The organism is Deltaproteobacteria bacterium (genome assembly GCA_021737785.1).
Lineage (GTDB): Bacteria > Desulfobacterota > DSM-4660 > Desulfatiglandales > Desulfatiglandaceae > AUK324.
This window is the reverse complement of record JAIPDI010000003.1, coordinates 56,898-114,568: the sequence shown is the minus strand read 5'-3', so window position 1 is coordinate 114,568 and position 57,671 is coordinate 56,898. Positions and strand designations below refer to the sequence as shown.

Annotated in this window: 57 protein-coding genes, 2 tRNA genes and 1 other RNA gene (2 of these 60 cut by a window edge); 42 read left to right on the top strand and 18 right to left on the bottom strand. The window is 49.6% G+C overall.

Annotated features, from left to right (window positions below; translation table 11 throughout):
• The 22 genes from K9N21_02995 to K9N21_02890 all read left to right on the top strand — a co-directional run.
• Positions 1-805 carry the 3' portion of a thiolase family protein gene (locus tag K9N21_02995; GenBank protein MCF8142865.1) on the top strand. The gene continues 380 nt to the left of window position 1, outside the view, so the window shows 805 of its 1,185 coding nt (coding positions 381-1,185); its start codon lies off the left edge, out of view; the stop codon is at positions 803-805.
• Positions 802-1,215, top strand: coding sequence for a Zn-ribbon domain-containing OB-fold protein (locus K9N21_02990; GenBank protein MCF8142864.1), 414 nt, complete (start codon positions 802-804; stop codon positions 1,213-1,215). The genes K9N21_02995 and K9N21_02990 overlap by 4 nt, the downstream gene beginning before the upstream one ends.
• Positions 1,216-1,285: 70 nt before the next feature.
• Positions 1,286-1,735, top strand: a complete 450-nt coding sequence (locus K9N21_02985; protein ID MCF8142863.1) for a nuclear transport factor 2 family protein — start codon at positions 1,286-1,288, stop codon at positions 1,733-1,735.
• Positions 1,736-1,766: 31 nt separating this feature from the next.
• Entirely contained in the window at positions 1,767-2,531 is a 765-nt protein-coding gene (locus K9N21_02980; GenBank protein MCF8142862.1) for a glucose 1-dehydrogenase, read from the top strand.
• Positions 2,532-2,738: 207 nt separating this feature from the next.
• Complete coding sequence (locus tag K9N21_02975) at positions 2,739-3,533, top strand: enoyl-CoA hydratase/isomerase family protein (GenBank protein ID MCF8142861.1); 795 nt, start codon at positions 2,739-2,741, stop codon at positions 3,531-3,533.
• Positions 3,534-3,725: 192 nt separating this feature from the next.
• Positions 3,726-5,006 carry an ABC transporter substrate-binding protein gene (locus K9N21_02970; GenBank protein MCF8142860.1) on the top strand — a complete coding sequence of 427 codons (1,281 nt, stop codon included), beginning with the start codon at positions 3,726-3,728 and terminating at the stop codon, positions 5,004-5,006.
• Positions 5,007-5,085: 79 nt separating this feature from the next.
• Positions 5,086-5,937 (top strand): branched-chain amino acid ABC transporter permease, encoded by an 852-nt coding sequence (locus tag K9N21_02965; GenBank protein MCF8142859.1) that lies wholly within the window; start codon positions 5,086-5,088, stop codon positions 5,935-5,937.
• Positions 5,938-5,941: 4 nt separating this feature from the next.
• A complete protein-coding gene (locus K9N21_02960) occupies positions 5,942-6,883 on the top strand; it encodes a branched-chain amino acid ABC transporter permease (protein ID MCF8142858.1) in 942 nt (313 codons plus the stop codon).
• A complete protein-coding gene (locus K9N21_02955; GenBank protein MCF8142857.1) occupies positions 6,880-7,611 on the top strand; it encodes an ABC transporter ATP-binding protein in 732 nt (243 codons plus the stop codon). The genes K9N21_02960 and K9N21_02955 overlap by 4 nt, the downstream gene beginning before the upstream one ends.
• Positions 7,601-8,302 carry an ABC transporter ATP-binding protein gene (locus tag K9N21_02950; GenBank protein ID MCF8142856.1) on the top strand — a complete coding sequence of 234 codons (702 nt, stop codon included), beginning with the start codon at positions 7,601-7,603 and terminating at the stop codon, positions 8,300-8,302. Before K9N21_02955 ends, K9N21_02950 begins: the two co-directional genes overlap by 11 nt.
• Positions 8,303-8,370: 68 nt before the next feature.
• The gene (locus tag K9N21_02945) at positions 8,371-8,820 is read left to right on the top strand and encodes a MaoC family dehydratase N-terminal domain-containing protein (protein ID MCF8142855.1); all 450 of its coding nucleotides are present in this window, start codon (positions 8,371-8,373) and stop codon (positions 8,818-8,820) included.
• Between the two features lie 6 nt (positions 8,821-8,826).
• Positions 8,827-9,978: an acyl-CoA dehydrogenase family protein gene (locus tag K9N21_02940; protein MCF8142854.1), complete on the top strand. Its 1,152-nt coding sequence runs from the start codon at positions 8,827-8,829 to the stop codon at positions 9,976-9,978.
• A 17-nt stretch (positions 9,979-9,995) separates the two neighbouring features.
• Positions 9,996-10,775 carry a DUF169 domain-containing protein gene (locus K9N21_02935; GenBank protein ID MCF8142853.1) on the top strand — a complete coding sequence of 260 codons (780 nt, stop codon included), beginning with the start codon at positions 9,996-9,998 and terminating at the stop codon, positions 10,773-10,775.
• 300 nt (positions 10,776-11,075) lie between these two features.
• Positions 11,076-12,629: a long-chain fatty acid--CoA ligase gene (locus tag K9N21_02930; GenBank protein ID MCF8142852.1), complete on the top strand. Its 1,554-nt coding sequence runs from the start codon at positions 11,076-11,078 to the stop codon at positions 12,627-12,629.
• A gap of 151 nt (positions 12,630-12,780) precedes the next feature.
• Positions 12,781-14,343, top strand: coding sequence for a long-chain fatty acid--CoA ligase (locus K9N21_02925; GenBank protein ID MCF8142851.1), 1,563 nt, complete (start codon positions 12,781-12,783; stop codon positions 14,341-14,343).
• A gap of 3 nt (positions 14,344-14,346) precedes the next feature.
• Positions 14,347-15,234, top strand: a complete 888-nt coding sequence (locus K9N21_02920) for a 3-hydroxyacyl-CoA dehydrogenase family protein (protein ID MCF8142850.1) — start codon at positions 14,347-14,349, stop codon at positions 15,232-15,234.
• Positions 15,231-16,388, top strand: a complete 1,158-nt coding sequence (locus K9N21_02915; GenBank protein ID MCF8142849.1) for a DUF362 domain-containing protein — start codon at positions 15,231-15,233, stop codon at positions 16,386-16,388. The genes K9N21_02920 and K9N21_02915 overlap by 4 nt, the downstream gene beginning before the upstream one ends.
• A 43-nt stretch (positions 16,389-16,431) precedes the next feature.
• A complete protein-coding gene (locus K9N21_02910) occupies positions 16,432-17,418 on the top strand; it encodes a (Fe-S)-binding protein (protein MCF8142848.1) in 987 nt (328 codons plus the stop codon).
• Positions 17,419-17,449: 31 nt separating this feature from the next.
• On the top strand, positions 17,450-18,133 hold the full coding sequence (locus K9N21_02905; GenBank protein ID MCF8142847.1) for a DUF2284 domain-containing protein: 684 nt from the start codon (positions 17,450-17,452) through the stop codon (positions 18,131-18,133).
• Positions 18,134-18,671: 538 nt separating this feature from the next.
• Positions 18,672-19,556, top strand: a complete 885-nt coding sequence (locus K9N21_02900; GenBank protein ID MCF8142846.1) for a CoA ester lyase — start codon at positions 18,672-18,674, stop codon at positions 19,554-19,556.
• 340 nt (positions 19,557-19,896) lie between these two features.
• Entirely contained in the window at positions 19,897-20,817 is a 921-nt protein-coding gene (locus K9N21_02895; GenBank protein ID MCF8142845.1) for a DMT family transporter, read from the top strand.
• A 141-nt stretch (positions 20,818-20,958) separates the two neighbouring features.
• Positions 20,959-21,744 (top strand): SDR family NAD(P)-dependent oxidoreductase, encoded by a 786-nt coding sequence (locus K9N21_02890; protein ID MCF8142844.1) that lies wholly within the window; start codon positions 20,959-20,961, stop codon positions 21,742-21,744.
• 264 nt (positions 21,745-22,008) lie between these two features.
• Here the strand turns inward: K9N21_02890 and typA are convergent, their stop codons facing one another.
• Positions 22,009-23,775 carry a translational GTPase TypA gene (gene typA / locus K9N21_02885; GenBank protein MCF8142843.1) on the bottom strand — a complete coding sequence of 589 codons (1,767 nt, stop codon included), beginning with the start codon at positions 23,773-23,775 and terminating at the stop codon, positions 22,009-22,011.
• Positions 23,776-24,066: 291 nt separating this feature from the next.
• On the opposite strand from typA, the gene K9N21_02880 reads away from it, so the two are divergent.
• The gene (locus K9N21_02880) at positions 24,067-25,215 is read left to right on the top strand and encodes an HRDC domain-containing protein (GenBank protein MCF8142842.1); all 1,149 of its coding nucleotides are present in this window, start codon (positions 24,067-24,069) and stop codon (positions 25,213-25,215) included.
• Between the two features lie 169 nt (positions 25,216-25,384).
• On the opposite strand, the gene K9N21_02875 is transcribed toward K9N21_02880, so the two are convergent.
• On the bottom strand, positions 25,385-28,258 hold the full coding sequence (locus K9N21_02875) for a UPF0182 family protein (GenBank protein ID MCF8142841.1): 2,874 nt from the start codon (positions 28,256-28,258) through the stop codon (positions 25,385-25,387).
• A gap of 142 nt (positions 28,259-28,400) precedes the next feature.
• Positions 28,401-29,876 (bottom strand): hypothetical protein, encoded by a 1,476-nt coding sequence (locus tag K9N21_02870; protein ID MCF8142840.1) that lies wholly within the window; start codon positions 29,874-29,876, stop codon positions 28,401-28,403.
• Positions 29,877-30,298: 422 nt separating this feature from the next.
• Between K9N21_02870 and K9N21_02865 the strand changes: the two genes are divergently transcribed.
• From K9N21_02865 to K9N21_02850, 4 genes are read left to right on the top strand one after another with little or no spacing between them, the layout of a single operon-like run.
• Positions 30,299-31,501 carry an oligosaccharide flippase family protein gene (locus tag K9N21_02865; GenBank protein MCF8142839.1) on the top strand — a complete coding sequence of 401 codons (1,203 nt, stop codon included), beginning with the start codon at positions 30,299-30,301 and terminating at the stop codon, positions 31,499-31,501.
• Positions 31,498-32,631 carry a glycosyltransferase family 4 protein gene (locus K9N21_02860; protein MCF8142838.1) on the top strand — a complete coding sequence of 378 codons (1,134 nt, stop codon included), beginning with the start codon at positions 31,498-31,500 and terminating at the stop codon, positions 32,629-32,631. Before K9N21_02865 ends, K9N21_02860 begins: the two co-directional genes overlap by 4 nt.
• Positions 32,628-33,869, top strand: a complete 1,242-nt coding sequence (locus K9N21_02855) for a glycosyltransferase (protein ID MCF8142837.1) — start codon at positions 32,628-32,630, stop codon at positions 33,867-33,869. Before K9N21_02860 ends, K9N21_02855 begins: the two co-directional genes overlap by 4 nt.
• Before the next feature lie 7 nt (positions 33,870-33,876).
• Complete coding sequence (locus tag K9N21_02850) at positions 33,877-34,788, top strand: inositol monophosphatase (GenBank protein ID MCF8142836.1); 912 nt, start codon at positions 33,877-33,879, stop codon at positions 34,786-34,788.
• Here K9N21_02850 and K9N21_02845 read toward each other — a convergent pair.
• The 15 genes from K9N21_02845 to K9N21_02775 form a co-directional block, all read right to left on the bottom strand.
• On the bottom strand, positions 34,772-35,056 hold the full coding sequence (locus tag K9N21_02845; GenBank protein MCF8142835.1) for a DUF167 domain-containing protein: 285 nt from the start codon (positions 35,054-35,056) through the stop codon (positions 34,772-34,774). The genes K9N21_02850 and K9N21_02845 overlap by 17 nt on opposite strands.
• 16 nt (positions 35,057-35,072) lie before the next feature.
• Positions 35,073-35,372 (bottom strand): YggT family protein, encoded by a 300-nt coding sequence (locus K9N21_02840; GenBank protein ID MCF8142834.1) that lies wholly within the window; start codon positions 35,370-35,372, stop codon positions 35,073-35,075.
• Between the two features lie 119 nt (positions 35,373-35,491).
• Positions 35,492-36,196: an NAD-binding protein gene (locus K9N21_02835; GenBank protein ID MCF8142833.1), complete on the bottom strand. Its 705-nt coding sequence runs from the start codon at positions 36,194-36,196 to the stop codon at positions 35,492-35,494.
• A gap of 73 nt (positions 36,197-36,269) precedes the next feature.
• An RNA gene (gene rnpB / locus K9N21_02830) (RNase P RNA component class A) lies at positions 36,270-36,660 on the bottom strand.
• A gap of 213 nt (positions 36,661-36,873) precedes the next feature.
• A complete protein-coding gene (locus K9N21_02825) occupies positions 36,874-37,614 on the bottom strand; it encodes a hypothetical protein (GenBank protein ID MCF8142832.1) in 741 nt (246 codons plus the stop codon).
• A 128-nt stretch (positions 37,615-37,742) separates the two neighbouring features.
• Positions 37,743-38,555, bottom strand: a complete 813-nt coding sequence (locus tag K9N21_02820) for a Nif3-like dinuclear metal center hexameric protein (GenBank protein ID MCF8142831.1) — start codon at positions 38,553-38,555, stop codon at positions 37,743-37,745.
• A 285-nt stretch (positions 38,556-38,840) separates the two neighbouring features.
• Positions 38,841-38,916, bottom strand: a tRNA-Ile gene (locus K9N21_02815).
• An 87-nt stretch (positions 38,917-39,003) separates the two neighbouring features.
• Complete coding sequence (gene rpoD, locus K9N21_02810; protein ID MCF8142830.1) at positions 39,004-40,776, bottom strand: RNA polymerase sigma factor RpoD; 1,773 nt, start codon at positions 40,774-40,776, stop codon at positions 39,004-39,006.
• 288 nt (positions 40,777-41,064) lie between these two features.
• Positions 41,065-42,810, bottom strand: coding sequence for a DNA primase (gene dnaG, locus K9N21_02805; protein MCF8142829.1), 1,746 nt, complete (start codon positions 42,808-42,810; stop codon positions 41,065-41,067).
• 79 nt (positions 42,811-42,889) lie between these two features.
• Entirely contained in the window at positions 42,890-45,295 is a 2,406-nt protein-coding gene (locus tag K9N21_02800; GenBank protein MCF8142828.1) for a Smr/MutS family protein, read from the bottom strand.
• A gap of 101 nt (positions 45,296-45,396) precedes the next feature.
• Complete coding sequence (locus tag K9N21_02795) at positions 45,397-45,858, bottom strand: GatB/YqeY domain-containing protein (GenBank protein MCF8142827.1); 462 nt, start codon at positions 45,856-45,858, stop codon at positions 45,397-45,399.
• Between the two features lie 99 nt (positions 45,859-45,957).
• Positions 45,958-46,689: a 1-(5-phosphoribosyl)-5-[(5-phosphoribosylamino)methylideneamino]imidazole-4-carboxamide isomerase gene (gene hisA / locus K9N21_02790; protein MCF8142826.1), complete on the bottom strand. Its 732-nt coding sequence runs from the start codon at positions 46,687-46,689 to the stop codon at positions 45,958-45,960.
• Between the two features lie 4 nt (positions 46,690-46,693).
• Positions 46,694-47,422 (bottom strand): hypothetical protein, encoded by a 729-nt coding sequence (locus K9N21_02785; protein MCF8142825.1) that lies wholly within the window; start codon positions 47,420-47,422, stop codon positions 46,694-46,696.
• Positions 47,423-47,436: 14 nt separating this feature from the next.
• Complete coding sequence (hisB, locus tag K9N21_02780) at positions 47,437-48,027, bottom strand: imidazoleglycerol-phosphate dehydratase HisB (GenBank protein MCF8142824.1); 591 nt, start codon at positions 48,025-48,027, stop codon at positions 47,437-47,439.
• Between the two features lie 68 nt (positions 48,028-48,095).
• Positions 48,096-48,171, bottom strand: a tRNA-Ala gene (locus K9N21_02775).
• A gap of 974 nt (positions 48,172-49,145) precedes the next feature.
• On the opposite strand from K9N21_02775, the gene K9N21_02770 reads away from it, so the two are divergent.
• The 15 genes from K9N21_02770 to K9N21_02700 form a co-directional block, all read left to right on the top strand.
• A complete protein-coding gene (locus tag K9N21_02770; protein MCF8142823.1) occupies positions 49,146-49,343 on the top strand; it encodes a helix-turn-helix domain-containing protein in 198 nt (65 codons plus the stop codon).
• 43 nt (positions 49,344-49,386) lie between these two features.
• Entirely contained in the window at positions 49,387-49,584 is a 198-nt protein-coding gene (locus K9N21_02765) for a hypothetical protein (GenBank protein MCF8142822.1), read from the top strand.
• A gap of 21 nt (positions 49,585-49,605) precedes the next feature.
• Positions 49,606-50,109, top strand: a complete 504-nt coding sequence (locus K9N21_02760; GenBank protein MCF8142821.1) for a hypothetical protein — start codon at positions 49,606-49,608, stop codon at positions 50,107-50,109.
• Between the two features lie 778 nt (positions 50,110-50,887).
• A complete protein-coding gene (locus tag K9N21_02755) occupies positions 50,888-51,043 on the top strand; it encodes a hypothetical protein (GenBank protein MCF8142820.1) in 156 nt (51 codons plus the stop codon).
• Positions 51,040-51,354 (top strand): hypothetical protein, encoded by a 315-nt coding sequence (locus K9N21_02750; GenBank protein ID MCF8142819.1) that lies wholly within the window; start codon positions 51,040-51,042, stop codon positions 51,352-51,354. Before K9N21_02755 ends, K9N21_02750 begins: the two co-directional genes overlap by 4 nt.
• A gap of 6 nt (positions 51,355-51,360) precedes the next feature.
• Positions 51,361-51,627 (top strand): helix-turn-helix domain-containing protein, encoded by a 267-nt coding sequence (locus K9N21_02745; protein ID MCF8142818.1) that lies wholly within the window; start codon positions 51,361-51,363, stop codon positions 51,625-51,627.
• Between the two features lie 1,109 nt (positions 51,628-52,736).
• Entirely contained in the window at positions 52,737-53,036 is a 300-nt protein-coding gene (locus tag K9N21_02740) for a hypothetical protein (protein ID MCF8142817.1), read from the top strand.
• Positions 53,036-53,884: a hypothetical protein gene (locus tag K9N21_02735; GenBank protein MCF8142816.1), complete on the top strand. Its 849-nt coding sequence runs from the start codon at positions 53,036-53,038 to the stop codon at positions 53,882-53,884. The genes K9N21_02740 and K9N21_02735 overlap by 1 nt, the downstream gene beginning before the upstream one ends.
• Positions 53,885-54,181: 297 nt before the next feature.
• Positions 54,182-54,400 carry a hypothetical protein gene (locus K9N21_02730; GenBank protein ID MCF8142815.1) on the top strand — a complete coding sequence of 73 codons (219 nt, stop codon included), beginning with the start codon at positions 54,182-54,184 and terminating at the stop codon, positions 54,398-54,400.
• A gap of 628 nt (positions 54,401-55,028) precedes the next feature.
• Positions 55,029-55,289, top strand: coding sequence for a hypothetical protein (locus K9N21_02725; protein MCF8142814.1), 261 nt, complete (start codon positions 55,029-55,031; stop codon positions 55,287-55,289).
• A 209-nt stretch (positions 55,290-55,498) separates the two neighbouring features.
• Positions 55,499-56,350, top strand: a complete 852-nt coding sequence (locus K9N21_02720; protein ID MCF8142813.1) for a hypothetical protein — start codon at positions 55,499-55,501, stop codon at positions 56,348-56,350.
• 106 nt (positions 56,351-56,456) lie between these two features.
• Positions 56,457-56,726: a DUF2845 domain-containing protein gene (locus K9N21_02715; protein ID MCF8142812.1), complete on the top strand. Its 270-nt coding sequence runs from the start codon at positions 56,457-56,459 to the stop codon at positions 56,724-56,726.
• Positions 56,727-56,824: 98 nt separating this feature from the next.
• A complete protein-coding gene (locus K9N21_02710; protein ID MCF8142811.1) occupies positions 56,825-56,965 on the top strand; it encodes a 3-hydroxyacyl-CoA dehydrogenase in 141 nt (46 codons plus the stop codon).
• Between the two features lie 4 nt (positions 56,966-56,969).
• Complete coding sequence (locus K9N21_02705; GenBank protein MCF8142810.1) at positions 56,970-57,398, top strand: zinc-ribbon domain-containing protein; 429 nt, start codon at positions 56,970-56,972, stop codon at positions 57,396-57,398.
• A gap of 35 nt (positions 57,399-57,433) precedes the next feature.
• Positions 57,434-57,671 carry the beginning of a site-specific integrase gene (locus K9N21_02700; protein MCF8142809.1) on the top strand. 938 nt of this gene lie beyond the right edge of the window, so 238 of the gene's 1,176 nt are visible here — the first part of the coding sequence; its start codon is at positions 57,434-57,436; the stop codon falls past the right edge of the window.

Below are 57,671 nucleotides of genomic sequence, written 5' to 3'. Positions count from 1 at the left end.
GGAGATGATCAACTTATTTGCAACGTTTGGAATCCCGGACGAATGGGAAACTCCATATGGATTCTTTATGGCAGGTACGGGAAGCCTCTTCGCTACCAGATATATGCATGAGACTGGCGCAACGGCTGAAGAGTTAGCCTCAGTTGTAGTTTCCATGAGAAAATGGGCGGCGCTGAATCCTAACGCAATGCTTCGAAGAGAACTGACTGTTGACGAAGTGCTCGATGCAAAAATGGTTGCCACACCCTTCACCACGAAGGAAGGTAATGTACTTGCCGATGGAGGCGCTGCATTTATCGTGACTTCTGCTGATAGGGCCAAAGACCTCAAGAACCCACCTGTATATCCTTTAGGTTTCGGTTCAAGAGTATGCCACTATTCCATTTCTCAGGATGTGGATCTTACAAGGCTCGGTTTTTATGAAGCTTCACATGACGCTTATCAAATGGCTGGGGTTGGTCCGGAAGATATTGACATAGCTGAGCTGTATGATGGATATCCAATTTTTCCGCTTATCACTTTGGAGGGATTAGGACTTTGTAGAAGGGGGGAAGCCGGTGCCTTTGTTTATGATGGGAATACGTGGCCCGGGGGAAAATTGCCGATGACGACGAACGGAGGCATGCTGGGTCAAGGACATACTGCTGCAGGGGGTGGGGTCGCCGTACTGGTGGAAGCCTTCAGGCAGCTTATGGGTAAGGCAGGTGAACGACAAGTAGAAGATGCAAAAATTGCCGTAGAATCGTCGCTCGGTGGGACGTTTATGGATTCACACATTGTCATTCTAGGGAGGGAAGTGCCATGAGAGATTATAAAAAGCCTCTACCTAAGCCAACGCCTTGGAGCATGCCATTTTGGCAAGGTTGCAAGGAAAAGAAACTTTTGGTCCAGAGATGTAGGGAGTGTGAGAAATATATTTTTTATCCCAAATTGTTTTGTCCTTTCTGCTTATCTCAAGAACTGAGTTGGGTAGAGGCCAGGGGCAAAGGAAAGATTTATTCATTTACTGTTGTGTACTCTTATCAACCAACAGAATTTTCTGATGACGTACCTTACATCATCGGTGTTATCGAGCTTGATGAAGGAGTTCGGATGATGAGTAATGTAGTGGAGTGCGATCCTGAAAAAGTTCGATGTGATATGGATGTAGAAGTTGTTTTTGATCAGGTAACTGACGATTTTACGTTCCCCAGATTTAGACCTGTAGGGTTCTAGATTTAATATTAGGTAGACTCCGGCTTTGCCGGAGGCATGTTCACTCTAGTTTATTCAGTAATTTGAAACAGTGATACCGATTGAAGATATTCTAGCGATAGAGCAGCTATTAAATAGATACTGCCATGTTCTGGATAGGGGAACGGTTGATGAATTGGTGGAGCTGTTTCATCCTACGGCCGTCCTTTTCCCGATTTATGAAGGCGAAAATCGATATGAGGGTTGGAAGGCTATTCTCGCCTGGTATACCAATTATAAAAATAGGGTACAAGCACGTTTAAAGTTTTTACGACATAAAGTTCAATCTCCTTTCATATCTATCGAGGATGATAGTGCGATTTCGGTCAGTTATCTTGATGCTGATTCCATCAAAATCAACACAAACGAGCCGATCATTACATTCGGTCGTTACGATGACATGTTGGTCAAAGATTATGGTATCTGGTATTTCAAGGAACGAAGGATTTACATTTATTATAGCTATATATTAAAAGGGGTATCTCCCGAGAGGGGAAGATAGAGAATATCAAATTTCAAAAGACGGATTGAGAATGATGGATCATTTTAGGATCGCAGTTGTAACTGGGGCCGGTCAAGGGATCGGAAAAGAAATCGCTTTATCCTTATCGAGTGAGAATTACGCTGTAGGAGTTAATGATATTCGTTTTGAGAATGCTGAGGCACTTGTAGCTGAAATTATTACCACAGGGAATCATGCAATGGCATTGCCAGGAGATGTCTCAGTAGAGACCGATGTTAGGAAAATGATATCCAGTATTCAGAAAAGCTGGGGGCGGATCGATGTGTTGATTAACAACGCTGGTCTTGTAGATCAACAAGGTCCGATAATTGAACAAGATTTGCAAATATGGGAAAGGCTCGTCGATGTTCATTTAAAAGGGACATATTTAATGAGCAAGACTTGCGCTCCCCTTATGTTTTCTAGCAAGCAAGGCAGGATTGTAAATATCTCCTCGATTGCAGGCATACTCACCTTTCCTTCAAGAACCGCATATGGTCCAGCGAAAAGTGGTGTTATCAAGCTTACTCAAATTCTGGCGCTTGAATGGGCGAATAGGGGTATCACGGTGAATGCCGTGGCGCCTGGATACGTGAAAACAGAATTTATAGCTGAAATGGTTGAAAATGGGATTTTGGATGAAAAGACCCTTGCGAAGCGCACCCCGTTGGGTCGAATCGCGACGCCGAAAGATATAGCCAATGCTGTTATGTTTTTGGTTTCAGATAACGCTAATTTCATAACGGGGCACACTCTCGTTGTAGACGGTGGTTGGTCTGCGTATGGTTTTGTATAAGAAAACTGAATTTGATACGGATGGGCGTGTTAATCAACATTTTTGAAAGTAATGCTCCATAGTACCTTAAACTGACGGAGGTGGATTGGGCTATAAGTCACTTGATGCCGTTACACGTTGTGTAGGTGGATTAGATCACGCTGATTTGGCCCATCTCTCAAGGCTGCTCTTGCGATTACTGGACATATGATTAAGGAGTTGGACGATATGAATACAGAATATGAATATTTGCTACTTTCCAATAAGGATGGGGTGACAACTATAACACTCAACAATCCAGATAAACTGAATGCCTTGAATTTGGACATGGAGAAAGAATTGCTTAGGGCACTCAGGTATGTTCGGGATGATAATAAGTCTAAGGTGATAATAATTACCGGCAAGGGAGAAAAAGCATTCTGCGCCGGAGCTGATATCAGGATTTTCGATGAAATATCTTCTATCAAAGGATATCACCTCATGCGTGATCCGGGATATGAGGTACATCGGTTGATGGAAATTATGGAGAAGCCCCTTATTGCTGCTGTAAATGGCTATTGCCTGGCAGGTGGACTGGAAATAGCACTGGCATGTGACTTGATTATAGCTGGAGATGGCGCTGTTTTTGGACTCCCGGAAATTAACATTGGAATAATTCCAGGTTGGGGGGGATGTGTTCGTCTTGCACGCGCTCTTGGTGCCAGAGGTGCTAAAAAGTGGATCATGACCGGTAAGCAGGTGGGCGCAAAGGAAGCAAAGGAATCGGGCTTGATATACAAACTTGTGGAAAAGAATGCCTTAATGGACGAGGCGATGAAGCTTGCTTCAGAATTGACTTCGAAGGCACCGAATGCACTCAAAATGGCCAAAATGGTGATAAATTATTCTCTTGAATGTTCAGATATGGATGCTGCGTTATCCATCGAAAGAGGTGCGATATCAGCGCTCATGGGTTCAGAGGATTGTGCTGAGGGCGTAGCAGCCTTCTTGGAAAAGCGAAAGCCGGAATTTAGAGGAATCTGAAATAGTTGTAGCAGCCAGGATAAGGCGAGCATATTTGATTTGACCTCATGATATTCAGTTTTAATCGAGGCTGCTGAAGTTGATCCTTAGATTGGATGGGGAAGGAGGTGAAACGGAAAAGACAAAAAGATGAGTGAGACGGTGTATGTGAACAGGACAACAATCTCACGAAGTTAAGCAAGGAGGTCAAAAATGAAAGGATTTTTAAGGGTGTTGTTCGTAAGTGCTCTGGGCTTTTGCTTTGCTTTAGGCTTCTCAACTGGGGCAACTTGTGGGGAAGAGCCGCTCAAGATTGGGTATGTGGGCGCAGTGACTTGGGACTATGGAAAGACACAAATCGCTGCTGCAAAATTGGCAATAGAGGAGGTTAATAAAGGAGGAGGTATCTTAGGCAGGCCTCTGAAGCTTTACATCGCTGATAGCGGGCTGAAAGCGTCGGGAGCTGCTAATGCTGTTCATAAGCTAGTTGAAGTGGATGATGTAAAGTTTCTAATAGGGTGCTTTGGGAGTGAGGAGACTATGGCAGCGCGCGAAACCGCGTGTGATCTCAAGGTAGTTTCAATATTTTCAGGGGGTGCAACGCACGACTGGGTCACCAGTACCGATAAGAATTATGAGAAGTATAAATATGCCTTTCGTAATTCACCACATGATGAATTAGATGGTGAAGCGAGATATGTCATAGAAGAACAGGTCCCGTTCATAGCAGAACAAATTAAGAGTGAACTCGGAATCGACAAGATCAAATTGGCTGTATTGTCAGATGCGGCCCAATGGACCGAATTGGTTCACGAAGCCTGTCTAAATGAATTCAAAGAAAAAGGCTATGAAATAGTTTATGAGAGTAAGCTATCGACTAGTGCAACTGATGCATCTGTTGAGTTGACGGCAATAAAGAAGAGCGGAGCACACATTATAGTCGGTACAATGGCTTATAAGAGCTCACTCCCGTTAATCAGACAGTGGCATGAAATGAAAGTCCCAGCGATTTGGGCTGGTGTGAATGTTCTTGCCATGAGTCCCAAATTTTGGGAACAGACTGGTGGTAAATGCGCATATGTTTGTACTTATAATTTTGGTGCAGCGCACGTTCCTGTAACTGCGGACACCAAAAAATTATGGGACTATCTGCAAAAAGAGGTTGGCACATGCTATTTTAATTCGGCGGGTACATATGTCGCAATTTGGTCTCTGAAACACGCAGCAGATAAAGCGAAGTCTCTGGAAGATGATGCAATGATAAGTGCTCTCGAAGACATTAAATTTGAAAGTGTCGGCGGAACTATAGATTATCAGCAAAACCATACCTTCCGTTACGGGCCGGTCGGTGTAGGTTCGCCGATGTGGACCCTACAACATCAGCCAGGAGGCAAGTTCGTTATGGTTCATATTGGGCCGATAGAGCCAAAGGAGAAACAGGATAAGTACGTGGATGGTAAGTTGTTGCTTCCTCCATGGATGTTTAAGAAATAACGAAGCACTCTTCTTAACGGGAGCTTTCCTATAATTGGGAAGCTCCTGAACCTCTTGTTATAGGTAAAGGTTATTTCTTATGGAAATTCTGATGTTTGGGCTGACGCTTAGCCTGATGTATGCGCTCATTGCCTCCGGATTTGCACTCATATTAGGCACTTCTCGAATCTTTGATCTATGTTTTGGGTCGTATTACCTTGTAAGTGCTTATTTATTTGCAGTTTTAGCACCCATACTTGGAAGTTTTACTGCTCTCGTTGTGACCATTCCTTTAGCGGGTGGGATGGCTTGGCCGATTCACAGGTATCTCCTTTATCCTTTCAGAGAAACGCCGATCGTGGTAATGGTTTTGTCTTGTGCAGTCGCAATTGCGGTGGGTGAAATCATCACTCTTATTTTCGGTACGGAATTCAAATACGTAGCACCCTTGTGGGAGGGCTCTATTGAAATTGTAGGTGCAACGCTCTCCTGCCAGAGACTCCTGGCGGGCGGTGTCGCGTTGATTGTATTCACCCTCCTTTGGCTCTATTTAAAAAAAACAAAACAAGGCTTGGCCATACAGGCGTTGATTCAGGGAACAGAAATTGCTGGACTGGTGGGTATCAATCCAAAGAAAATACAATTGATCGTTGCCTGCATTGGCGGAGGGTTGGCAGCCTTAAGCAGTATACTGGTCGTTCCTGTCTTTTGCCTGACGCCATTCATATGGTTCGATGCGATTCTTCTTTCCTTTGCCGGGGTGGTGGTAGGCGGTTTGGGGAGTATATGGGGAGCTCTTATGGCCATGGGCATTATCGCTTTCTCGGAAACACTCGTCAGTTTTTTTATCCCGAACGGTGGGTTTTTTAGACAAGCAGTGTACGTGATGATTATGATCATTGTGCTTTTAGTCAGACCTTATGGACTTTTTGGGAAAAGAGGGGAGGCGTAATCGTATGTCTTCTGGCTTCAGATCGATTTTTTTAGATGCGCGATACCAACTTCTGAGTGCCTTGATACTGCTCCTGGTTGTTCCGTATATCGTCCCAAACCTGTGGATGCTACGCATATTCATCATTGCGAATATCTTTGCAATGTTTGCGATAAGCTGGAACATACTGGTCGGATATACCGGTCAAATTAGCTTTGGACATGCGTTCTTTTTTGGAGGTGGTGCTTATGCTTCAATTTTACTAAATAAATATCTTTCTGTTCCAACGCCTATCGCGATCATCGTCAGTGGTTTTATGTGCGGTACGGCAGGTTTTATTTTGGGTTATCCCTGTCTGCGGGTTCGAGGCATATATCTGGCTTTGATGACATGGGCCTTTCCTCTCATTCTGGGTGGGGTCGCCATGTACTTCAACGAAATATTTGGAGGCGAGATGGGCATTTCAGGATATCAAGGTCTTTCATCCTCGTACAATGTCAATTATTATCTTTCTTTAATACTTCTCGTTGCCTCCGTGGTACTCTGTTTTACAATTGTGAACTCTCGCTATGGCCTGATTATTCAGAGTATTCGCGATAATGATATCCTTGCCGAATCTGTTGGAATCAATATCGGCAAATTTAAGGTGCTTTTTTTTGCTTTAAGTGGTGTGATGGCAGGGATCTCGGGTGCCTTCTACGCCCATTTTTTTAAGTCGATGACCCCGGAATTGTTGGCTGTTGATATGTCCATTTTGGTCATCATAATGGTCATCATTGGGGGCTTAGGGAGTATTATGGGGCCTATCATCGGGGCTTATATCGTCACATTTTTGAACAATTACCTCCTTTATGTTCCTGAATTGCGTATGATTATTTATGCCGTTGTCTTAATTCTCATTCTTTTCTTTAGACCTAAAGGCCTATTACCGTGGTCCCCCAAATTCACCTCTAGGAGTAAGATATGAGTACGGCATTACTTAAAGTTGAAAGGCTAACGAAGCGCTTTGGTGGATTGGTCGCTGTTAATGATATAAGTTTTGATATTTCACGTGATGAGATCGTCGGCTTAATCGGTCCAAATGGTGCTGGCAAGACAACTCTGTTCAATTTGATTTGTGGATCTATATCGAAGTCAAGCGGTAGCGTTGTGCTTGAAAACCAAGACATCAGTAAGATGAAGCCATATCAAATTGCGCCATTGGGCCTCTGCAAAACATTTCAAATGACGAGTTCTTTTCCTGAGATGACGGTTTGGGAGAATGTCAAGGTTGCCACATTGCGTAAACTCACAGGTCGAGACTGTGATGATAAGGCAAGAGATTGTATTGAATTGGTAGGACTGTCCGGATCTGAAGAGATGCTTCCTGGAGAGCTCTCGCATGGGTACCTAAAACGTCTTGATGTTGCCCGTGCTTTGGCGACTTCGCCTAAATTGGTTTTGCTTGATGAACCATTTTCGGGTTTGACCATTTCTGAAATTCGAACGCTTTCCGAGATGCTCGTGAAACTTAAGGACTATGGTGTCACATTGGTGATTATCGAACACATATTACGTGAGCTAATGCCACTGGCAGACAGAATTATTGTTCTCAACTTTGGCAGCAAATTGGCGGAAGGAACGCCTCGGGAAATTGTTGGCGACGAAAACGTGGTGAATGCTTATTTGGGAAAAGAGTGGGATCATGCTATTTGAAGTACAGGAGCTTACTGTATATTATGGGAAGGCGAGGGTGTTAGACAGTGTCAGTTTAAGCGTTGACAGTCAAGAAATCGTCGCCCTGATTGGACCCAACGGGGCTGGAAAGACAACCTTGCTTCGTACAATTTCTGGTTTGGTTCCGGCTTTGTCGGGGCGGATACTGCTAAATGAAAAGGATGTATTGGGCTCAGCCTCATTCGAGATGGCGAAAATGGGAATCGCGCATTGTTCAGAGGGGGGAAAGGTTTTTCCGGGTTTGACGGTCTTGGAGAATCTCAAGGTTGGTGCTTATCTACGCACTGATGATATTGGTAAGGATTTTGAATACATATTTTCATTGTTTCCAATATTAAAAATGCGTCAAACACAGCGCGCCAGAGATTTAAGTGGGGGCGAGCGCATTATGCTAAGTGTCAGCACGGCGCTTATGGTTAATCCCACGCTACTATTAGTTGACGAGCCTACATTGGGTCTAGCCCCGAAGGTCTGCATGGAATTGGCCAGGAATCTTAAGGAAATAGCTGATCGAAAGACGTGCATCTTATTAGTGGAGCAAAATGCCCAATTGGCGTTTAATATAAGTAATCGATGTTATGTTATGGAGCACGGTAGGATAGTTATTGATGGAGACACAAAGGAAGTTGAAACAGATTCGCACGTCAGGCAATCCTACCTGGGCCTATGAGCCAAAACGTATTTGTTGATAACAAAAGGTAATAATAGATCCATTATGTGTAAGGTAAGGGGATTCTTGTGAGCGATAAGACGTGGGAAGATTTTCAAGTGGGAGAGAGGGTCTTTAGTATTCGTCTGACAATTACTGAAGCCCACCTTGTGCAGTGGGCACACTTGACCCTTGATTTTTATCCGCTTCACATGGATGAGACGTTCGCCCGCAAAGCAGAGTTTGGAAGACGGATTGCACACGGGCCACTGATATTCTCACTTGGAGTTGGAATGATGACCAGCACGGGATTTTACGGAGACTCTGTTATGGCATGGTTGGGGGTTGAAAACATGCGAATCCCTGGCCCTGTTTTCATTGGGGATACTATCCAGACACGGGGGACGGTTTTAAAGAAGGGAGAGAGTCGTAAGCCTGACAGAGGGCTTATTACCATGGGTTATGAGATTTTTAATCAAAATGAAGCGACTGTTATGGCTTACGAACCGATTTTTTTGGTTCGACGAAAAGAGAGGTAGATAAAGATGGATTTCAATTTGACTGAAGAACAAAAAATGTTGCGGCAAACCATGAGCCGTTTCATTGAGAACGAATGTCCTAAAGAGAAAATTCGTGAATTGGATGAATCGGATAGATTTCCGTCCGAGATTTTTTCAAAATTGGCGGATCTGGGTGTCTTAGGGCTTACCACACCGGTAGAATATGCAGGCACAGGCAGAGATCTTTTCTCGGCTATCACCGTATTAGAAATGCTTTCCAGTCGTTTTCCGGCCTTGGGCTGGGCTTTTGTACAAGCGGCATTTTACGGGGGGGAGACTATCTCGAAGCTGGGGAGTAAAGCGCAAAAGGAGCGCTATTTGCCCGAAATAGCCTCGGGTAAAAGGCTTTTCTCTTACGCGCTGACTGAACCCAACGCAGGCTCAGATGCAGCTGCAGCCGCAACTTTTGCCGCACCCGCTGGAGACGACTTCGTTATCAATGGGACGAAGACGTTTATCACCGGTGCAGACGTTGCTGGTACCTTAAATATATTAGTGCGAACCGACAAGAATGTGGATAAGCGTAAGGGACTCAGTATGTTCCTTATCGACTGTCCCGTGGAAGGGCTGACGATCCGCCACATCAAGAAGTTGGGATACAAATGTTCATCCTTTTGTGAAGTGGTAATAGAGGATGTTACGGTTGCCAAAGAAAACATCCTTGGCGGACCTGAGATGCTGAATCAAGGGTGGCCCCAACTCCTCTCAACTCTAGATGTAGAGCATTTAGAAGTGGCAGCCTGCGCGCTGGGAGTTGCCGAGGGTGCTTATCAGGAGGCCCTGCAATATGCTCAGGAGCGTACCCAGTTTGGCAGATCGATAGGCAAATTCCAGGGAGTCAGCCATCAGTTGGCCGATCTGGCCACTGACATTGCAGCATCGCGAATGCTGCTCTATCATGCCTGCTGGGTTTTAGAGGAGGGTCGACCGGCCCCCCTTGAGAGCACGCAAGCGAAGCTTTTTTCAGCGGAGACTGCTAGGAAAGCCGGGATAGCTGCTATGCAGATACTGGGAGGATATGGCTATTGTATGGAGTTTGATGCCCAACGTTTCCTTCGCGATTCGCTGGCATTAGTCATAGGGGGTGGCACGCCTGAAATATTGAAAAATGTTATTGCCCGCAAAATAGGACTCTAAAGGAAAGGAGAAACTAAATGTCTACCTGGGAAGAAAGGGCTGGAGATCTGGAACGTTTTGTGAAATTGCAGACAACGCCCGTCGGGATTCGGATCATTGAGAGTGAGGATGAGATTCCAGCCAAGGCCAAGAGGCCTGGGGATTTCAAGGTGAATATGGCATTGTGCCAATTGATGAATATGTCACGTCGTCTGGGCTGGACCACGGTGGCCCTGCCGGACGAAATTGAGGCCTGTTTTTTCCCGTTGTTGGCCCTTGGTTGGAGGCAAGTTAAATCTAAAGAGGATATGGTGAAATGGTTTTCAGATGCTAAATATTGTGCTGATAACCACGTAGCTGAGGTTAGAACCGAGGACTTTCTGAAGAATCGGCCAAAGTTGGGTGTCGGCATCGTCTATTCTCCTCTAACCCGACTAACCATTGAGCCTGAAGCCGTAATGATCTACGGAAGTCCGGCCCAGGTAATGCGCCTTATTAGGGGGTACGTGAATTTTACAGGAATTCCTATCCCATCTAGTTTTTTGGGGGGTCTTTCTTGTGCGGAGGCTCTTATCGCCTGTCGGCAAAACCATTCTGCGCAGGTGGTTGTTCCGGGGATTGGAGAGCGGGTTTTTGCCATGACCAACGAGCATGAAATGGCCTTTTATGTGCCTGCTGACCAGGTGGATGATTTGATAAAGGGGATAAAGAACGAGCATGAAATTGGAACTGCTCGGTATCCAATCCCATTCTATCAGTTCTTTAGCCCGCAGTTTCCAAAAAGATATGAAGAGTTCTCGGAGAATTCATTGGTGTGAATTATGGCCAGGAATTTGATGGCCAACATGATCCTTTCAGGAAAGCCATGTATCCATTTAAAAGCCTTTCTAACACTTTGAGACTGGATTAATCTGACCTCAAGTAATAAATGATTTATTGACTGTCTCGAAATGGTGCCGACGTCTTCATTATGCCGAACCTGATCCGGCATTCAGCAATCCTGCTGTGGCCGGACCAGTTCCCAGCCGTCGTCGGAATGACGGTTTAAAGGCAATTATGAGACTGTCAAAATAGCCAAGATCGAGGGCATATCTTGGGACCTGGAGGAGGAATATTTCATGTTGCAGATGTCGAGAATTTCATTTGATTGGTTGGAGCGTCGCAATCAGCTCTCACCTCGCAAAGAGGCTTTGCGGGATCTGCATACCGGCCGAAGGTACACATATTGTGAATTAAATGAACGGGCGAATCGGCTGGCAAACGGTTTTCGTCAGCAATGGGGGGTTAGAAAAGGAGACCGCGTTTCCATATTGGCTCATAACTGCACCGAATACCTTGAAGCCCTGTTCGCGGTGGCCAAATTAGGGGCCATTCTTGTTCCCGTGAACATACGGCTGGTGGGGCCTGAGCTGTCTTACATATTTAATGACTGTGAGCCAAAGGGGATGATTTTGGGGGAAGATTTTCTGAATGTTATTTCAGAAATCCGAAATGATATTAAGATATCGAACTACCTCCTTCTTGACGATGCCTATGCGGACGATATGTTTCCCTATGAAAGATTCCTGGATGAGGCGGACATCCAGAAACCTCAACTCGAAGAAGAGATTAGCCTAGATGACCCTCACGTTATTCTTTATACTTCAGGAACGACGGGTTATCCCAAGGGGGCCATACAAACTCACAGCAAGATTCTCTTCAATTCAGTAAATGCCAATATTGGGTTGGACATTGTATCGACAGATGTCAACCTCTGTGCGTTGCCCTTATTTCACACGGGCGGGCTCCATGTCATGACCACGCCTACCCTGCATGCTGGTGGTACCGTCGTGATCATGCGCGCTTTTGATCCCGGAGAGGCGTTAAAGGTCATCCATAACAAGGATATCAACACCGTTTTTTTTGTGGCTACCCAATGGTTGTTCATGTACCAGCACGAGGATTTCGAAAGTACGGATTTTTCCGGGTTGCGTCTAGCCTGGACAGGTGGTGCGCCTTGTCCTCTAAATGTTTTGCAGGCCTATCAGGAAAAAGGCGTGCCTTTCCGACAGGGATACGGATTGACCGAAGTCGGTCCCGACGCTATGATCCTGCCCGCGGAAGACGCCCTGCGTAAGGTCGGCTCAATCGGGTTGCCGCCTTTCCATGCAGCCATGCGTGTAGTTGATATAAACGACCAAGACGTTCTCCCCGGAGAAGTTGGAGAATTGATCTTCCGCGGCCCAACGGTGACGCCAGGCTATTGGAATAAACCTGAGGCTACCTCAGAGGCTCTCAAAAACGGATGGTTCCACACGGGAGACCTGGCCTATATGGATGAAGAGGGATACGTGTTCCTGGTAGATCGAAAGAAGGACATGTACGTCAGCGGAGGTGAAAACGTATATCCCGCCGAGGTGGAGAAAACCCTTTATCAATACCCCAAGATTGCAGAAATTGCCATTTTCGGCATACCACACGAAAAATGGGGCGAGGTCGGACACGCTGTGGTGGTGGCCAAGCCGGGTGAGACCATCACTGAGGAAGAAGTCATCACATTTCTGAAAGGGAAGCTGGCCAAGTATAAGATCCCGAAGTCGGTCAGTTTCAAGGATCAGTTGCCGCGCACGCCAGCGGGGAAGGTCCTGAAAAGAACATTGCGTGAACCTTACTGGGAAGGTGAGGAAAAGTGAGGGCAGAAAAATCCGTTGAAAAGAGGCGCCGAGTTGTCGAGAAAAGCAGTTTTCCCTAGATCCTTCGAAATGAATGAACCAGTTGGGAGTTTATAAACCGGTTCTTTTACCTTGTCCATATGGGCTAAAAAAATGAGGAGGTGGAAGGACTATGGTAGATATGGCTCGTATTGCGTTCGACTGGCTTGAGCAGCGGCGCCAGCTTTCTCCAAATAAGACGGCTTTGGTAGATTTGTATTCAGGAAGACGATTTACCTATCGTCAATTCAATGAACGGACGAATCGATTGGCCAATGGATTACGAGAAGCCTGGGGTGTTCGGAAAGGTGACCGGTTTGCCATACTTGCCAAGAATGGCCCTGAATACCTGGAGGCCTTGTTTGCCGCAGCGAAGATTGGGGCCATCCTAGTGCCGATTAATATCCGGCTATCAGGCCCGGAATTAGTATACATATTCAAAGACTGCAAACCCAAAGGCTTGATTCTCGAGGAAGACTACATGGAGACAATATCGGAAATACGAAGTGAGATAGACGTGTCCCATATCCTTCTTATAAGTAGGGACGAGTATGAAGACATGCCCGGTTATGAAGGTTTCTTGAATTTGGCCAGTGGGGAGAAACCAGTTTTGAAGAAGCCGAATGCATTGGATGATCCACAGCTTATTCTGTATACATCAGGTACAACCGGCTATCCGAAAGGTGCTATCCAAACTCAAGGGAATATACTCTTTAATTCGGTCAATGCCAATATCGGACTCGATATCGTTTCCACAGATGTCAATCTGTGCAGTCTGCCTCTTTTTCACACCGGCGGGTTACATGTGATGACCACGCCCACAATCCACCAGGGAGGTACTATCGTCATTATGAGATCGTTTGAGCCCGCGGAGGTCCTGAAGGTTATCCATCGAAAACAAGTGAATACGATTCATCTGATTCCAACCATGTGGCTCTTTGTTATCCAGGAACCGAGTTTTGGTAGCACCGATTTTTCAGGGTTGCGTTTGGCTTGGACGGGAGGCGCCCCTTGTCCACCTTCGGTCATAGAGGCACTCCAAAGCAAAGGACTTCTTTTCAGACAAGGGTATGGTTTGACTGAAGCCGGCCCTGATGCGACTCTCTTGCCAGCAGAAGAGGCGATAACAAAAGCCGGCTCCATTGGTGTGCCCTCTTTTCATACATCGTTATGCATAGTTGATCAGAGAGGACACGAAGTTCCACAAGGTGACGTTGGAGAAGTCGTACTGCAGGGTCCAGCTGTTGTTCCCGGATATTGGAACAAACCCGAAGCAACTGAAGAAGCATTTCGGGATCAGTGGTTTCACACGGGAGACTTAGGCTATAAGGATGAGGACGGGTATTTCTTTCTGGTAGACCGAAAAAAAGACATGTATATCAGTGGTGGTGAAAATGTCTATCCTACGGAAGTCGAAAAGACGCTGTATCTTAACCCAAAAATTGCCGAGGTCGCCGTGATTGGTATACCTGATGAGAAGTGGGGGGAGGTGGGACACGCGGTCATCCGGTTGCATAAAGGCAAAAGGATGATCGACAAAGAGGTCTTCGAGTTTTGTTCGTGCAGACTCGCAAGATATAAAATTCCCAAATCAGTTGAATTTGTAAAGGAAATCCCACACAATCCTGCCGGTAAAGTTCTGAAACGGATTTTAAGGGAACCCTTCTGGAAAGATCTTCAAAAACGGATTCATTAGATCATGGATATAGAATCGAAGAACAGTAAACGTATCTGGATTATCGGCGCGGGTTTCATGGGGAGGGGAATTGCTCAGATATGTGCACAACATAAGATTTCTGCATGGCTGATTGACCCCCATGAAAAAGCCTTGGCCGATTCAAGGACACACATCATTTGGTCGTTGACAAAGATGTATGACAAAGGAAGGGTCGAAGAAGAACCTGTCTCGACATTGTCGAGGATACACTTTGAGAGAAAAGCCCCTCAACTTTATGACGCACTGGATTTTCTGGTTGAATGTCTCCCAGAGGACTTTACCATAAAAAAAGAGGTCCTGTCCACCTACGATGGCATTTGCCCGCCACACACTATCTTTGCCACAAACACCTCGGCGTTGCCAATCGGGAAATTGGCTTCAACCACCACCCGGCAAGATAGATTTATCGGCACTCATTTTGCCAGCCCTCCCGTCATACAGAAACTGGTCGAAATCATTCCCTCCCTGACCACAACGGCGGACACCCTGTCACGAACTCGTGACCTGCTCATCCGCCTTGAAAGAGAAATCGTAGAAGTCAAAATTGACACTGCCGGATTCATTATGAATCGAATCTATCTCGCAGCCGCCGGAGAAGCGATCCGGCTGTATGCCAGAGGTGTGGCTACAGTGGAAGATATTGACCGCGCCATGCGGGTTGGGTACGGTTGGAGCAAAGGGCCTTTGGAAGCAGCGGATCTTGCCGGGTTAGATATAATAAGAAACGCGATGATTTCAATATGGGAAGATACAGGAGATGAAAGATATTGTCCGCCAGAGCGGCTTAATCGGTTAGTCGAAGCGGGCCGACTAGGTCGAAAAACTGGAGCAGGTTTTTACGAATATCATAAGGAAGGAGGAAAATCATGAAAACGAGTATTGTACGATATAAACCAGAAAGTGGGAGTATAGCAAATGCTATTCAGTTGTGTGACGGTCTTTCTGATTTTAAAAGGGGAAGCAGCGTTTTGATAAAGCCTAACTGCGTTTTCCCTGGTTCACCCAAGAGAAAACCAGCTGGCACCGTCACAAATGCGCCGATAATGACTGAACTGGTCGAAGTCTTAAAGGACGCCGGAGCAGGTGCTATTACTATAGGCGAAGGGACTATTGTCATAAAAGAGCTCAAGACGTCCACCATGGGATGTTATAGATGGGCCGGTTTTGATGAGATAGCCGATAAGTATGGTGTGTCCTTGCAGGATTTTAACGAAGGGCCATACCGACAATTTGAATTTGTAGGTCATAAGGTCAAAATAGCTGAAGCAGCTTTTGAAACAGACTTCCTGATCGATTTGCCTGTTTTGAAAACGCATACACAAACTCGGGTTTCACTCGGAGTAAAAAATTTAAAAGGATTTTTATCACTTACAAGTAGAAAAATATTTCATCAACAAAATCTGGAGGAATTTATCGCGTTGCTTGGTAATGAAATAAAAGTAAGCCTTTGCATCATTGACGGGATTTACGGACTGCAAAAGGGCCCCTTTGGGGAGGATGCTAAACCATTTAACCTCATAATCGCCGGCCGAGATGTTATTGCGACTGATATGGTAGGCAGCGAAGTTATGGGTATTGATCACGGAGAAGTTGTTCATTTAAGAAAGTTGGCTCGACATCTAGGACATTCGTTTGATCTTGATAGTGTTGAAATCGTTGGAGAGAATATTGAGGACGTAAGGCAGCCATTGGAATGGTGGTATCCTTGGACCGATGAACTCCTTAAAGACTACAATATAGAGGGTCTAACAATCAAAAATCCTGGAACAGTTTTTTGCTCGGGCTGCACAATCACTGTATTTGCTGGATTACGTAATTTTTTGAAGGCGAATGCTGGGAGCGATTTTGGTGGAGCTGAAATTTGCATTGGAGATGCTGTAGCAGATGAAAAGTCAAATCCTGTTGTGCTGTTAGGGAAATGCCCTATGGCCGCGAATAAAAGCCGACAAGATGCTATCTCTATAAAGGGTTGCCCTGTCGGAGTTAGTGATGTTGTTGATGGGTTAACAGAGGGCCTATGTTGATTTAGTAAGGTCTATGTTTAATAAATAGGATTATGCTATGTTCATGTCCGATAGATGTACCAAATGTGGAGATTGTCTTAGTTCCTGTTTCTATATAGACATAGATGGGGAAGAGGCCAAAGAGGAATTCCAAAAGTTAATTAGTGGAAAACCTTCATTTGTTGTGTCCCAATGTGTTTCATGCATGGCCTGTGACGAGCTTTGCCCAGAAAAAGCCAACCCTTTCTCTCTTATCATCAGGAGACAAGAGGAGCAGGGTGAAATAGAGCGTTTTGATAAGGCTAAGAAACTGATGAATGATGCATACAATATCCCCTCGAAGTTTAATGGACGTAAGAATAGGGGGCCGGTAATTGATTTGTGTATCTACACTGGCAACTCTGAGTTGTTCGATGGGCTTTTGTATGAAGATGCCAGTTTTTTTATGGGTGGTGAATATTTTTGCGGAATAGGATACTACCATATCGGTGCGGAAACACCTGTGAAAGAAAATGCGAAGATAGTGATCGATAGAATAGCCAGGATAGGAACCAAGGAAATTGTCTTTTACCATGACGACTGTTATACACTTTTTAAGGTAAAGGCATTCGAATTCGGACTTGAAGTCCCATTCCGCCCGGTTTCCTGGCCTGAATTTCTTTATAAGAGAATGAAAGCTCTTGAGGACCGTATACAGCCAATTGAAAGAAAGGTTGCGTACCAGAGGCCTTGCGCTTCTCGATACACTCCAGAGAAGGATCACTATGTGGACAGCCTATTCGAGTTAATTGGTGCCGAAAAACCGAGACGTTTATACGAAGGTGCTAAGGCCTTATGTTGTGGAGGAGCTATTGTTCCACGGGATTGGGAGTTCGCCAATAGGATTAAACACTTAAACCTGAACGACGCACAGGCGGCTGGTGCTGAAATTATGGTTACCCTATGTCCGGTTTGTTTTGCAAACCTAAATAAGCGAGCGCCACAACATAATCTTAAACTCTACCCAATAAGTCAACTTTGTCGCGCAGCCTTGGGAGAGATACAGATCTGAATCACTTTTGATGTACTTCCGGAGATATGGCATGAAAGCAATTCCACGAAGGGTAACGAAGATCGACGACAGTCAGGCTCAGAAAGACCTGGAATTTTATCAAAGCATGGCTATGGAAATTGGTGCGGATGATGCTGCTATCATCCGCAGCGAGAGCTTGGTAGTTCAAGAAAGGATTAGAGCCAAATGTAGCATACCGAAATGCGCTGAATACGGCACCAATTTACATTGCCCACCATATTCTCCAACAGTGCATGAAATAAAGAAGATATTGGAGGAATATAACTATGGAATCGCAGTCAGGCTTAGCATTAAGCCTGAGTATACAGCTGGCGCTTTGATACACAACTGTTATTTAAGGGCTGAAATAGACAATGAAAAACATTACGTTACATTGGGAAGAAAGTATAAAAAGATGTTTTTTATTGTCTCAGAAATTGAATCGAAAGCATTCTATGATGGCTACTATTTCGCCATGGGTTTTGCTGCAGGGTCATGCAAGAACGTGTTTTGCTTCAAAAAGAAATGTCAAGGACTGACGCCCGGTGCCGGCTGTCGTAATCCATTGCGCGCCCGACCTTCTATGGAAGCAGTTGGTTTCGACGCTTATGGAATGGCTAACAATTTGGGTTGGCCCATTTATCCTATAGGAGGTAGGTCAGAACCGGAGAACGTACCCAGCGCGTCATTGCTCGGTCTGATATTAATTATGTAGTCCTGTTTCGCAAGCTGGTTTTAATCAAAAGGTAGCTACGCGTTGAATGTAGCGGCAATATTTCTTTATTAACGCTGTATGAATTTAATTTCGGTTAGGTAAACCCCCGGCTTTGTCGGGCGACTCACCAGAGTTTGACATTTACGGGATATGGAAGCCTGGCCAGTTTTTGTGACCCTCTCAAATTGGGAAAAGACGTTGGTGATGTCTCAAGTATTTCAAACAACCGCCGACCCAATAGTGAATGCAACCTTGAAGTTTCCATGTACGTTGCCTATAGAAGCGTTGCGGGGCAAAGGTTGCAGGGCCAAGTTGCTCCATTGTAGTCGCGATGAAAAGAAGATTCGCCACGATGCTAGCGGTTGTTAGGAACCCGAGCATCGGTTTTAGATCAACTTGGCGCTTTCAAGTAAGGTCGCGTCACCTTTGAGTTGGCTAATAAATCAACCGCTTTGAGCGGTTCACATATTGCAAGCTTCCGGCTTTTCCGGAGGTATGGTGAGTCAAAAACCCCCTGTGTCAGATGTGATAAATCCATTTGTGGTTAAATCAAATTATGCGAGCACGTCGAGCTCTCCTATACACACCGGGTAGTGATTGGAAAAAGATAGAAAAGGCTATGACCTTAAATGTTGATTGTATCTGTATCGATATGGAGGATGGTGTAGCAGATAATCAAAAAAACCAGGCACGTCTAAATGTTGCTAAAGCTCTTTCGGAACTCGATTTTGGCAATAGCGAAAAGCTAGTTCGTATAAATGCGATACACTCCGGCTTGGAAAGGGATGATTTAGAATATGTGTTGCCTTATAGCCCAGACGGGATTGTCATACCAAAAGTTGAATCAGTAGAGCAGATTACATGGTGCATTAATAGGATCGAAGCGACAGAAGTGGGAGACGACTGTGCGGCTAAACCGATAAGTATTTTAGCGGGGATAGAGAGCGCAAAGGGGATATTAAATCTTAAGGAATTTGGCACAATTCCCAGGGTAAAAGCCATGCTTTTTGGTGGAGAGGATTTTGCTTTATCGATTGGTGCAACTCGAACAGACTCGTGTATAGAGTTGCTGTATGCAAGGCAAGCTTTAGTTACGACTTGCGCCGCGTATGGAATAGATTCGATGGACATCGTGACAACCCATTTCAAAGATATCGAGCGAGTCCGCCGTGAGGCGGAATTCGGTGCGACACTCGGGTTCACGGGGAAACAGGTTATTCATCCTAATCAGGTCGTGCCCGTTCAGGCGGCTTTCACTCCAAGTAATGAGGCTATTGCTTATGCCAAGAGAGTGATCGAAATTTATAAATCGCAGCGCCAAAAGGGGCGGGCAGCCTTTGCACTCGATGGAAGAATGATTGACATGCCAATTTTGAAAAGAGCTCAAAAGGTACTCGATCAGGCCAAAGCAGCTTATGAATAATAGTCATATTCCATTTTTTTTGCTCCTTTTAAGCTCTCATCACGCTGAAGGTCTCAAAAAACACCTAATAGCCAACAAATAGCAACCTTTTCTGGGGGCGGTCGCGAAGTGCCCTTCACTAGCTAGCGCAGCCTTCCTAATCACCCTGTTTGTTTTCATAGACGGCGAGTTAATGGCAACGTTTCATGATTGGCCGTGCGTCTCCTTTGTTAACTCTTTCTCAATTGTTGACGTCTGAATGCACCTCTATCAATACACGGGATTCTGGTCGGCGTCTTTTGTCGAGTAGGAGATGAGCCGATTCATATTCTTTTTCATGCCACCTTGGAATTGATTAATCGTGAGTACAAATAATTTATCGCAGTTGCCGATCTTTAATGTCTTATTGTTTTCCCTTTTTTGGGCGCTTCAGATTTTTGTGGCCAAATTAGCTTTTGAAGGTGGGGCTGATCCAGTTTCCTTTACAATTCAATCTGGAATTGTCGCTTTCATTATATTAGGTAGTTATATTTTACCTAGAAAATATAAAGCATTAATGAATACACCTAAAGAAATCATAGCTGGTCTGCTTTTAGCAAATGGCATTCATTTCGGTTTGGGGATTTTTTTCTGTAATGCCGGAACTGCGCTTACCTCAGCAATAAATGTAGGATTTTTAATAAAATTTGGCTTAATAACAACTACCGTATTAGCTCTTATTGTTCTAAAAGAAAAAATGACGTTGTCGAAGATAATAACTATTTTACTTATGTTAACAGGAAGTTTGCTTATTAGCACTAAAGGAAAGGCAATTATTCCTCAGTTTGGAGACATATTGATTATTGTGGCATGTTTATGCTGGTCAACAGCTAATGTATTAGTTAGAAAGTTTTTAAGAGGTAGTGATCTTAGCGATGAAATTGTGACACTACTGAGACCGGTTGCTGGCATTCCACTTCTCTTGGCTTTTGTTGTTCTCTCTCCCCTTTATCCAGAGCCCATTAAAAGAGTTTTTCAGGTAGATATTCTTGAAATTCCATTTCCTTTTCTTGTAGTCGGAAACGGTTTTTTCCTGGCTTTGTTGTTCCTATATCTAAACAGGACTTTGAAGGTTGCTAGTGCTTCGTATTTGACTATGATGTCAATGATAACGCCGGTTATTGTTACGGTTCTCGCTGTAGCATTTCTGAAGGAAGAAATGAATTGGATCCAGATTATAGGTGGGGCTTTAATCATTTCATCTGGCATTTCTACATACTATCTGCAAATAGACAACCAATAAGTTTTGAGAAGGCATTTTCTAACGCGAAAACTGGGCAAATGGAGCCTGGCCAACTCCTTTTTTCAAATTGGCAAATTTTGCACGATCTTCGAGGGCTGGTTAAAGAATGGGTTTTGAAAAGGTAGATTTTCGAGGAGAATCATGCTAGAAATCAAGAATGCTGTGGCGGTGATTACTGGCGGCAGTGGAGGGATCGGCATGGCTCTTGCTCAATATTGGGCAGCTCGACAGGGCAAATTGATTTTGGCCGATGTGGCCGAGGGGGGACTGGCCAGTGCCAAAAAGAAGCTGGGTGGAGATGTAGTTACCGTGGTGTGTGATGTCACTCGTGAGGATGATTGTGCCAAATTGGCTGATAGGGCTATAGACGCTTTTGGAGAGATAAACCTGGTTGCCCCTTTTGCAGGTATAATCCTGGACGGACTGATGGTGTCCACAGACAGAGAAACTGGCAAAGTAAACCGTAAAATGCCCCTTGAATTTTTTCAAAAGGTCGTTGATATCAACTTGGCCGGTGTTTTTCTAACAGTGCGGGAATGTACCGAACGGATGATCAATCACAATTGTCGCGGACTCATCTGCTTGATCTCTTCCACCGGTTCTCTGGGAACAGCTGGGCAGATCAATTACTCTTCCACCAAGGCCGCCATGTCGGTCATGCCGAAGGTCCTGACAGCGGAATTTTTACGAAAGGGGCTTTCCGAGCGAATCCGAGCTGTTGCGGTTGCACCCGGCTATGTGGGGACGGAAATGGTGCGCGGCATGAATCAAAAAGCCTTGGAAAAGATCATAGAAAATGTCCCCATCGGACGACTGATCGAGCCCGAAGAGGTGGCTTCGCTAGTCGGGGAGATCTTCCGGAACGAGGCACTGGCAGGAGAGACCTTCTTCATCCACGGGGGTCTACGGTTGGGCTCCAGGGGATGATGAGGATTACGTACACCACACATAACCCATGCCCGTATGATATAAGGGAAAAAGGAACCATGCATGACCGTACCGGTCAGAAAACCTTATGAGGGCAGTGCGAAAATCTGATAGGGAGATCTGGCTGGTGCATCAACAAGACATCCCATTTATTGATGGCTTCGCTGCAAATTGCCTTTGCCGGGACCAAAAGATTGTCCGGCAATCACTTCGCGAGTCAGAAAAAGAACCCAAAATTGATCCTTGATCATTCAAAAGGCCATGTCATTTACGCAGGCGGATGGCCTGGGGCGTGACCTCCACCAGTTCGTCCTCGTTGATATAGGCGATGCATTGTTCCAGGCTCATCCGGATGGGGGGGGTGAGGATGACGTTTTCATCCGACCCTGAGGCCCGTACGTTTGTCAATTTCTTTCCTTTTGCCGGATTTACCAGGAGGTCCTGGGGCCTGCAGTGCTCGCCGATAATCTGGCCCCGATAGACCCGGGTCCCCGGCCCGTAAAAGAGCCTTCCACGGTCCTGAAGATTGAACAGGGCATAGGCGACGGTGGTGCAGGGTTCCTTGGCCACCATCACCCCTTTGGTGCGGGTACGGATGTCGCCGGCAAAGGGTCCGTATTCCAGAAAGCGATAGTTCATGACCCCCATCCCCTTGGTATCGGTCAGAAACTCCGACCGGAATCCCAGCAGTCCCCGGGTGGGGATCCTGTAGGTCAGGCGGGCCATCCCGTTTTCCTGGTTCATCTGGAGCATCTGACCTTTTCGCGCCCCCAACTTTTCAATGACCGTGCCCATGTAGACCTTGTCAACGTCGATGGTCAGCTCCTCGATCGGCTCCAGGATTTTGCCGTCTTCTTCCTTCATGATGACCTGGGGCCGGGTGATCTCAAATTCATAGCCCTCACGCCGCATTTTTTCGATCAGAATGGAGAGGTGGAGTTCTCCCCTGCCCGATACCTTGAACCCCCTGCCGCCGTCCACTTCTTCCACCTGAAGGGCCGCATCGGAGAGGGCCTCGCGCTTCAACCGCTCGGTGAGATGCTGCGATGTGGCGTACGAACCCTCGGTTCCGGCAAAAGGGGATTCATTGGGAATGAAATGGATGGAAATGGTGCAGGGGTCGATCTCCATCGGGGGCAGAGGCATGGGATGGTCCGGGTCGGTGAATGTTACCCCCAGGGTGACGTCCTCCATTCCTGCCACGGCGACGATCTCCCCCACGCCCGCGATATCGGTGGCCGATTTCTTGGCCCCCTCAAAGCGATAGACCTTGCTGATACGGGCAGGGGCAAGTGTGCCGTCGCGCCTGGCCACCACAATTTCCTTGTTGATGTTCAATGTCCCCCCCGTTATCTTGCCGAGCCCCAGCCGGCCCAGATAGGGAGAATACTCGATGGAACTTACCAGCATCTGGAGGGGGGCATTGGGATCGCCGGCAGGTGCGGGAATATGGGAGATGATTTTTTCGAAAAGGGGCTCCATGGAGAGTTCGGCCCCGCCGGCCTCCAGAGAGGTGTATCCTTGTTTTGCAGAGGCGAAGATAACCGGAAAGTCGAGGATATGATCGGGCGCTTTCAATTTGACAAAGAGATCGAAGACCTGATCGACGGCCCATTCGGGACGGGCTGCGGGTTTGTCGATCTTGTTGATGACCACGATGATGGGAAGCTCCAGGGCGAGGGATTTCTTGAGCACAAAATAGGTCTGGGGCATGGGCCCTTCCTGGGCGTCCACCAGGAGGAGGGCGCCGTCTGCCATCCGGAGGACCCGTTCCACCTGACCGCCGAAATCGGCATGCCCGGGCGTGTCGATGATGTTGATCCGAAAGCCCTTGTAGTGAAAAGAGGCATTTTTGGATGCGATGGTGATGCCCCGTTCCCGTTCCAGATCGATGGAATCCATGAAGCGCTCGGCCACATGTTCATTGGCCCTGAACATCCCGCTGTGCTTGAACATCTGGTCCACAAGGGTGGTTTTGCCATGATCGACATGGGCGATAATGGCGACATTTCTGATGGTATTCTGTTCCATAAAGGTTCTTCTCTGACCATCCGGAAAGGACGGTAATGTATAAAGGTTATATGGGGGGATGGTCCCCCTATCGTGTTTAAGGTAACCTTTTTATATCGTTCATTCAAGCTGAAATGTCAATAAAAAACACGGCATCAGCAATTTTCACCAAATGGCTTGCCCGGGGATATCTCTCCGTCAGCGCACGCCCTGAGCGTAAAATCCTGTTGCATTCTGAGGGATAGAAGGTTAAGAAGGTAAGAAGTTGAGAAGGTAAGAGGGTAAGGCAATTTGACGTGTTGAGAAAGATTCATGACGGATCACACCCCCCCTGAATACATCCTTGTTGAGCAGGATACCGATCTCCAGAGGCTGATGGCGGAGCTTCGAGGTGAACCGGTGATCGGCGTGGACCTGGAGGCGGACTCCATGTTCCACTACCAGGAAAAGGTCTGCCTGATTCAGATCGCCACCAGAAGGCTGAACCTGCTGATCGATCCGCTCTCGGTAAGGGATCTTTCGCCTCTGGCTCCGATATTCGCGGACAGGCGCATTCGTAAGGTGTTTCATGGGGCAGACTATGACATCCGTTCGCTTTACAGGGATTTCGGCATTGAGGTCCATTCCCTGTTCGACACCCAGATCGCCGCCAGATTTCTCGGGTCCAGGGAGATCAGTCTCGCCAGCCTCCTCCACGAGAATTTTCACATCTCGAGCGATAAGAAATATCAGAAGAAGGATTGGTCTCAAAGACCCCTGCCCGTGCCCATGATGGCGTATGCGGTTCAGGATATCTGTTATCTCCTCCCATTGGCCCGCATTCTGGAAGATAAATTAAAAGAAAAGGGGTTGCTCTTCTGCGTAAAGGAGGAGTGCGATCTGCTGAGCGCAGTCCGGCCCAATTCACCCAGAAGCGGGCCGTTTTTTACCAGTTTCAAGGGCGCAGCCAGGCTCGATCCCCGAAGCCTCGCGATCCTGGAGAATATTCTCCAGTTACGGGATGAGTTGGCAAGGCGTCGGGATTGCCCCCATTTCAAGGTGTTGGGGAACCAGCCGATTTTGGACATCGTCCAGAACAGGCCGCTGTCCAAGTCTGATCTGAGCGACATCAAAGGCCTCAGCCGCAAACAGATTGACCATATGGGGGAGGCACTTATTGAAAAGGTCAGGGAGGGACTGCATGTTCCTGACGAGGCCCTCCCGGTGTATCCCAGAAAGATCTGGCAGCGTCTGAGATCCAGAGAGGGCGCCCGTGTGGAGGTATTGAAATCCTGGCGTGACCGGGTGGGCGATCAATGGGGGGTGGATCCGGCCGTTATCTGCACCAACGCCCAGATACGGGAGATCGCCATTTCAAATCCCCGAAGGCCCCAGGACATGAAGGCCATTGAGGAGATTCGAAACTGGCAGATCGAGTTGCTGGGTCCCGAGATCTGTAATCTGCTTAAAGAGACCGGCTGACCGGCATCCTGAACCCCGATTTGTGGCCGTTCACGGGTTCAAGGCCCGGAACCTGGTGTAACGCATCGGGAACTGCTCAGAGTGTGTATCCGAAGGCTGTACACCGCCTCTCGGTCATACTTGCCGTCATCGGTCCGGGCCAGGGGTTCAGGGTAGGCAATCCCCCTTGTCAGTCACTTTTCATCTGAATTACAGGTTGCAGATCCTTCTTTTCCGTTGTCTCGGCCAGTTGTTGAAGCGTTTCCTCCAGTTTTTCGAGTTCCCTTCCGTATCCTGACCAGTCTCCTCTGCGAAGATATTCCTTGGCCTTGTTGTAGTGATCCAGGGCAACCACGCCCAGGCTGGAGGATTTCAGAATTTCCATGGCTTGGGGCACGGCCCGTTCCTGAGGCGCGATGTCCCCCCCCAGCACGCGGCTCAGGGCCTTGTCCAGATTTTCTTCCATGGAGATGCGGTTGGAGGATACGGCAATGACCCGTTTGAGTTCCGGAAGGGCCGCGGAGCGGTCTTGCACGGCCGGCGTCACACCCTGTCTCATCCTGGATTTTCCGGATCCCGCAGCTGGGGTTTCCCCGGCCAACGGTCCCCTGTTTTCTTCCCGTTTTGCCTGCAGGTAGATCGGTTCTACGTAGATAAAGGAGCCGGACACCGGAATGGCCAGGAGATTTCCCCTGATGACCCGGGAGCCCCGCTGGTCCCAGAGACTCAACTGACGGGCAATCTCCGTCTGCTGATTGATCCGGGCCTCCACCTGCATCGGTCCGTAGACCAGCTTTTCCTTGGGCAGATTGTAGACGATGAGGTTTCCATAGTTTGGAAGATCGCTTCTGGCTGCCAGCCACCCGATCATATTGTCCTTTTCCGAAGGGGTGTACGGGAGCATGAGCAGAAATTCCTCTTTGTCCCCCTGGGGAAGCTTGATGATGATGTAATAGGGTTCCATTCTCTGACGGGCATCGCCATACATTTCATCGGGGAGCTGCCAGAGATCCTCCTGGTTGTAAAAAACCTGCGCATCCTGCATGTGGTACTTGGCATAGGCGACTGCCTGGATGTTGAAGAGATCTTTAGGATACCGGATGTGCCGTTGCAGGTCCTCAGGCATCTCTTGAAACGGCGTGAACAGATCCGGAAATATGGTCGCATAGGTCTTGGCAACAGGGTCCTGATCGTCTATCAGATAGAAGGCGGTATCGCCGTTGTAGGCGTCCACAGTGACCTTGACGGAGTTGCGGATATAGTTGAGCGGCTCGTTTTTAAAGGGAGACAGGGACCGGACCGAATAGGGGTACATATCGGATGTGGTATAGGCATCCAGCATCCAGTAGAGCTTCCCCTCTGAGAGGACCAGATAAGGGTCCCGATCGTAGCTCAAGAAGGGGGCCAGCACCTTGGCCCGGGCCATGATATTCCGGTTGTACATGATCCTGGTTTCAGGCGTGAGATATTCGGTGAAGAGTATCCGTGTATCTGTAAATTCAATGGCATAGAGGATTCTTCTCATAAAAGAGTTGATGGGCACGCCCCCCTTGCCCTGATAAACGGTGTAGACATTGCTGTCCCCCTTGGGATAATCAAATTCCTTGGTCCGGGTTTTTACCAGGACATAGTGATTGGTCTTTTCACCGTAATAGATCTCGGGGCGGTCGATTTCAAGTCCCGGATCAGAGACGGGCGGGACATCTTTGATGAACAGGTCGGGGAGGCCTTCCCTGGTCACTTCATTGACCGGACTCGCGGTCAGTCCATAGCCATGGGTATAGATGAGATGACGGTTTACCCAGGTGCCGGCCTGGCGGGGAAGAAGATCGATTTCCAGTTCCCTCGCGGCCAGCATGAGTTGCCTGTACTGATTCTTGATTTGATAGCGGTCCACGTCCACATTGCTGAAATCGTAGTAGAGCCGGATGGCCTGGATCTGCCGATAGGTCTGGAGCAGTGGCCGTTCATCCCAGATCCGGATGTTCTGGACGGTGGTCTCTTCCTTCTGGACCTCTTCGAGTGTGAGTTCGTCTTTCACGTCAAAACTGACCTCTTTGATCCTGTTCAGACCATAGGCCTTTCGGGTGAAGTCGATATTGTAGGCGATATATTGGGATTCCTTGGCCAGTTCATTGGGTTTCACCACCACCTTCTGGATCGCCATCGGGAGTATGGCGCTGAAAACCAGGATGGCGGCCACCCAGACCGCTCCGGTCCCCAGCATGAGCCGGGTCCTTGATTTAAAGGCCTCGAGGAACAAAAAGACCGCAAAGATAATGGAGACGCCTGTCAGGATTCTGTAGCCCCAGACCTTGATGTGTACATCCGTATACCCGGCGCCGAAGGCCGGGCCCAGGGTGGAGTACATGAGGCCGTAGATCTTGAGGTGATACCCCCAGGCCATGAGGAGGACAATAATGCCCCCTAAGAAAATCAGGTGTTTCTTGACCGCCGGCGCTACGCTGATTTTCGGCAGAGAAGGCGGCCCTCCTTCTGCCTGGGCCATCTCGCCGGTGACCTGGAGGGCGCCGTTTTTCAGGTACCAGATAATGGTCAGACCCGCGGCCAAAAGGAAAAGGGTCATCAGACCGCTGCGGATAAAGGCATAAAATGGGAGGACAAACACGTAAAAGCCGATGTCCCTGTTGAAGATGGGATCTGCCTCGCCAAAAGGCTGCCAGTTGAGATACCGGAGGACCATATTCCATTTATCCGATCCCTTTGACGCGATGACGAAGCTGGCGATCAGGATGAAGGCCAAGAAAAGGAGATTCAGGGTATTGGCGGAAAGGCCGATCTGGGAGGCAAAAGGGCTCTCATCTCTGGCCCCGGCTCCCGGAACCGGGCTCAACCGTCTGGCAATATAGAGATTGATTGTAATGATCAAGATTAGAAAGAGCCAGACCGCAAAACCGAATCCGAATCGGGCCGACAGCATGGTCCAGAACACCGGGGCAAAGCCTAAGTTCTTGAACCACAGCCAGTCCGGGTATATGGAGATAATCGAGAAGAGTGACAGAAGGATGAGGATCGCGAATCCGATGAGCAGCTTTATTTTCATGATTCAATCTCCGTTTTGTATCACACAGCCACAAAGGCCACAAAGAAATACGATATGGTCAAAAAATCTCTTTGTCTCTGTGTCTCCGTGTGAGAATTTTCGGTGTTGGCTTATCCGGGTTTGCCGGTTACAATTTTAGGCATTACTTCCGTCCCAGGACCTCTTTCCATCGCCGCATGATCCGGTCGGTATTGAGCGTCTCCAGTCCGTTTAACCGGAGAAAGTCCGGGATATGGTTTTCATTCCCCTGGCCCCACCAGTCCTTCAGGATCCGGCCCCCCGCTTCCTGAAACATCCAGTCTACTCCCAGTCGGTCCCTCAGATGCCCTTCCAGGATGGTCTCTGTCAGCCAGCCCAGGACATAGTCGAGGCTGTAGAACTCGGGGACCAGGTCAAAGAGATGGCTTTCCGGTTGGTAATAGAAGCCTGTGTACCGCGCCATCACCTCTGCATAGGGCCTTCCATCGGAGAGGTTACCGGTTTGAAACATCTCATACTCGGCCACAAACTTGGCCGCATACCTTCGGAACATGGAGAGGTCTTTGAGGACCTTGTAATAATGAAGCGTTTCAGAAACAGCAGGCTCGAAACCGAGATAGTCTACCAGAAAAGGGACCGAAAGGGTAATATTCTGATTGAGAAACGCAAATGCCTCGGACAGGCTGAAGCTGGTGGCCAGATCTTTATTCACGATAGAGAGCCCGGGGGATGTGAACACCGCGGACAGTCCGTGCCCCAGTTCGTGCCACAGGGTCTCCAGGTCGATCCATCCGCCTTCAGGTTTCATCAGGACATAGACCTCATCCGGGACCTGCAGAATGAAACTGATGGCCTGCGCGTTCTTTCCCTTTTCCGTGCCGATCTCCAGATTGAGCCCAGAAGCGTTTTCGAGGTCAATCCCCCAATGGTGAAAAAAAGGCGTGTATCCATTGACGGGGCTGTCCGGAAAAAGGGCATCCAGATGGCCCAAGCCCAGGATATGGATGGCATCGAACCGGGTCAGCTCATCGAGCTTATGACCGAACCGCTCTTTGCACCATTGTTCCATGGCCGGAAAATAGATGTCGTCGCTCTGCGGCAGGAAGTTTTTCAGCATCTGATAATAATAATGATAGTCGAGCCCCTTTTTTTCGCCACAATAATCCAGGTAGCTCTCAAACCCCAGTTCGCCGGTGAGGATCTCCAGAAGGATATTCCAGTAATTCAAGGCAAAGGGGGCGAGGAATTTACAAAGGGGCGCGGTTTCCCTCTGGAGCACCTGCCGTCCCTCGTAATCGCTCTGTTTTTGACACCAAGAGATGATGTCGCTGAAATAGATCTTTCGGCCATCCACATGCGCTGAGGCGCCCTTCATCCAGGTGCGCATTTCCATCTCATGGGGGAGAAGGGCCCTTTGCAGGTAATGATCCATCAGGGCGTGTCTCAATCGGACCTTCCCCTGTATACCATCGAAGCTGTCGATCAGGGCCAGTGTTTTTAGGCTGACGAACTCCTCATAGGCCTCATAGAACCGATATAGCTCGAATGGGGGGCGCTCCCCCTTCCACATGGCAAGGGAGTGGAGCTTCCACCGGTAGTCCAGGTGAAAGAGGGCATTTTCGATATGTGCCAATTCCATATGCGGCTTAGTATCCAGAAAGTGTCGAAGGTCTGAAAAGATGCCCGCGCATAAAAAACAACATATCCGGCCGGGCATAGGCGTTTGAGCGACAGCCAATAGTTAAACAGAAAAGAAGTTCCTTTAGCAACAAAAATAGTGGGGGCCGCCATCTCAACTGATCAATCACGGTTTGAATTTTCAAATAAATAGGTATATCCTCTAAAACTTCAGGACTTCGTCCCGATTGGAATGATGGAACGCTAAGATAGTGAAATTATGGGATAGAGGAATGGAAGCCAACAACGGTCGCTGAAAGAACGTATGATTACCCCGCCTTGTCTTGGTAGAAATCCCGGGACGTTAAGTTGGGACGATGAAAAGATTGAAGAAGGTTGCTTTTTGAGAGATCGGAGCCGGAAAAGGGGCAGTGCGGATCGGGTATGGCATCGTTTAGCATCAATCTGACATCGCAGTGGTTGGCAACACTGTATACTGCTGCAGTTTCTCTCGGACTCACTTTTATTTTGGGGCGTGTCCTGGGGCCTGATGGGTTTGGCAGTTACAGCTATATCCTGACCATTGCCACGCTGTTTTTTATCCTCCAGGATGGGGGATTCAAGACGCTCCTTTTTCGTGAAAAGACACTTCCTTCCGAAGAGCTGAAAAGCTATGAGGATCGGCTGTTCTCATGGGCACTGGGTCACTCGGCGATGACAACCGTGGTCGGGGCCTTTTTTGTCTGGGTCATCCCGTCACAGTATCGATTAGGAATAGTTGCTGCGGTTATCTGTTTCGGATTTCAGGCGGTGGTCAATTTCATCTCTTCGGAATTGAGGGCCAAGGGACTGTTTCCCCGTGATGCCATGTGGCAGGCCATGGTTCGCACATCGGGCGCAGCCGGCATTCTCCTCGGCATGTTTTTGGTCACGCCTGTACCATGGATCATCTTTGCCGGCTGGTCTTTTGGACTCCTGGTGTGTCTCCTTCTGTCTCCACGTCCGGTGCCGAGGCCGTTATTGGGCGGCTTTCGTATTCGGGATATCCGGAAGCCCTGCATGTATCTGATGGCCATAGATGCGGCAACGACGGTATATTTCCGTTGTGACATTATACTGCTTGAGCGATTGGCGGAACCTGCGCTGGTGGGGTACTATGCCGCTGCTTACCGGTTTTTGGACGGGGTTGTCCTTCTGGCGGCGCCTTTGAGCGTCATCTGGTTCAGAAAACTGAGGATAGTCTGGAAAGACGAGAAGGCTTTTTGGGCTCAGATAGGCTGGATGAGCATGATCATGCTTGCGGCATCGGTTCTTGTTATTGCTGTGGGGAGCCTCTTCAGTTGGGAGATTATGGTTTTGACGTTCGGTGATGAGTACATGGATTCGGCACGTCTTTTGCCGTGGCTCCTTGGGGCCTTGATTTTCCTCTTGCCGAACGGGATATTGACCCAGGCGGCCATTGCCAGGAACAGGGAACGCGTGTATGCTGTGGCGGCAGGTGCGGGAGCCGTGCTCAATATCGGACTTAACCTGTTTCTGATCCCCGAATTCGGCGGGTTTGGAGCTGCGTGGGCCACCATCGTGACAGAGGCGTTTCTTACGGTTGCGCTTATTTTTGGTCTCAGGACTTCAGGATCAAGCAGATGAATTCTCATATCAAACTCCTTGTCAACGCCGTGCCGATGGTGAATGTGAACACCGGGATCAGCCGCTATCTGAGGTGCCTTTATGGGGAGATGGAGCGGTCTTATGGCGACAGGTTGGAGATCGGTTATTTTGACGGGTTCAAGGTTATCTCCAGGATGCCGGGCGGTCCGGGCGATTTGGGTCGGTGGACGCGGGGTGTGGACCTTTTTTGGCGAATGCCGGTCTATCCGGCCCTTATGGTCAGACTTGGATTCCACTTTTTGAGAGAGGGGATTTTCCGGAAATGGAGCCGGCATTTTGATGTGTATCATGAGGCGGGATTTTTTCCTTTTTCTGTTCCCGCCAGATTAAAAACCGTATTTACCATCCATGATCTGTCTCTGATCCGTTTTCCGCAGTACCATCCGCGGGAACGGGTACTTTATTCTCGTCTCTTTTTGAGGCGCAGGTGTGATGGCGTAGATCACTTTCTGGCGGTTTCCCAATTCACTGCACGGGAAATGCGGACATATCTGGGCATTGACCCTGGACGAACAACGATTACTCCCGAGGCCCATGACAATACGATTTTCTATCCCAGATCGGCTGACGAGATCCGTGCCTTTCTTCAAGATCATGCCCTGCCTGAAAAGTATTTTCTGTTCGTGGGCAGCGGAGATCCCCGCAAAAATATGGACGTTATCCCGGAGGCGCTGAAAAAGGCCGGTCTTGATGTGCCACTTGTGACAGCGGGATGGTCGGGCTGGGCCGACGGGGCCGTGTCACAAAGGGTCTTTCCACTCGGGTTTGTCAGTGATGAGGATCTGGCACGGGCCTATTCGGGGGCCATCGGGATGGTTTTCCCCAGCACCTATGAAGGATTCGGCCTCCCTGTTCTGGAGGCCATGGCCTGCGGCTGCCCGGTGGTGACCACGAGAGAGACGAGCCTCCCTGAGGTGGCCGGAGACACGGCCCTGTATATGAAGGATCCTCGGGACGTGAAGGACCTTGCCCGAATTTTGAAGGACCTGGTTGAAAATCACGCCATGAGAGACGGCATCGCAGCAGCAGGACTGGAAAGGGCCAGGGGATTTTCGTGGAAAGAAACCGCGCGAAAGACATTTGAGGTGTTTGAGGCAGTGTTGAAATGACAGTTGACCGAAAGATTGTACTCCACGATTCTTTTGCTTTTTTGGGTGGTGGTGAGAGAGTGGCTATGGCCTTGGCCAAGGACTTTCACGCTGAGCTATGGACCGGCCAGCTGGATAAGGGGTCTTTTTTCGAAGGGTGCTTTGATGGCTTGAAACTGAGGAGCCTTGATGCGTATAAAACGTCTCCGCGCGTGTTGGGCTTTTCACAGATCCTTCAACTCTGGTGGGCATTTGCCCACCTGCCGAAGGTAGCGACGTCATGGGCTGTCTTCAGCGGATCATTTTCACCCTTGGCATACAAAAAGATTGCAGGCCGCAAGATCTTCTACTGCCATACCCCGCCAAGGGTCCTCTATGACCAAAGAAGTTTTATGGTGCGGCAGCTTCCCCCATGGCAAAGGCCCTTTCTGAGGGGGGTAATGGTCCTGTACCGCCTGGCGTATGAGCGGGCCGTGCGGGGGATGAACACCATTGTTACCAATTCCGAAACCGTGAGGAAACGACTTCGAAAATTCTTGGGGCATGACAGCCTCGTTGTTTATCCTCCCTGCGAAACAGGGAGGTTCCGGTGGATTGAAGAGGGGAATTATTTTCTTTCCACCGCGAGGGTGGACCCCTTAAAGCGAGTAGCCCTGATCGTCGAGGCATTCATGAAGATGCCGGATAAGAGACTGGTTGTGATTTCAGGAGGGTCCGATATGCCCAGGATACGGGAGATGGCAGGGCGGGTTGAGAATATCGATGTATTGGGGTGGGTGGATGATGAAAAACTTTGCGATCTGATGGGGAGGTGTATTGCCACCATCTATATCCCGAGGGATGAGGATTTCGGGATCTCGCCGGTGGAGTCTATGGCAGCGGGCAAGCCGGTGATCGGTGTCCAGGAGGGGGCGCTTCTTGAGACCGTAGGGAGGGAGCGGGGAGCAGGGAGCAAGGCGCAGGGGGCAGGGGGCGGAGGTCAGAGGTCCCCCCGGTTGAACACCCTTGAAGGGGACCCTGTTCAACGGGGCAAGGAGGTGGGAGATCGGAGGGCGGAGGCCGGGAGAGAAATGATGATTACGGATTGCGGGGTGTTGGTGACAAGAGATCCAGGGATAGAAGATATTGTTGAAGCAGTGGAGTGGATGACGCCTGAAAGGGCCATTCGGATGCGGGGGGCGTGCGAGGCCCGGGCGAGCCGTTTTGACATAAGCATTTTTCTTGAGAAGATGAAAAACGTGATAGAAGGGGAAGGTTAATTGCATTATGTTTGAAAAAGAATCAGCCATTGCAGGGGAGGCCGCACGGGCGGCCGGGGAGATCTTGATGCGTATGCTGGGAGATGCCCATCACATTGTGAAGAAAGGGGAGATCGATCTGGTCACCGAGGCAGACCTTGCGGCCGAGAAGCGGGTCCTGGAGATCGTCGGTCGGAATTTTCCCGGTGACGCTATCTTGGCGGAGGAGACGGGAAGGCAGAATGCGGAAGGGGTCAGGACCTGGCTCATCGATCCGCTGGACGGTACCACCAACTATGCCCATGGCTTTCCCTTTTTTGCCGTATCCATCGCCCTTGAAGTGGAAAACGAAGGGGTGTTGGGAATTGTTTACAATCCCTGCATGAATGAATTTTTCGAGGCCGCAAAAGGTAAGGGGGCCCGCCTGAACGGTGAGCCGCTCCGGGTTTCCGAAATTGCCAGTTTTCAGGATTCCCTCCTCGCCACCGGGTTTCCCTATGACGTCCACCAAAGACCCGAACAGGTGATGGACCTGTTTGAAGGGATGCTTGTGAGGGCGCAGGGGATCCGGCGACTCGGTTCGGCTGCGTTGGACCTGTGTTACGTGGCCGCGGGCAGATTGGAGGGATTCTGGGAACAGGACCTCAAACCCTGGGACACGGCGGCCGGGGAGATCATCGTGAGAGAGGCCGGGGGGAGGGTGACCACCTTTGCCGGGAAACCCTATACCCCCTACCTGGAGAGTGTACTGGCCTCCAACGGTCTCATCCATGATGACATGCTGGAGGTGGTTAAGGGGTGGCAGATGGAACCCGAAAGTCGGAATGCGGAACGCGGAAGCGGGAGGTCAGAAGACAGAAGAGAGGGGTCGGAGGACACGGAGGACAAAGGCCAGGGGATGAAAAGCGGGGAGGGTGGGATGATCAGGAGGGTTGGATGAGAAGGGCCTCAACCTGCTCGGGCCGCAACCCTTGGATCCGGATTGTTTTTGCCCGGGATCGTTCTCCCGAGATAATTTGGATCTTTGCCTTGGGAAGACCCAAACGTTTGGCAAGGAGTGTTGTCAGGGCCTTATTTGCCTTCCCCTCGATGGCCGGTGCAGTCAGCTTTATCCTGTAGACGTCATTTTGCTTCCCCACGATTTCATTTCTGGAGGATCGGGGCAGGACCCTGATTGAAAGGGTGGTTTGGGAGGCAACTTCCAAAATGTCGGAGGTCTCCCCGTCATCCGAGTCGGGCTGCCATTTCCGCCAGGCTCCGGACCAGAAAGGATTGAATAAAGATGATGGCCAGAATGACAAGGATGGGGGAGAGATCTATACCCCCCAGATTTATGGGGAGTCTCCTCCGTATCTGGTACAGGACCGGCTCGGTCACCGATGTCAGGAAACGGACAATAGGGTTATAGGGATCCGGATTGACCCACGAGATCACTGCCCGTGCGATAATGATCCACATATAAAGGGTCAGGCCGATATCAATGATTTTAGCCACAGCGGTCAGGAAATTACCGATAACAAACATGAAACAAATCCCTCCTCAGAATTCTCTCACCCGTTACGATAGCGCCCACAGAGTTCATGGAGATAAACTTGATGCCCATGTGAAAAGACTTTTGCGAGATCATCAGACTTTGTTTGCTTTCAAACCCCTCTGTGCCTCTGTGAACTCTGTGAGAGATCATTCAGTTCAAATGCCGTCAGGATGCCGTGGCATTTGCAGGCCGTCCCCAGTATCCACATCCCGGCGCCATCGGTTAAGACCCTTTTTGCCGTTTCCCTCAGGTCCCCGGCCTTGTATCCCCCCAATCCCGGGGCAAGCTGATGACTGCGTATAATATGCACCCGGAAGGGAGGGAGTTGGAGATTTTTCAGGAGGGCATACAGGGGCTGTTCACGCTTTTCTCCTGTTACGGTGCAATACACAGGTTCCGGGCAGTCATCCGGGCAGAGGAAATCAGCATAACTGATCAGGGTCGATCCCTCGCTTGCAGGGTACGCATGAGGGAGCGGAGGATTCGTTTCGGGGACGGGTACCTTTCTTGTTTCCATGTCCTCTGGGAGATAGCGTACCAGCCATTCATAGGCAAGGTGTACCGGAAGCGCAGGGACAACGGTGTTCGCATCTTTCAGGTAATGGAAGTTGTCCAACAGAAACTGAATCCCGTCGCCTTGGATTTTTTCTACCCTCAGGTCCCCTATGCTTGAGAGCCCTTTCTCATCCGGATCTACAACGAAAACAGGGACATCGGATCGTTGCCGGATAAGGCGTGCGGCCCTGGCCCCGAAGTGGCCGGCGCCTATAATGAAAACAGCTTTTTCATCTATCGGGTCCAGGTCAATATCCATTCCTTCGCCTTGCGCATTTTATCCTGGGCCTCACTCCTCATGCCTTGTGCCTTACACCTCACGCCTAAAATTGTGTCAGAGCAGGAAATAAGCCGGGTTCTGTTCCCCGAAGGGGTCACCCTCCTTCGGGGCGATGACCATTCATCTAGGCTCGGCGTTGCCGTCGAGTTCGAGCGACCTACCCGGGAACTCGGGCGGACCACCCTCCAATGTTCCCCTATTTGGTCTTGCTCCAGGTGGGGTTTGCCAAGCCCCCGCCGTCACCGGCGGGGCTGGTGAGCTCTTACCTCGCCCTTTCACCCTTACCCTGTCAGACCACAAAGCGGCTGACCGGGCGGTTTCCTTTCTGTTGCACTTTCCTTCCCGTCGCCGGGACTGGGTGTTACCCAGCACCTTGTCCTCTGGAGCCCGGACTTTCCTCCCCCTTTGCCCGCAGGCAGGGCAGCGGTCATCTGTCCTGCTCTGACACGTGTTTTAAGTGCCTAAAATGCCTAAAGTGATCTAAAGTGACTAAAGTTGATGCATTCGTAAAAAGTCGTCACCCCGTTGAAGAACGGGGTCCAGAGTTTTCATAAGCGCTTGAGAACACTGGATTCCGGCTTTCGCCGGAATGACGGAAAGAGAGCATCTTCGACTTTTACGAGACCATCAACTTTAGGCATTTTAGGCACTTTAGTTCACTTTAGCTCACTTTCTTTATCCTGGTACTGCCCATCATCGCCCCAATAGATAATCCGGGTACAATTCGGGCAGGTCATGAGCTTGTCCCCCCGAATCAGTTCATTAAATTCCTGGGGCGGGATCCGGATGTGGCATGTCTGGCAGACGCCCTGAATGACCGGGCTGACGGCAATGCCTCCCTTACGTTCCCTGATCATATCGTATCTTTTTAACAGGGCGATGTCAACGGCGCGGGAGACCGCGAACCTATCCTGGTCGAGGGCGTTAAGGTCCCGGTCCAGTGCCTTGAGCGATTGGGTGACCGCATCACGATCCATTATAAACTGCCGCTTCATTTCCGCGGCCTGTTCCCTGCTGGCGGCGCACTTGGCTTCGAGGGCCTCCAACTGCTCCATCATCTCAATGGCCCTATCTTCCAAAATAAATTTGGCCTTTTTCAAATCGTCAATTTCCTTCAGAGCGGCCTGATACTCCTTGTTGGATTTTATACTGGAAAGTTTTATATCGGCTTTTTTCAGTCGATGTTCGGCATCCTCAATACTCTTCTCTGTTTCGCGCCGGTCACGGGTGAATTCTTCCACCTGGCGCGTCGCTTCTGCCAACTGGGTTTCCACGTCGTTTAAGCGCTGTTCAAGCCTCTGGATTCTTTTAGGCCCCTCCTCTTTACGGGCCCTAATATGCCCCATTCGGGAATCGAAATCCTGGAGCGTAATCAGAAATTTTACCATTTCTTTCAATTTATTACCTCGCTTAACAGTTTAACCTGTTCAGGTTCGGAAGGAAGATCCTACATTTATCACGAATATCCGTATTGTTCTGTGCCTTATGGTAATCTTCACATGGGCGATATTCCGCCCCGCGGTCATCATCCTCCATCACATATCCGGAGAGGATCTCCCTCCCCCTCATCTATTTCGACTACGGTTTCCCAGCCTTTTGACCTCAACAGGGTTTCCAGATTCCCGGCAAAAAGGTTGAACGCCGTCTTTTCCGAACAGAAATGGCCTGCATCTATAAGAGCGATTCCCAATGCCTCGGCCTCCAGGGCAACATGGTGGCCAATGTCGCCGGTCAAGAGAAGATCAGCACTCCTTTCATAGGCCAGACCCACGAGACTTCCGCCCGATCCCCCCACGACGGCAATGCGACGGATCAGAAGGTCCGGTGCTCCAACCACCCGTATGTCTGCCGTTCCCATCACCTTCCTGACGGCCTCTGCCACGGCGGACAGGCTGGTGGGACCGGGCAGATCCCCGATCCGTCCCAACCCCGCGCCATCGGCCGTGTCAACCGGTTTCAGGACCTCCATATCCGTCAGATCCAGCAGCCCGGCCAGGATATCGTTGATGCCTCCCGGGGCTGCATCCAGATTTGTGTGTGCAGCCACGACGGCAATCCCCCGCCTGGCAGCTTCTGCAATGATATTACCCGGAAAGACATCTGTCTGAAGTCGTGATAAAGGTTTGAAGATCAGGGGATGATGGGTGAACAGGAGCTGCGCACCGGCCTTTGAGGCAGACATCAGGGCCTTGAGGGTGGGATCCAGGGATGAGAAAATCTTATGGATTTCCTGGTTGGGAGAACCTATTTGAAGACCCGGATTATCCCATGGTTCGGCCCATCGGGCCGAGGCCACGGTTTCCAGCACATTCAAGAAATCCTTCAGTTTGAGTACCATTTCAAAAAGTGTCGATCATTCCCTCAGGGAAGACCCCTCCCTGCTGATGCACAGGCCAATAATTGGAAAGGGCGTATCCTTTACGAATACGCCCTTTACAGCAAGGTCACTTCCGGTATGTCGGAAATATTTTGAGTAATGTTAGCAGTCGCAAGATTTGTTCCGTTAGTTACCACGAAGCGGGTCCCCGGCTTTCGCGGCAGGGTTCAATCATTGATCCGCCGCAGCCTCGCTTCAACACGAGGGCTGCGCCAGGACACTTAAATAATTTCTGGGGTGAAATCATGGTGGGCCCACCTGGTCTCGAACCAGGGACCTACCGGTTATGAGCCGGTGGCTCTGCCAGCTGAGCTATGGGCCCTAAAAATTCCCAGTTACTGGGCGATACAATGCGCATCCTATAGAAATTTGTCAAGGGAAAATATCCCCTGCGGGTTTTCTGCGGGCCTCAGTTATCTATAAAACTTTTCAGCTTTCTGCTTCTGCTGGGGTGCCTCAGCTTTCTAAGGGCCTTGGCCTCTATCTGCCGGATACGCTCCCGGGTTACACTGAAATCACGGCCCACCTCTTCCAGGGTATGATCCGCCTTCTCGCCGATACCGAATCTCATTCTGAGAACCTTTTCCTCTCTGGGCGTCAGGGTGGTCAGCACCTTTCTGGTCTGTTCGGCCAAGCCGAAGTTGACGACTGCATCACCGGGAGAGAGAACATTCTTATCTTCAATGAAATCACCTAAATGGCTGTCTTCCTCTTCACCGATGGGGGTCTCCAGCGAGATCGGCTCTTTAGCGATTTTCAGTACCTTTCGCACCTTTTCAAGGGGAAATTCCATTTTTTCGGCGATTTCTTCGGAGGTCGGCTCCCGACCGTGTTCCTGCACCAGATATCTCGATGTCCGCATGAGTTTGTTGATCGTTTCAATCATGTGCACGGGGATGCGGATCGTGCGGGCCTGATCCGCTATGGCGCGTGTAATCGCCTGTCTGATCCACCAGGTCGCATAGGTACTGAATTTGTATCCCCGCTGGTATTCGAATTTGTCCACGGCCTTCATCAGACCGATATTCCCTTCCTGGATGAGATCCAGAAACATGAGTCCCCTGTTGGTATATTTTTTGGCAATGCTGACGACCAGCCTCAAATTGGCCTGAATAAGTTCTGATTTGGCTCTATTGGCCATCTCCAGGCTTTTCTCGACCTTCTGGAGTTTCAGCTTAATCTGGCGGGGGGTCATATCCGTTCGTTCCTTGGCCTGTCGGATCGTTCGCTGGGCCTTTTCCGCTTTGGTCTTCAAGGCCGTGATGTCACTCTTTGTCAGACCGATGGGGGTGATGATCTGGTCATCCTTGGCGGATTTCGGAATTTTGGCCAGACATCGTTTCAGATAGGATATCGGCCTCCCGCCTGCCCGCAACATGCATTCTTCCAATCGTCTTTCGGATTCCCCGACCTCTGCCGCCAAGGCCCTGAGTTTTGCTATCATATTCTGTATCTGTCGATCTTCCATACTGAAGGAATTGACCAGCTTCATAATCTCCTTCTGATCCTGTTTGATCTGTGCGGCAAGCTCCTTCTTAATGTTTTCAGCGCACCCGGTCTTGGCTCTTTCACGCCTTTTCAGGCACATCCCTTCATTTAATGCCCTGATTTGATCGATCAGATTAATGACGGATTCCTTTTTTTCACCTATCAGCATATAGCTGTCGTCTTCTTCCAGGTCATTAATCACATCTTTTAATTTTACTTCGCCTTCATTCAGTTTTTCACCCAGCTCAATAATGTGCTCTACGCCCACGCCACAAAGAAGAAGCGTCTCCAGTGCCTTTTTTTCTCCTTCTTCAATTCGTTTGGCGATCTCCACCTCGCCCTCCCGCGTGAGAAGAGAGATCCGTCCCATTTCCTTCAGATACATCTTGACAGGATCTGATACACGAGATGAGGCGTCTGTGAGGTCAATAGCCGCATCATCGACCTTTTCTTCCTCTTCCAACTCCCTTTTCTTGGCACCGTCGGCCTTTTCGATCTTCTTTTTGGCAGCTTCGTCAATGACCATGATGTCCAACTCTTCGAACATCATCATGAGCTCGTCAATGTGCTCCTCAGAGGATACGAAATCTTCAGAAAGGTCATCATTCAGCTCTTCAAAGGTAATATACCCCTTATTTTTTCCGTTATCGATCAACCGCTTTAAATTGATCATATCGGCATTCTTATCCATTATCGTACCTCCGAGTCCGGATGAACCGGGATAGTGAATTTTGAATCGTAACCATGACTATATGGGTTCCTCTTATCCACCACGTAACATCTTGGCCCTGATCCCAAGGCGGGCCAACAGCCGCAACCAAAAAGGTATGGGTGCAAATCCCGGTAATTTTTGAGCGGTTAAGGCACCAACTCCTCCGCATCATGCAGGGAAGTTATAAACCGCTATGAAACGGGATTCCACCTTTTCGGGGATTGGTCAATCCGTCTTTTCCAGGATAAGGCGTGGCCGCGGTCTTGTGGGTCAGTGGCTCCGCGCCTCCCGTGCCTTCAGTTGCAGCAGACGGTTCAATGTCTCCGGATCCCCTCCGGCTGTCTTGATGGAACTCGTCAGCTTTTTCTGTCGCACCTTTTCCGCGATCTCCCGGACCGCCTGGTTCACCTCCTGATCTGAATAAATCGAGTCGGCCACCAGGGCTTCTCTGAGCCGGATGCGGACTTCCTCGCTTTCCAGGCTCTCTTCCAGGTGTTCAGGGGAAAACCGGCCTTCCTGCCGGTATTTTTCGAAAATTCGTTTAACGATCTGCAATGTTGTTGCGTCCGACAGGAGCTTCATGCAGTCAGTGTCCAGCAGTCCGGTGACGGCTACGGGATGATGCACGAGGAGGTTGAGCAACTGAACATCTCCGATTCGTTGTTTTGCCTGGGATGCGGCCACCCGCTCCTTGAGATTTTTTTGAAGTCCGCCTTCTGAAAGCCCTTTGGCGACAGCCCTCAACTCGGATAGAATCACATCTTCCTTGATTCCGATCCGCTCTGACAGGCGTCCGGCGTAGAGGGAACGTTGTGCGCTGTTCCGGAGCAGGGCAAGGACCGGCAGAATCTCCTTCAGGACAGTGACTTTCCCCTCTATATCGCTCCCCCCCAGGGTTAATTTCTGATCAAGGAAAAAATCAAACATGGGGGCGGCCTTTTCAATGAGCGCCAAAAACGCGGACAGGCCGTTCTTGTTTACAAAACTGTCCGGATCGTGCCCGTGGGGCAGGACAACCGCTCTGGCAGGGAGGCCTTCATTCAAAAAAAGGGGGAGACTTCTCAAGGCAGCGATTCTGCCTGCCTCATCAGAATCAAAGACCACGATCGCCTCCCTGGCATACCCCTTGATCTTCCGGATATGGTCATGGGTCAGGGCCGTTCCGAGAGTGGCCACCACCTCCTCGAGGCCGTGATTTCTCAGGGCCAGCAGATCCATATACCCCTCGACAATCACCGTTACGCCCTTCTGACGGATCGCCTTGTAAGAGGCATGCAGTCCATAGGGGAACTCTCCCTTGTGAAAGAGAAGGGTTTCTGGCGTGTTCAGGTATTTGGGCAGGGCATCGTTCAGGACTCTCCCGCCGAAACCGACAACCTGACCTCTTTGATTGAAAATGGGGAACATTACCCGTCCCCTGAATCGGTCGTAGTATCCTCCTCCTTTTTTGGGGATGATCAGACCCGCCTGAACAGCCCTTTCCAGATCAATCCGGCGGTGCTTCAAATAAAGCGTGAGCCCGTCCCATGTATCAGGGGCGTAACCCAGTCGGAATTCCGATATGATTTGTGTTGAAAGCGCCCGCTTTTTCAAATATTCAGCCGCCGGGTTCCCTCTCTCCGCCTGGCCCAATGCTTCCTGAAAATATTGCATGGCCATCTGATTGATTTTAAACAGGGCCTCCCGGAGTCGCGTCCTTTTTTTCTCTTCTTCAGAGGAAAATGTCTCCACGATCGTTATGTTATATCTCTCGGCAAGGTCCTTTAGCGTCTCGGGAAAGGTCATCCCATGATATTCCATCCAGAAGGCGAAGACATCGCCTCCCTTCTTGCATCCGAAACAGTGAAACATCTGCCTGTCCGGGCTGACCGTGAAAGAAGGAGCCTTTTCAGCATGAAACGGGCATAGCCCCATGAAATTCTTCCCGGCCTTCTTGAGCTGAACATACTGGCCGATAACCTGTACGATATCAGCCGCCCTCTTTATTTCTTCTTTGGCCGATGGGTTATCTGACATGGGAAGTGCCTAAAGTGCCTAAAGTGCCTAAGTGAGCTAAAGTGACGAAAGTCTCATCTGGCGGCATGTGTCTATCTGCCTATCCGATTTCTGCAACGGTTACGCCATCGCCTCCCGATCGAGGATCGGCGCTGTTAACGGTTTTGATAAAAGGCAATCCCCTCAGGTGATCTCGAATCGCTCCCCTCAGCCGTCCTGTTCCGTACCCGTGGATGATGGTGAGGCTCAATTTGCCTTCCACCAATGCGCGGTCCACGGCTTTTTCGATGAGGGGTATGGCCTCATCGACGCGGTACCCGACCACATTTAATTCTCCCGATTTCAGGCCGCCCGATGGTGATTTTTCCGAAGGCCGTCCCTTGAACGTCCAGTTGACGGAGCAAGGCGTGTTATCGGAGTGAATTCCTTTTGGTTTCGCCACCACCTGAAGGTCCCGGGTATCCGCAGATATCTTGACAGCCCCTAGCATGACAGAGGCGCGGTCACCGGATGGGTCCACCGACTGAACCACCCCTTGTTGCTTCAGTTTGATATGAAAGACGCTCTGACCCTCCTTCAATCCATCAGACATCGGGGATGCGGGGATATTTTCTGAGGATTCAAAATGCGCCGTCAATTCCTGCCCCACAGCTTCAAACCGCTTGGTTACATCGGCCTGAACCAGCCGTTTCTTCCTCTTCAGGAGATTGATGGCCTCTTTGAGTTCTTCCCTGGCCGACCTTATGGCCGTGTCCGCCTCTGTCCGATACGTCTCCATCTCGGCCTGTTTTTCCAATTCCAACCGGGCCAGCCGTGCTCTTATGTCCTCGGCCGCTGATTGATGCGCCTGCTTGGCGTCTTCGGCCTCTTGCCGCTCTGCCTCGACCCGTGTGAGCAGACGATGCATCTTCTCGATAAGTCGGTTCAGTTGCACTTCATCCTGTTCCAGATATCCCCGGGCCTTTTCGAGTATGTGCATCGGCATCCCCAGATCGCGTGCTGTTTCCAAGGCGTGACTGATGCCCGGCGATCCGTATCGGAGCCTGAAGGTGGGCCGATTGCACTGCGCATCAAACTCAACCGCGGCATTGAGCACCCGCCGGTTCAGCAATCCATAGGCCTTTAGCCGGTTGAGGTGCGTGGCCAGGGCCACAAACACCCCCTTTTGGGAGAGCTCGTCAAGCACGGCCATGGTGAGCGCCGCTCCCTCGTTCGGATCTGTTCCCATCCCCGGTTCGTCGATGATGACCAGACTCTTCGGGTCAGCAAGTCCCATGATCTCCTTCAGGTGCGCTGCGTGGGCCGAGAAGGTGCTCTGGCCGGTCTGGATATCTTGGTCGTCCCCGATATCAGCCACGCAATGATGGAAAACAGGGAGGCAACTTCCTTCGGCTGCCGGGATATGGATCCCTGACTGCGTCATGAGGGTCATCAGACCCAGGGTCTTGAGGGTCACGGTTTTTCCTCCCCGGTTGGGTCCTGACACGATGAGGAGATTCCGATCCGGTTCCAAGCAAATATCAACAGCGACAGGCCCGTACGCTTTCTCCCTTTTTTCGCTTCGGCATAATGCCAGCAGGATCGGGTTCTTGGCTTCCTTGAGCCGGATTCCCCGTGCGTCTTCTATTTCGGGTGGCACGCACGAAAAGTCTTCAGCGTATCTGGCCCTGGCGTACAGGCCATCGAGTCTGGCGATCAGGCCCTGAGCATGGATGATTTCAGGGGTGGCATCCCTCACCGCCAATGTCAGACCCACCAGTATGCGATGCTCCTCTGCCCTTTCTTCCAGCACCAGTTCAGTCGACCGGTTGTTGTCCGAGATCACCTCCATCGGTTCCACAAAGCAGGTGGCTTTAGTCCTGGAGTAGTCATGGACAATACCGCCAAACAGGGATTTCTGATCGCTTCTAACGGAAATGACATATCTCCCATCCCTGACCGTTACCAGATGCGCATCGCTGTTTCGGCCTATGCCTTTGGCCTTCCGGATGTCATCGAGCTTTTTTTCCAGATGGGATCGTTGTCTGCGCCGTTCATGTCGGATCTTCGCCAGCAGGGGAGTCGCACTATCCTTGATATCGCCGTTTGGTGCGACCGCTTCTCTTAACTTCCTGGCCAGCGGTTGAAGATCAGGCATGTCATCGATGATGGCGGTCACTCCCGGGTAAAAGGACCTCTCGGACCGGAGAAACCCTCTGACGGTCTGGCCTGATTCGGCAAGCCGCAACACCGTTAAAAGCTCCTCAGCCTCCAGATGCGCCCCTTCGACCCTGGATCTCGCAAGGAGCGGCATCAGGTCAGTAAGATCGGAAAAAGTGAGAAATCCTCTTGTCTTTAAAAGGAGCCTTGCTTCTGAAACGAGGCTCAACTCGCGTATGATCTTCTTTGTATCCTTCGACGGGGAAAGGGAGAGACATTCTGAGCGCCCCAGCAGACAAGAGGCGTAGCGGGACATGATTTCCAACAGGCGATAATATCCGAGAACCTGGTACGTATGTTCGATCATGCAGGCGCTATCAACAGGTGCACCCTTTTAGGCGCGTTGGTCTTGCATTCATGACCAATGAAAGGCATTTGGTCTTGGAAAACACTCGAAAAAATTACTCGTTACTGTCCCGCGGAGGATGCGGTCAGAAGTTTTTTGGCGATTTTACTCACTTCCTCACCCGGTGCCAGTCCTGCCATCCTGGTCATGGCTACTTTCATGACCTTCCCCATGTCCCTGGGACCTTCAGCAGACAGCTCTGAAATGATCTCTCGCACATTCGCTTCAATTTGCTCCGGAGCCAATTGCTGTGGCAAGTACCCATACAGGATCTCAATCTCTCTTTCTTCCTTAACGGCCAGGTCTTCACGATTTCCGCTCCTGAATTCCCTTGCGGCCTCTTTCCCTTTTCGTATGGTGGATGAGATGACGGATTGGATCTCCTCCTCGTTCAATTCACGCCCCTTTTCCACCTGTAAATTCTTCAACGCGGTCTTGAGCATCCTTAGACAAGAAAGCCGAAGGCTGTCTTTCGTCTTCATGGCCTGCTTAAGATCTTCGCCGATGGTCTGATTTAGAGACATATCTATCCCAAGGATACGGATTGTGGGCTGAAAACAAGGAAACTTTTTATTATATAGCAAATTTTGGAAATGTCAATGCTCAAGTCTGATTTCGCGGTGTTATTGCTTTTCGTCGCACACCCTGATGGCCTCGGACAGGTCCAGGCTCCCATCATACAGGGCCCGGCCTGTGATCATCCCTGTAACGCCATGTGCTTTCAGGGGCAATATCTCCAGGACATCGGCAAGCCCGGAGATTCCCCCGGACGCAATAACCGGGATATGGGTAGATCTTGCCAGATCTTCGGTGGCGGCTACATTGCACCCGGTCCTCATGCCGTCCCGGTTGATATCCGTATAGATGATGGCGGATATACCGGCATCTTCAAACTGCTCGGCAAGTTCTACAGGTTTCTGGCCGGTTTCCTCTGTCCACGCCTCCACTGCAACAACACCATCTTTGGCGTCGATTCCCAGAATGATCTGTCCGGGATATGCTCGGCATGCACGGCGTACGAACTCCGGGTCTTTGCAGGCCACCGTACCCAGAATCACATACCGAAGTCCCAGCTCGATGTAGGCGTCCAAGACGACCATGTCCCTCACGCCACCTCCCAACTCCACCGGTATGGGCACCGCCTCTACAATCCGTTTGATGACTTCCGTGTTGACCGGCTTTCCCTCAACCGCGCCATCCAAGTCTACGATATGAAGCCTACGGGCTCCGCACGCATGCCATCGGATCGCCATTTCCTCTGGAATATCCGAAAAAACGGTCTCATCCGACATCCGTCCCTGCTTGAGTCTGACGCAACGGCCGCCCTTGAGATCTATTGCCGGAATAATCAGCACCGCCCTAATCCTTTCCTTTCGCCTCGGCCGGATCCCCGGGCATCGCGCCAAGAAGATGCTCCAATCCAAATTCCGACAACTCTCTGGCGGTCAGCCACCGGCCGCCGCTCTTGACATATGTATCCAGGTCAAAAAGGTTTTCGAATAGCGATTTCTGGGACTTGTCATAATTGCCGCGCCAGAGGATCACGCCATCCGACGGCCTCACAAGAGAGATATCAAATGCCACGGAGGCAGGGGTTTCAACCCCGTAATCGGTCCCCACGCGTTCCTGCCAGCGGTATACGTGCCCGATCAGCACGGCATCGGCCTCAAAGGTGTTGCCCACCTGCCGTATCATCTCCATCGGATGGATGCCCAATTTTGTATCTGACTCCATGATGCTTTCGACCACCCCTTGGGCTTGTCCCGGCGGAATGAAATGCCGGTTCTTGTCCTGGATCAATCTCTCGAAAAGCTGACCGGTCAACCAGTCAACCACCTCTTCGGGAACCGGCCAGGACATGAAGGAGGTGCCCGTTATGGGATTTCGGACCAGCTCAGGCGCTTCTGCGTTGGTGATAGCGGCCCGGAATCCGACAACAACAACGGTCTGCATGGCCGACCCGGAGAGGGATTGAGAAGACAGGTTTAGACGCTTGTCGCTCTGGCAACCGGCAATGGCCAAGAGAGTGAACAGCGACAGGAGTGGCAACCCATATCGTAGGCAGGTGACACGAAGGTTCGTGGCCATCAAGTCCCCTTTCGCTACAGAACACCTTTGGTGGAAGGCAAATTCCCTCTCAGACGGGTTTCGATTCCAACGGCCTGATCCAGTGCCCTGCCGAAGGCCTTGAAGATGGCCTCTGAAACATGGTGAGGCTCGTCCCCTGACAAGAGATCAATATGGAGGGTCAGCCCTGCATGGGTTACGAGGGCCCGGAAAAATTCCTTGATGAGACCTGTGTCAAATGTACCTGTAGTGGTTTTCTCGAGACTTACCCGAAAGGCCAGCAACGGCCGGTTCGAAATATCGATGACTACCCTGGCCAGAACATCATCCATCGGAATGGTTGCTTCACCGTAACGCCGGATTCCTCGCTTATCACCCAATGATGTCTTGAGTGCCATCCCAAGGGTGATGCCCAGATCTTCCATGGTGTGGTGGTCGTCAATCTCCCTATCTCCCCTGGCCTTGAGTTCCATTTCCAGGAAACCGTGGGCCGACATCAGATCCAGCATGTGGTCCATGAAAGGAATTCCTGTATCCACCCTGGAAGGAGCGCCGCTATCAAGGTTAAGGCGCAGGAAAATTTCAGTTTCCTTTGTTTTTCTCTCTATTGTTGCTTCTCGATTCATCGGGAACCGCATCTTGACAAGGGGTATGGACTATGAGACCCGGCCGCAATTTCAACCATAAAAAAAGATGGTGGAGATGAGGGGATTCGAACCCCTGACCTGTACGTTGCGAACGTACCGCTCTCCCAACTGAGCTACACCCCCACATCACATGCCTTGCCGCGTCCCGAGCCGTCCAGAGGATTCGGTGGCGGTGGCGGATCAAACAATAACCTTTTTATTATATATATCGGATATGCAAAATCAATCTTTTTTTCTCATTAATTTCATTGGATGGACTTCGACAAAAAGCATCATCCCCATTATAAGAACTTCTCTCAAGATAACTCTGGAAAAGCTTAAGTCAAATTCACCTCTGTGGTCTTAAACCCTATGCCTGGACCCCTGTTGGGCGGGATTCCCGCTGGGCATCACAGGTTTCTTGTTCCCGGCGGGAGAAATAGATCCCACGACCGCCCGGAATACTCCTGGGCTTTGCGTCATGCCGTTTAATTGAGGCTATCCGTAAAGATGGTCCTCACTATATTTTCCAAATGAAAAAAGGACTCAGGCGATATCACCCAAGTCCTTGATATAACTGGCGCGCCCAGCAAGATTCGAACTTGCGACCTACGGATTCGTAGTTATAGAAGATGTTTCGTGATCTCAATAAGTTAAGGCATTTAGGGTGCTGGATTCCAACGGATGTTGACGGACTATCCGGGGATTCTGCACCCCCACTGCACCTTGGAGGATGTTTCCATATCGGCATAAAACTTTCAAAAAACTTTGCCAGAAAGTATAATAAAAAAGATGGGTTACATTATTTTTTCTATTGACAACTCGCTAAAGAAGTGTTAAAGTTCTTTTCAAGTCGCACAATTAAACCAATAATCTAACAATAACACTCTAAATCTAAAAATGAGCCTGCCAGAGCTCATTGGGTTTCCGAGACGCTGCGGCGAAAGGTAGTCTAAAGTCAGCGTGGGGCCACCTGGCACAATCGCTCCGTTTGTTGCGGGAGAGGTATTTCCTTCAACAGGCGGAGCGTTTTTTTTGGCCTAAACATTTTAACTCCAAAGAGCTGTTTTTCAAAGTAGTGTCTTTCGGGCTTAAGCTTTTTATTTGGGGAGGCAGACATGAAAGGGGTCACACCATTGCGCTTGCGGCTACTCGAAACGGGGGTCACGCAGAAAGAGTTATCCGAGCGGAGTAATATTCATCCGACGACAGTTTCCATGATTTGCAGTGGACGCTTAAATCCTGATGGCAATCAGCGGAGTTTGATTGCGAAGGCATTGCGAGTGAAAGAGATCGAGCTTTTTGAGGCGGCTTGACAAATGGAAAAGGCCCCTGATCTGGGCGGAACAGGGGCTACCCATGGCACGACAGATCGTGGACCTCAAAGGATTATCTCAAGCCCTGCCACTTACGGCTCACCAGGTCTATAAGCTGGTGCGGAATCCGGTTCACCCGCTCCCGCACCGCAAAGCCGGGAAACGCCTTCTATTCGATCTGGAACAGGTTTTCAAGTGGTTCGATGAGCTGCCGGGGGCAGGTGGGATGAGCGAGAAATAATTAATTTAACCGGGACAAGGCGTGGCTACCAAAAGTGACAAAGTGTGGATTTTAAGCCGCATGATTAAGGGTAAGGCTTTTAGAAGCTTATCGCGCTGGGCTCTCCTTACTCTCATGGACCTTTTCGACAAACGAGTATTTCAAGAGGTTAAGCGGTCGGGCCGGGCATCAGGTTGGATTATTAAGAATAACGGGGAAATCGTATACCCGTATTCTGAGGCCGAGCGTTGGGGGATCAGCCGGAAGCATTTTCGGGATGCTATCGACGAACTGATTGAGAAAGGTTTTTTGAAAATCAACCATCAGGGCGGCGGGGGGCACAAGGGCGATGTGACGACATACTTTCTACGAGACGAATGGGAGAATTATGGAACAAGCAAATTCAACCCCATTAACGGGCGCAAACCAGATAAACGCCTTTTCAAGGGGTGGGCTTCTCATTGGAATAACCCGGTGAAAAAAGCTGCACTACTCAAGAAACAAGAAGCTGCCCGGCTTAAGAAACAGAAAAATCGTAAGTGTTGATTTCGATACTCAAAAGGTACGTTCCGAGTGTTCATTTCGATACTAGAACTCGAAATTTGAGGGTAAAAACCGAGTATTAAAATCGATACTCAAAACCTGTGGAAAAACGAATCTAACAGGCTGAAACCTAAAAGAAAACAGGCGATATCTAAAAGGGGTAAAAACCGAGTATTAAAATCGATACCATCCTAAGGATAGCCACAGGGGTATGGGGATCCGGGGGATGGGGAACATGGTCTGAAGTTGGTCTATGAGGGCCATGCAGACTGCGGCGGCCCGATTTGGGTGTGCCCGGAGTCCCGGCCGGGCGGGTGAGGGTGGGTAAAAGTTGAGGCTTGAACATGGGACGTTTTGAAATCCAAAACACGACTTGGGACATCTGTCCTGGGTGCGGGTCCTACCGGGGCCAGTTACCATGACCCGGAGTGCAAAACTTTACAGCTGAAGGAGAACCGGCAACATGAGCGTGACCCATACGATCAAAACGAAGGACGGACACCGCAAAGTTTTATTGACCCCAGTGAAAGCGATCAGGCTCAAATGTCTCGAATGTTCAGCATGGTCAGAGAAAGAGGTCAGGGAGTGCCTTTGCATTGACTGCCCATGCTGGCCCTATCGGATGGGCCGAAGACCGGGGGATTGAAAAAATCATGGGGGCTATCTCAGGTTTTTTCACCAAGAAAATGAAATTAGAGCGTATCCCGGGATGTAATCAAGTGGGGTTCGGTAAACAATCCGCCAGGATTCAGACCATTTTATGGTGAGCATTCGGAAAATCATGAAAACAGGAAAGAAAAATGGAAACAGTCCACAAGGTCTTGAAAGTGTAGGAATTTACAACAGTAAGTTAACAGGTGTTAATGACATTGCAGAAATGCAATGGTTAGTGGTGACGGCCTCAATTATGGCCAGGCCAGGAGGTAAAAGCATATGACCCCCCAGCGCTGCGCTTCAGAGTTGGCAAAGATGTTGTCCCGGTTTGCCAAGGCTAAGGCTCTGCCTGAAAACTGGACCCCCAACGACTTTGTGAGCCTGGTTGCCGAGTACAAAAATCTTGTGGCCGAAATTAAAGAAGGCTCGGCCAAAGAAGAGGATTCTGTAAAAGGGGGACCCCTCTCGGCGGAGCAGGTCAAGGCATGGATTCGAAAACATGGGATACCGGGTGCCTATGAGTCCATGGTCGAAGGTGCAAAGGCAGCCGACGCAGCGGCCCGGAAGGGCCTGAAGGCTGACAAAAAACTTTGAGATAAAATGATCATCCCTGATTCACTCATAGAGCAAGGCATATCCTTAAATGACAAATACCTCGATCTCAGAGGTTTGAGTCAGTACGCATCATTGGGGGTAAGCACGATCAGGGATCACGTTAAGCGGGCTGGCTTACCTGCCTATAAGTTGGGGGGCAAGATCTTGATTCGTAAATCAGAGTTCGACAAGTGGATGCGGGACTATCGCCTGCACAAAGACAAGGACATCAACAGTCTTGTGGATAGCGTGATGGCTGACCTTAAAGACTGATACGGATATAATATCCGAAGGTCACTATGGATAAGTAGTTGTGAACACAATGGAAGGTGAAGCGGTGATAGAGTAGGGTGCAAGGAAGGTGCACATCAGATGTATAAACATGAGGACATGAAGGACATCACCACCATGGCGACATGGGGCACACACACATAGTCAAGGGCATGTGGCATACAATATCAACACCATGACCACCACACCACACCACTTGAGAGGACATCAAGGACAACACACACAAGGGCATTGGGCGGGGGCCATGCAGTGAGTGAAGGACATCATAACCAACACCAACACCACCAAGGACATGAGGACTAGGGACATGACACCCACACAACAACGAAGGACATCAATCATCAACAACAACCATGAGGACATGGGGACACCACGAGGGCAACACACAATGAGGACACACAGTGAGCCGGCGACAACGAAGGAATAAGTCGGGAGTCAGGATCAAACCCAGGGGGCGCGGGCGCCCCCCCACTGTGGCGTTACTCCGCACTGTCAATGTCAGGGCGTACTTTAGCAGGAAGTATCACACCCCCCCTGCTTCCATCTGCGGACGGGGGGGCGGTATAGCTGAAACTGGGTACTGACCATAATCCCGCCCGGAAAATTCTGCTTAAGGAGGATCGGAATTTGACATCTGAAGCATATCGGCAACAGGGCATTGTTGAAATGGCCCATGGCAAGGTTCGTGACAAAACAGGCCGGACGTATTACCCGAAAAAGGCAAGGAGCCCTTTACAGGCAGTCAAACTGTTTTGTCGTGAGTGCATGGGGCTGGACCGAACCAAACCAGGCAGGCTTGAGAACGTGGAGCTTGTGAGGGATTGTTGCGACCCAATGTGTCCGCTGTTCGACTTCAGGATGGGCAAGAATCCGTTTTTACGGAAGGCACTGACCGAGGGCCAGAAACAGGCGGTTGCGGAACGGCTGAATCTTGCCCGTGGAGCCCATAAGAGATGGGGCGCACAAAATTCTAACGCAGTCTAAGCGGTGGGGCCGTACATTGGGCGCCACAAATATAAACCCAAATCCCCACGGGGGAAATCAAACACACCAAAGATCTTGAAATTTTTTTGACGAAAGGAGAATAGGCGATGGACAAAGTTGAATTGGAAGAACGGATTAAAGTGCTTGAGGCCGCTTATGCAAAGAGAGCCAAACCGGACCCCGAGGCCGAGGCCCGGAAGCAGCAGGAGGCCGAGGATGAGCGAAACGTGAAGGACATGCTTGCCTTGGCTGATGGGACTGATGAGGAACGACGCGACGTGTGGCGAGGCCATGAGGCCGCGAAACTTTCGCCGCAAGATGCGAAGTCAGCCTTCAAACAGGACCTCGAAGACGAGGCCTGGGCGTCCGACATGGCAGGTCATGCCCGGACGCGGGGAGGTCGATAATGCGAACTGCGAGCGAAATTCAAAGCGATATCGAAAATCTGACTTCCCAGATAAAAAGTGTGGAAGATGAGATTGCCGAGAAGAGGGCATCCTTGACCGAACAAAAATCAACCAACGCGAAATTGTTTGCCGCGAATGTCTCGAAGGCAAGGCGCCCGGTGAGCCTCCAAACGCAAATCGAGAAGATCAGGTCGGCGGAAATCGAACTTGGTCAGCTTTCGGCGGCGCTCGATATTTTGCGCGGACAGCTGTCAGAGCTGGAAACAGAGCATCATGTGGCGAGCCTCAAGACGGATCTGGACACGTATTGGCCATGCAGTGAGACGTACCTTGGTAAGGCGGCCGAGATCCTCGCTGAAATCCAGGCGATTGTTTCCTCAATGGACCGGATCACACGGGGCATCAAGGATTTTACGAAACTTCAGGATCCTCTTGTAATCTTGCAACGGGTTTTTTCAAAAATCGAAGATCCGCAGCAATGGGAGATGTTGGGCTTTTCCTTAAATGGCGAGGTTCCCCGATATCGATTTTTTAATGACCTCATGGCTGCTGAGCGAAAAATCAAAAACCTGCCACGACTTCTGGGAAAATATTCCGATTTGTGGCAGCGCATCGAGCTTGGCGGCCCAAATGTTGCGAGCAAGTTTCGATACTTGTCCGATATGATTCCACAAGAAGGCGCCGGCGCTGTGCGCGAGAGACAAGCAGGCCCCACAACCAAACTCACACGGGGGCGCTCGGACATCGAAAAACATCCGGAGAGATACAGCCCCGCGGATCTGGCAAAGGTCGGACTTAAAGCGAAGAAAACGCCCCCTCCGCCAGGGCAGGTTGTGAACATGGCGTAAAAACGAACACATGGCGAACCGCCCCGCTTCAGGGGCCACCTCCAGGAGGGCGGGGAACTCTGCCCCCGCCCTCCACCCCCAAATGATGAGACGGATCCATTGTGTACATTACTCCAAGTGTTTATTGAGGGCCTGCCAGAAGAAACGCGGGGCTTTCGATTGTGAAGGTTGCGACAAATATAGGCCTGAGATCCTAAGGCCAGGCGAACTTTATGAAGAGGCCTTGAACGCTGCCGAGCTGCTTTACCAAGTCTTTAGAAACCAGCATTGAAAAGTTCTTAGGGAGGCAAATCTATTATGGAAGAAGAAACGATGACCCTTAACAACTATGGCCTGTACGTTAATCCGGATGAACTCAAGAAACGCTCAAAAATTACAATATGGGGGCAGATGGTTATGAAAGACCGCACTATCGGCCCTTGGGTGCCAATTCTTGACATTCCAATCGACATGAAACTGATCAAGCAGAAGACGGCCCTAATCGGGACGTATATTTCTCTCGAAGTCGCTCTATAGGCGGACATAGTACATCTGCTTTTTGGTAAACGTCACAACCGTATCGCTGTTGATGTTCACATCTGTATCGAGAGGGGATAAATGTGTCATCCACAATAATCCCATTCAATCGGATGGTAACATCCTTTTCAAGGAGTTCACAGGAGACTATTTCTGATTTTTCTTTCTGCATGACAGATCCTTTCGGTAAGGTTGAGGAATGATTTCCAGGAATACATGTTAGGCGCAGTATCAGTCAAGGACATTTTAAAAAGTGATTCAGGCTCAAGAAATGTGACATCCAAGAACATTGAAAAGTGACATCCCAGCACATTACGGCCTGAAAAGTGAGTGACAAGAACATTAGTTATTTCGATAACATGAAGGTATTTTTTAACTTGACATATCCGAAAAAATACAGTTGACTTCCCATGAAAGGTGGGATAATGTGAAATCTCCTAAAACTTCATCCGTGAGGCCAGACGATAAATGGTCATTTTTATTGGTAGAGGACTTGTATCTATCCCGAAGTGGCGAGTATCCGCGAGGACTCGGCGGCTTGATGAAGGCCGTAGGACCACTTCGGGATTTCTATTGAAGGGAGGACAACATCATGGGAAAGGTCGTGGGGATTTCAGGAGGTGGAGCCATGGAAGACAAGCAAGTGGAAAGGGATGTCACATTCGATCAGAGCGAAAAAGGCAGGATCATTGGGAACGACGAGGATTTGTACCATACACTGGGAGATCTGGCAGACTACATGAAGCTTGTCTCCGAACTGGCCGGGGAGGTAAGGACGGATCATGATCAGGCTCGTTTAGATGCTATCGGACTCATGGCGGACAAGGCTTATGAAGATCTGGCAAACGGGATGGTTTACGTGTCGGAAAAAAGCGAGGCCTTCGCATAACCAGGCCCCGGGCGGGTTCCGGACCTGCCCGGGGTGCAAGACAGGTAAAAATTTTTATACTGTTCTGGATCGAAAGGAAAAGTTGGACCATGATCAAACTCTTAAACGATCAACCCAATACCCGGGCGCCATGGAGCTGGACGGCTACAAATGAGGCGCGTGGAGAGGATATCAAGAAGACCATCGAGACCTATCGGAAATGGTGGCCGTTGACCGAACGAATGGTCTACTACCGGCTTATCTCTTCTGGATTTGTATCGGGGGATCACTGGTATAAATACGGGAATCGTAAGCAGGGAAAGGTTGATGTTTACAAGACGATCATTCGGACTTTAAAGTGGTTGAGGATTCACGATAAGGTACCATGGCAAGCCATAACCGACGAACATCGGATTGTTACATCTAAGTTGGGGTTTGAGTCATACGAACAGTTTATCAATCAAGAGCTTCGACTTTTTATGAGGGGTTACCGAAAATGTGTGGCGGCAAAGCAGGAGTATTACCTCGAGGTATGGATTGAAAAGGCTGCGCTGTTTCACATGGTGAAACCCATCGTGGACCGTTTTTGCCGGCGGACGGTAGTATGCAAGGGATATAGCAGTCTGTCCTTCCAGGCGGACTTCTACAATCGGGCAAGCGAGGCTTTGATGAGGAGTCAAAAGCCTATTATTCTGTATTTCGGGGATTGGGATCCGTCAGGGTGTGACATGCCCTATTCGATAATGAAAACGCTGGAAGACGAGCTGGAGTTGAGCGGAGTTGAAATCTACAGATGCGGCATAAACCCGGAACACTTTCCGCACTTACAGGCAGAGCCCGTCCCTGTAAAAGATACGGACAGTCGGGCAAAAAAATTCATCCAAGAGCATGGCGCAACAGCATACGAACTGGACGCCTTCCATCCAGAGGAGTTACAGTCGCTTGTGCGAAAGAGTTTAGAGGCCTTTACGGACATGGAACAGGTGGAATCAGATTTACAAGAGGAAGAAGAGGACAAGGATTTTTTGAAGGATCTGCGATTCGATGTGATTTCATTCATCCAAGAAAGGTTGGGGGTTTGAACGATGCAGAACAGTGCAAGCTGGTTGTACTGTACGTGCATGGAACGGGCCGGCCATACCATGGCATAGGCCAGGAAACCTCAAGCGTGAAAAAGGAGGACACACCATGAATCTGAAACCTATTATTATCGGGCTGACATTGGCACTGGCAATTCCTGCCACATCATTTGCGGCCATGCACTGCGGCGGGGGATGGATCCATGTGGGGGATTCTGCCGGGAAAATCCTGAAGAGATGCGGGAAGCCCCATTACAAGACGACAACAAAGATAGGTTTGTCTTCCCATGAGGAGGTCTGGTATTACGAGTTCAGCGGGAAGCTGCCCCACACTGTGACCATCCGAGACGGGAAGGTGATTAAGATCGAGGTGGATTGACTCCCATCTGAGTCAATGAAAAAAATGCATCCCCTATCATTTTATTGTTGACATTATATATATTATGAATATAATACTTGTAACACTATATGAAAGGGGTGAGTTCAGTGACAAAGTACATGATTGAGTTTCCCTCAGACTTGCACAAGGCGGCAAAGCTGAGGGCTGTTGAAGAGGGCATCACTTTAAAAGAGCTTATCATCAAGGCAGTGATGGAATATCTCAAAAAAGGGGGGTGATGCATTGATGAAGATTGAGTGCCCAAAGTGCGGGGCTGTTTACAAAATAGATCCTTCAAAGGTTCCTGATAAAGGGGCCTATGGTAGATGTTCAAAATGTAACACACGATTTTTTTTGAAAAAAAAGGAGAACGATGAAAATCAAAAGATTTGTCCATTTTGTGCGGAGACTATCAAAAAAGAAGCGATCGTCTGCCGGTATTGTGGAAGGGAATTGCTTGCTGATAAAAAGGAACTCCAAGAAAAGCCAGGAACCGGAGCTGATAATAAAGTCAGAACAACTAAGCGGATGGGTTGTCCAAATTGTGGGAGCACCAATATAGAAAAAATTTCTCTGAAGAATAAAGTTGGGTCAGGAGCTCTCTTTGGCGTTTTCGCTATTGGTCATATAGCGAAAACTTTCAAATGTAAAAATTGTGGATATAAATGGTGAACACATCTTCTGGCTGGAGAAAGGGGGTGCATAACATGGGGGTTGTCGTTCGGCAGAAAAAGAAGGGCCGAGGCGAACCATGGTGGATCTTCATCGCCCATAACGGGAAACGGACATCCCGGAGGGTAGGCGACAAGACCGCGGCCGAGAAAGTGGCAACTGAGATCCGGGCAAGGTTGCAGTTGGGGGATTTTGACCTTGATCGGAAAGAAGAAAAGACCATGCCCTTGTTCAAGGATTATGCCGAGGGGTTCATGGAGACCTACTCCGCTA

What these genes read in the sequence shown, in the direction of transcription:
- K9N21_02770 (MCF8142823.1), top strand. Translation starts at nt 49,146, where the DNA reads ATGAAAGGGGTCACACCATTGCGCTTGCGGCTACTCGAAACGGGGGTC.
- K9N21_02935 (MCF8142853.1), top strand. Translation starts at nt 9,996, where the DNA reads ATGTCTACCTGGGAAGAAAGGGCTGGAGATCTGGAACGTTTTGTGAAA.
- K9N21_02740 (MCF8142817.1), top strand. Translation starts at nt 52,737, where the DNA reads ATGGACAAAGTTGAATTGGAAGAACGGATTAAAGTGCTTGAGGCCGCT.
- K9N21_02910 (MCF8142848.1), top strand. Translation starts at nt 16,432, where the DNA reads ATGTCCGATAGATGTACCAAATGTGGAGATTGTCTTAGTTCCTGTTTC.
- K9N21_02960 (MCF8142858.1), top strand. Translation starts at nt 5,942, where the DNA reads ATGTCTTCTGGCTTCAGATCGATTTTTTTAGATGCGCGATACCAACTT.
- K9N21_02725 (MCF8142814.1), top strand. Translation starts at nt 55,029, where the DNA reads ATGGAAGACAAGCAAGTGGAAAGGGATGTCACATTCGATCAGAGCGAA.
- K9N21_02880 (MCF8142842.1), top strand. Translation starts at nt 24,067, where the DNA reads ATGACGGATCACACCCCCCCTGAATACATCCTTGTTGAGCAGGATACC.
- K9N21_02855 (MCF8142837.1), top strand. Translation starts at nt 32,628, where the DNA reads ATGACAGTTGACCGAAAGATTGTACTCCACGATTCTTTTGCTTTTTTG.
- K9N21_02970 (MCF8142860.1), top strand. Translation starts at nt 3,726, where the DNA reads ATGAAAGGATTTTTAAGGGTGTTGTTCGTAAGTGCTCTGGGCTTTTGC.
- typA (MCF8142843.1), bottom strand. Translation starts at nt 23,775, where the DNA reads ATGGAACAGAATACCATCAGAAATGTCGCCATTATCGCCCATGTCGAT.
- K9N21_02955 (MCF8142857.1), top strand. Translation starts at nt 6,880, where the DNA reads ATGAGTACGGCATTACTTAAAGTTGAAAGGCTAACGAAGCGCTTTGGT.
- K9N21_02750 (MCF8142819.1), top strand. Translation starts at nt 51,040, where the DNA reads ATGACCCCCCAGCGCTGCGCTTCAGAGTTGGCAAAGATGTTGTCCCGG.
- K9N21_02715 (MCF8142812.1), top strand. Translation starts at nt 56,457, where the DNA reads ATGAATCTGAAACCTATTATTATCGGGCTGACATTGGCACTGGCAATT.
- K9N21_02950 (MCF8142856.1), top strand. Translation starts at nt 7,601, where the DNA reads ATGCTATTTGAAGTACAGGAGCTTACTGTATATTATGGGAAGGCGAGG.
- K9N21_02925 (MCF8142851.1), top strand. Translation starts at nt 12,781, where the DNA reads ATGGTAGATATGGCTCGTATTGCGTTCGACTGGCTTGAGCAGCGGCGC.
- K9N21_02785 (MCF8142825.1), bottom strand. Translation starts at nt 47,422, where the DNA reads ATGGCCACGAACCTTCGTGTCACCTGCCTACGATATGGGTTGCCACTC.
- K9N21_02980 (MCF8142862.1), top strand. Translation starts at nt 1,767, where the DNA reads ATGATGGATCATTTTAGGATCGCAGTTGTAACTGGGGCCGGTCAAGGG.
- K9N21_02920 (MCF8142850.1), top strand. Translation starts at nt 14,347, where the DNA reads ATGGATATAGAATCGAAGAACAGTAAACGTATCTGGATTATCGGCGCG.
- K9N21_02765 (MCF8142822.1), top strand. Translation starts at nt 49,387, where the DNA reads ATGGCACGACAGATCGTGGACCTCAAAGGATTATCTCAAGCCCTGCCA.
- K9N21_02930 (MCF8142852.1), top strand. Translation starts at nt 11,076, where the DNA reads ATGTTGCAGATGTCGAGAATTTCATTTGATTGGTTGGAGCGTCGCAAT.
- K9N21_02975 (MCF8142861.1), top strand. Translation starts at nt 2,739, where the DNA reads ATGAATACAGAATATGAATATTTGCTACTTTCCAATAAGGATGGGGTG.
- K9N21_02795 (MCF8142827.1), bottom strand. Translation starts at nt 45,858, where the DNA reads ATGTCTCTAAATCAGACCATCGGCGAAGATCTTAAGCAGGCCATGAAG.
- K9N21_02905 (MCF8142847.1), top strand. Translation starts at nt 17,450, where the DNA reads ATGAAAGCAATTCCACGAAGGGTAACGAAGATCGACGACAGTCAGGCT.
- K9N21_02870 (MCF8142840.1), bottom strand. Translation starts at nt 29,876, where the DNA reads ATGGAATTGGCACATATCGAAAATGCCCTCTTTCACCTGGACTACCGG.
- K9N21_02940 (MCF8142854.1), top strand. Translation starts at nt 8,827, where the DNA reads ATGGATTTCAATTTGACTGAAGAACAAAAAATGTTGCGGCAAACCATG.
- K9N21_02915 (MCF8142849.1), top strand. Translation starts at nt 15,231, where the DNA reads ATGAAAACGAGTATTGTACGATATAAACCAGAAAGTGGGAGTATAGCA.
- K9N21_02890 (MCF8142844.1), top strand. Translation starts at nt 20,959, where the DNA reads ATGCTAGAAATCAAGAATGCTGTGGCGGTGATTACTGGCGGCAGTGGA.
- K9N21_02875 (MCF8142841.1), bottom strand. Translation starts at nt 28,258, where the DNA reads ATGAAAATAAAGCTGCTCATCGGATTCGCGATCCTCATCCTTCTGTCA.
- K9N21_02800 (MCF8142828.1), bottom strand. Translation starts at nt 45,295, where the DNA reads ATGATCGAACATACGTACCAGGTTCTCGGATATTATCGCCTGTTGGAA.
- K9N21_02820 (MCF8142831.1), bottom strand. Translation starts at nt 38,555, where the DNA reads ATGGTACTCAAACTGAAGGATTTCTTGAATGTGCTGGAAACCGTGGCC.
- K9N21_02860 (MCF8142838.1), top strand. Translation starts at nt 31,498, where the DNA reads ATGAATTCTCATATCAAACTCCTTGTCAACGCCGTGCCGATGGTGAAT.
- dnaG (MCF8142829.1), bottom strand. Translation starts at nt 42,810, where the DNA reads ATGTCAGATAACCCATCGGCCAAAGAAGAAATAAAGAGGGCGGCTGAT.
- K9N21_02990 (MCF8142864.1), top strand. Translation starts at nt 802, where the DNA reads ATGAGAGATTATAAAAAGCCTCTACCTAAGCCAACGCCTTGGAGCATG.
- K9N21_02835 (MCF8142833.1), bottom strand. Translation starts at nt 36,196, where the DNA reads ATGGATATTGACCTGGACCCGATAGATGAAAAAGCTGTTTTCATTATA.
- K9N21_02840 (MCF8142834.1), bottom strand. Translation starts at nt 35,372, where the DNA reads ATGTTTGTTATCGGTAATTTCCTGACCGCTGTGGCTAAAATCATTGAT.
- K9N21_02730 (MCF8142815.1), top strand. Translation starts at nt 54,182, where the DNA reads ATGGAAGAAGAAACGATGACCCTTAACAACTATGGCCTGTACGTTAAT.
- K9N21_02850 (MCF8142836.1), top strand. Translation starts at nt 33,877, where the DNA reads ATGTTTGAAAAAGAATCAGCCATTGCAGGGGAGGCCGCACGGGCGGCC.
- K9N21_02965 (MCF8142859.1), top strand. Translation starts at nt 5,086, where the DNA reads ATGGAAATTCTGATGTTTGGGCTGACGCTTAGCCTGATGTATGCGCTC.
- K9N21_02745 (MCF8142818.1), top strand. Translation starts at nt 51,361, where the DNA reads ATGATCATCCCTGATTCACTCATAGAGCAAGGCATATCCTTAAATGAC.
- K9N21_02755 (MCF8142820.1), top strand. Translation starts at nt 50,888, where the DNA reads ATGAAAACAGGAAAGAAAAATGGAAACAGTCCACAAGGTCTTGAAAGT.
- K9N21_02865 (MCF8142839.1), top strand. Translation starts at nt 30,299, where the DNA reads ATGGCATCGTTTAGCATCAATCTGACATCGCAGTGGTTGGCAACACTG.
- hisB (MCF8142824.1), bottom strand. Translation starts at nt 48,027, where the DNA reads ATGAATCGAGAAGCAACAATAGAGAGAAAAACAAAGGAAACTGAAATT.
- K9N21_02735 (MCF8142816.1), top strand. Translation starts at nt 53,036, where the DNA reads ATGCGAACTGCGAGCGAAATTCAAAGCGATATCGAAAATCTGACTTCC.